This is a genomic window from Streptomyces sp. UG1 (assembly GCF_049974585.1).
In the GTDB taxonomy this organism is placed as follows: Bacteria; Actinomycetota; Actinomycetes; order Streptomycetales; family Streptomycetaceae; genus Streptomyces.
Map to the genome: position 1 here is coordinate 1 of NZ_JBNGGG010000039.1, position 55,751 is coordinate 55,751.

The following is a 55,751-nucleotide window of genomic DNA, read 5'->3' on the forward strand; positions in this document are numbered from 1 at the left end:
GTCCGCTACGAAGCGACCGTGCTGGTCGCAGCCATCAACGAGTGGCTGTGACCAGCACTTTCACAACAGGCCCTAGGGGGTGTTTTGGAGGTCCCGTGCGGTGCTCGCGCCCGCCGCGGCAGCGGCTGGTGTCACCGCCGGTGCGGCGAGGGTGCGTGCCGACCGCGACACAAGCCGCTGCCGCCGGGGGCACGGGTGCTGTGCGGGGCCTCCAAAACACGCCCTACTCCTGTGGTCCGGCCGCCGCCACCGGTGCGGCGGGTACCGTCCACGGGAGTTCGATGGAGACGGTCTTGCCGCCCTCGCGGGTGGGGCGCACTCTCAGCTTGCCGCCGCATTCGGCGGTCAGCCAGCGGATGATGACCATGCCGCGGCCGTTGTCCTGCTGGACGGCGGCAGGCAGCCGCTTGGGGAAGCGCGGGTGGCTGTCGGTGACGCCGATGCGCAGTTGTTCGTCACGGTCGAGCGCGAGGTCCACCGTGAAGGTGGGTGACTGGCCGAGGGTGTGCTGTACGGCGTTGGTGGCGAGTTCGGAGACGATCAGACGGATGGTGTCGGCCATTTCCGCTTCCGGCGGCAATCCCCACTCCGCGAGGGTGGTGAGCACATAGCCCCGGGCCGCGGAGACCGAGGCGGGATCGCTCGGCAGAGTGACGGATGCTTCCAAATGATCTGCCATGGCGACGTCGTCCCTTTCCCACGGGACCGGAGTCCGACACGGAGCGGATGGTTCGAGTACGGTCCCGGACTGGTGCTTCGTCGCCAGACTGCCATTTCCGCGCCTGTCACGGGTGGCGATCCACCAAGATATGCATATATCTGTCGCTCGAAGCGGTGAACTCTGCGACGGCAGACCGTATTTGGGCGGCTCGGTTGGAGTAAGGAGTAGCCCATGCAGCACGGTCCCGCGGTGCGCCGCCGAAAACTGGGCGCGGAACTGCGCGCGTTGCGCACCGGGGCGGGGCTCACCAGTGGTGAGGCGGCCCGGCTGGCGGGCTGGCACCAGTCCAAGGTGAGCCGGATCGAGACCGGCGCCAGCGGGGTGAAACCGGCCGATGTGCGGTTACTGCTCGACGTCTACGCCGTACGGGACGCCCAACTGCGGGAGTTACTGTTGGTGTTGGCGGGGTCCGACGAGGGGGGCGGCCGGCACAACTGGTGGCATGCGTACCGGGGAGTGCTGCCGCCGACGTACCGGGACTTCATCAGCCTGGAGTCGCAGGCGAGCGCGATGCGCACCCTGGAGACATCCGTGGTGCCCGGGTTGCTCCAGACCCCCGAGTACGCCCGGGCCGTGACCAGGGCCGCGGTGGCCGGCCTCGCCGACGAGGCCGACGAGCGCCTGGACGCGCTGGTCGCGGTGCGTCTGGCCAGGCAGGACGTGCTGCGCGGCGATCCGCCGATGAGGCTGAGCGCGGTGCTGGACGAGGCCGTGCTGCACCGGGAGATCGGCGGGCCCGAGGTGATGACGCGGCAGATGGGCCGGCTGATGGAGGCGGCGCGACTGCCCCAAGTCAGGCTCCAGGTGCTGCCGTTCAAGGCCGGAGAGCACATCGGCATCACTGGGCCTTTCGTTATCTTCTCATTTTCGAGCACTTCTGATCTGGATGTGGTTGTTCTCGACCACTTGACGAGTAGCCTCTATCTCGAACGGAAAGAAGACCTCCAGGCCTACACGGAGGCCTTCAACGCCCTTCGGATCCACGCCCTTTCGCCCGAGGAAACGCTGGATTACATCGCCACGCTGGGTGGCGGCGCGTAAGGAGGCACCATGACCGCACTGCCTCGGACCATCACGTCGAGCACCGAACTGCTCGGTGCGTGCTGGCTGCGCAGCAGCTACAGCACGGGAGCGAACAACTGTGTGGAGACGGCACGGCCGCGCTCCGGCCCCTGGACCGGACTGCTCGCCGTACGCGACTCCAAGGATCCGGCCGGACCCGCGCTGCTCTTCTCCCCCGAGAGCTGGGCGGGCTTCACGGCCGCGTTTCAGTCCTGACCGCTTCGATCAGCTTCGATCAGTCCTGATCGACTCCGGTCAATTCGACGACAGACGAAGACAGGCCGTGTCACGCCGACTCATGGTCGTGTCTCGCCGATCACCTGTACAGCGCGTTCGATCTCGGCCTCGGTGAGGTCCGCGCGGGCGGTCAGCCTGAGCCGTGAGATGCCGTCGGGCACGGAGGGAGGACGGAAACAGCCCACGGCGAGGCCGGCCGCCCGGCACTCGGCCGCCCATTGGACGGCCCCCTCCGGGGACGGTGCGCGCACGGAGACGACCGCGGCGTCCGGACGTACCGCCTCCAGACCGGCGGCGGTCAGACGTGCGTGGAGTTCGCGCGCCACCGCGCCCGCCCGCCCCGCCCGCTCCGGCTCGCGGCGCAGCAGCCCCAGTGCCGCCAGGGCCGCGCCGGCCGAGGCGGGGGCGAGGCCCGTGTCGAAGATGAACGTCCGGGCCGTGTTGACCAGGTGCTCGATCACCCGGGCCGGGCCGAGGACGGCGCCGCCCTGGCTGCCGAGCGACTTGGACAGCGTGATGGTCGCGACGACGTCGTCGGCGCCCGCGATCCCTGCCGCGTACGGGGCGCCGCGGCCGCCGGCACCGAGCACACCGAGGCCGTGGGCGTCGTCGACGACCAGTCCCGCGCCGCGCTCCCGGCACGCCTCGGCGTACCCGGCCAGCGGGGCGGCGTCGCCGTCGACCGAGAAGACGGTGTCGGACACGGCCACGGCGGGGCCGTCGTGCGTCAGGAGCGCCTTGCGCACGGCGTCGGGGTCGCAGTGCGCGACGACCTGTGTCGTGCCGCGCGCCAGCCGGCAGCCGTCGATCAGCGAGGCGTGGTTGCCCGCGTCCGACACGATCAGCGAGCCGTGCGGGGCCAGCGTGGTGACCGCGGCGAGGTTGGCCGCGTAGCCGGACGAGAAGACCAGGGCCGCCTCGAAGCCGCAGAAGTCGGCCAGCTCGCGCTCCAGCTCGGTGTGCAGCTCGGTCGTGCCCGTGACGAGCCGGGAACCGGTCGCGCCGCCGCCCCACGTCCCGGCCGCCCGCGCGGCGCCCTCGGTGACCTCCGGATGGCGGGCCAGGCCCAGGTAGTCGTTGCTCGCGAGGTCGAGGAGCGGCGAGTCGGCCGGGCGGGGGCGCAGGGTCCGCACGAGTCCGGCGTGGCGGCGCGACTCCGCCTGCTCGTCGATCCAGCCGAACGCCATGGTTCCTCCGGGCTTTTGTAGGCAGTGCACAGACACTAGCCGCACGACCGACGGCGCACGGTGTGGCAATACCCACACATCGAATCGACAGGGTTGTGCGAACTCTCCTTGGCTCCGGCACCCTCCGTACGTAAGGATCAGCTCCCATGGACCTGCTGAACACGCTGGTGGACAAGGGGCTTCGGCGCGAGCTGCCGACCCGCGAGGAAGCCTTGGCCGTCCTCGCCACTTCCGACGACGACCTGCTCGATGTGGTGGCCGCGGCCGGCAAGGTGCGCCGGCACTGGTTCGGCCGACGGGTGAAACTCAACTACCTCGTCAACCTGAAGTCCGGGCTGTGCCCCGAGGACTGCTCCTACTGCTCCCAGCGTCTCGGCTCCACCACCGGCATCCTCAAATACACCTGGCTCAAGCCCGACGAGGCCTCGCAGGCCGCGGCCGCCGGTTTGGCGGGTGGCGCCAAGCGGGTCTGTCTGGTGGCGTCCGGGCGCGGCCCGACCGACCGTGACGTGGACCGGGTCGCGGGCACCATCAAGGCGATCAAGGAGCAGAACGAGGGCGTCGAGGTGTGCGCCTGTCTCGGTCTGCTGTCCGACGGCCAGGCGGAGCGGCTGCGCGAGGCGGGCGCGGACGCGTACAACCACAACCTCAACACGTCCGAGGGGACGTACGGGGACATCACGACCACGCACACCTACGCCGACCGCGTGGACACCGTGAACAAGGCGCACGCGGCCGGTCTCTCCGCCTGCTCCGGGCTCATCGCGGGCATGGGCGAGAGCGACGAGGACCTGGTCGACGTCGTGTACTCGCTGCGCGAGCTGGACCCGGACTCGGTGCCGGTCAACTTCCTGATCCCGGTGGAGGGCACCCCGCTGGCCAAGGAGTGGAACCTCACTCCGCAGCGGTGCCTGCGGATCCTGGCGATGGTGCGCTTCGTGTGCCCGGACGTGGAGGTGCGGATCGCGGGCGGCCGCGAGGTCCATCTGCGCACGATGCAGCCGCTCGCCCTGCACCTGGCCAACTCGATCTTCCTCGGCGACTACCTGACCACCGAGGGCCAGGCCGGCAAGGCGGACCTGGAGATGATCGCCGACGCCGGCTTCGAGGTGGAGGGCACCGACCAGGTGACGCTGCCGGAGCACCGGGCGGCGACGGCCGGGGGCGGCGGCTGCGGGTCGCACGAGAGCTCGGGGTGTGGATCCGACGAAGCTGCTGGCTGCGGGTCGCACGAAGGTGGCGGTGTCTGCGGTACGGCCGCTGCCGCCGTCCCGGCGGGCGAGCCGCGCACCGACCTGGTCGCCGTACGCCGCCGGGGCGCCGGAACGGACCTCGCGCCCAATGCCTGAGCTGAGCGTGCCCGAGCTGCTGGAGCTCGACCGGCGGCACGTGTGGCATCCGTACGGGCCCATGCCGGGCCTGGCGGAGCCGCTCGTGGTGGAGTCGGCGAGCGGGGTACGGCTGAAGCTCGCGGACCGTTCGGGTGAACTGGTCGACGGCATGTCGTCCTGGTGGTCGGCGATCCACGGCTACAACCACCCGGTGCTGAACGAGGCCGCGCGCGAGCAGCTCGAGCGCATGAGCCATGTGATGTTCGGCGGGCTCACCCACGAGCCCGCCGTACGCCTCGCGAAGCTCCTTGTCGACATGTCGCCCGACGGTCTGGAGCATGTCTTCCTCGCCGACTCCGGGTCGGTGTCGGTCGAGGTCGCGGTCAAGATGTGCCTGCAGTACTGGCGCTCGCTCGGCCGCCCCGGCAAGCAGCGGCTGCTGACCTGGCGCGGCGGCTATCACGGCGACACCTGGCAGCCGATGTCGGTGTGCGACCCCGAGGGCGGGATGCACGAACTGTGGACCGGGGTGCTCCAGCGCCAGGTGTTCGCGGACCCGCCGCCGGCGGAGTACGACGAGTCGTACGCCGACCACCTCCGGTCGCTGATCGAAGGGCACGCGCACGAACTGGCGGCGGTGATCGTCGAGCCGGTCGTGCAGGGCGCGGGCGGGATGCGGTTCCACTCCCCCGCGTATCTGCGGGTGCTGCGGGAGGCGTGCGACGCGCACGGCGTGCTGCTGGTGTTCGACGAGATCGCGACCGGTTTCGGCCGCACGGGCGCGCTGTTCGCGGCGGAGCACGCGGCGGTGACGCCGGACGTGATGTGCCTGGGCAAGGCGCTGACCGGCGGCTATATGACGATGGCGGCGACGCTGTGCACGTCCCGCGTGGCCGACGGCATCTCGCGCGGCGAGGTGCCGGTGCTGGCGCACGGCCCGACGTTCATGGGCAATCCGCTGGCGGCCGCGGTCGCCGGCGCCTCGATCGAGCTGCTGCTCGGCCAGGACTGGCAGGCCGAGGTCAAGCGGATCGAGGCGGGACTGCGGGAGGGGCTGGCGCCCGCGGCGGACCTTCCGGGGGTGAAGGACGTACGGGTCCTCGGCGCCATCGGGGTCGTCCAGCTGGACCACGCCGTTGATATGAAGGCGGCCGGCGCGGCGGCCGTGCGCGAGGGCGTGTGGCTGCGGCCGTTCAGGGACCTCGTCTACACGATGCCGCCGTACGTCACGGGCGACGAGGACGTGGCGAGGATCGCCCGTGCGGTGTGCGCGGCGGCGCGGGAGGGCTGAGATGCCGGTACTGGTGATCACGGGCACGGGCACGGAGGTCGGCAAGACGGTCACCACGGCCGCGGTCGCGGCGTCGGCGCTGGCGGCGGGCCGCTCGGTGGCGGTGCTGAAGGCGGCACAGACGGGGGTACGGCCGGACGAGCCGGGGGACGCACAGGAGGTCGCGCGGCTCGCGGGCGCGGTGACGACGGCGGAACTCGCCCGCTATCCCGACCCGTTGGCCCCCGCGACGGCGGCACGCCGGGCCGGCCGGGCAGCGGTCGGGCCGCACGAGATCGCCGAGGCCGCCGCCAAGCTGGCCGCCGAGCACGATCTGGTGCTGGTGGAAGGGGCGGGCGGTCTGCTGGTCCGCTTCGACGAGGCGGGCGGCACCCTGGCGGACGCGGCCGAGCTCATGGCGGTGCCGGTCCTGGTGGTGGCGTCGGCGGGCCTGGGCACCCTGAACACGACCGAACTCACGGCGCGTGAACTGCGCGGCCGGCGGCTGGACTTGCTGGGCGTGGTGATCGGGAGCTGGCCCGAGGCGCCGGATCTGGCGTCGCGTTGCAATGTGGCGGATCTGCCGGAGGTGGCGGGGGCACCGCTGCTGGGCGCGGTACCGGCGGGGGCGGGGGCGCTGCCGCCCGCCGACTTCCGTGACGCGGCGGCGGGTTGGCTGGCGCCGAGGCTGTTCGGGACGTGGGACGCGGAGGGGTTTCGGGGGCGGGTGTCAGACCCCCGTGCGACGCTCTGAATCATGGGCACCGCAGAAGCGGTCGAGGCCGAGGCCCGGCAGGACGACGAGTCGCCGCTCACTGCGGGGATACGCCGGGGGCCCGGCCGTGCTGTCGTGTGCGGGGCGTCTCGAGGCGAGGGTGGTGGCCGAGGCCCGGGTGCTGAAGGCGATGCCCGCGGTCGAGCAGTCCCTCGGGCAGACGCCGTGCGCCCATGCGGGGCATCCGTGTGACGACATGCCCACGCCTTCGCCGGTTGAGCCAGGGCCTTTCCGCCGGGTGGGGGTGACGGCATGGCCGCCTAGCCGGTCCCCTCTTCCCCGCTCTCGGCGACGATCCGCACCAGTTCGATGCGGGAGCGGATGCCCAGACGGGTGAAGACGCCGCGCAGGTGGTGGTCGATCGTGCGCGGGCTGAGGGCCAGGCGGGTGGCGATCTCGCGGTTGGTGGCGCCCTCGGCGGCCATGCGGGCGACCAGGAGTTGCTGGGCCGTCAGGCGCGAGGCGGGGGTGTCGGGGCCGGTCCGGGCGGGGGCGGCCGGGGTGCCCAGGGCGCGCAGTTCGGTGCGGGCCTGGGTCGCGCAGTGCGGGGCGCCGAAGGAGTCGAAGGCCTCCAGGGCGCTGTGCAGGCGGTCACGTGCCTCCGTACGGCGCCGCAGCCGGCGCAGGGCACTGCCGAACAGCAGCTCCGTACGGGCCCGCTCGAAGTCCCGGGTGCCATGCGAGTGCAGGTCGAGTGCCGTGCGGTAGTGGTCGACGGCTTCCGCGCCAGGGGCGAGCAGGGCTCGGCAGCGGGCGCTGAGGGCCAGGTCGTCGGGGCTGCGGACGGTGTCGGCCCAGCGGTCGTAGTCGGCGTGTGCCACGCGGGCGACCCGGGTGTCGCCGGTGCGGACGGCGGCCTCCACGTAGTGCGGGGTGGCCAGATGGCGGATGGCCCGGTGGCCGTGGCCGGGGCCGAATCCGGCGAGGGCGCGCAGCCGGGCGGCCGCGGCGGCGTAGCGGCCGCTGCTCAGGTCGAGGAAGGCGAGCGCCCACTGGGCGAGAGCGGCGGGCAGGCCCAGGCCGCGGGCGAGGGCGTACGACCGTGCGGTCGCGGCGCGTTCGCGGCAGACGTCGGCGTCCCCGGTGAGCGCCGCGAACATGGCGAGGGCGGCCTGCAGATGGCAGGCGCCGTTGTCCTGGCCGGTGGCGTGGGCCTGCCACAGCGCATCGGCCGCGGCGGCCTCGCCGGCCCGGGGGCGTCCGGTCCAGAAGTCGGCGTAGGCCCGGAACTCCATGGCCTGCGGCACGGTCACCGGGGTGCCCCGCGTCCGGGCGGAGGCGGTCGCGCGCAGGGTCGCGGTGGCCGCGCGGGTGTGGTCGCCGAGGAGCAGGGCGGCGATCGCGGCATGGATGAGGACGGTGGGGTCGCCACCCGGCCCGCACCGCCCGGCCGCCGCCTTCAGCAGGTCGCGCGCATCCTCGTACCGCCCGTCGAACGCGGCCACGAGCCCGCCCAGCGTGCCGGACTGCCCGACCCCGAGCCGCTCGGCGACCCGGGACGCCTCACGCAGCCGACGCACGTCGCCCGTGTAGATGGCGGCCTCGGTGGCGCGGGCGAGGAGGTGGGTGACGGGGGCGGCGGTGACACGGCGAGCAGGGGAGGTGTCGGGGGCGATGCCAGGGGCGGTGGTGATGCCGGGAGCGGTGATGATCCCGGGGGCGGTGGTGGTCCTCGGGACCGTGGAGGCGCCCGGCGCCGCGGACGTTCCGGGCGCCGTGGAGGTTCCGGGCGCCGGGTCAGTGCCAAGCCCCTTGGAAGCGCCCGGCGCCGTAGACGCTCCAGGCACCGCGGACGTTCCAGGCACCGTGCAAGTGCCAGGCTCAGCGGACGCGCCAGGCCCCGTGCAAGCACCCGGTGCCATAGACACGCCAGGCACCGCGGACGTTCCAGGCACCGTGGAAGTGCCGGGCGCCGCGGAAGCGCCCGGTGCCGAAGACGCGCCGAGCCCCGTGGAAGCGCCAAGCCCCGTGCAAGCGCCAGGTGCCGTAGACACGCCAGGCTCCGCAAACGTTCCAGGCACCGTGGAAGTGCCAGGCGCCGCGGCAGCGCCCGGTGCCGTGGACGTGCCAAGCGCCATGGACGTGCCCCGCGCCGTAGACGCGCCCCGCGCAGCGACCGGCGTCGTCGCGTTCGCCGCGCGGACCGCCGCCGTCAGCAGTGCGTCGAACGCCTCCGTCGCGTTCCCCGCCCGCAGCGCCAGCACCCCGCTCAGCGCCTCGTCGGCCACGGTCGCCGCCAGGCTGCGCGCCCGGTCCCCGTCGCCCGACCGCCAGGCGTACCCGGCGGCCCGGGCCGTCAGGCGGGACTGCCGGGACGGGTCCGGGCACAGTGCGGCGGCCCGCTCTGCCAGGGCTCGCGCCAACGGCAGCCGCCCCGCGCCGGCCGCCTTGCCCGCGGCCACGCCGAGTTCCGCGGCCAGCCGCCCGCTGGGGCCGACCGCTCCCGCGCCCCGGTGCCAGGAACGCCACGGTGTCTCGCCCTCGCCGCGCAACACGCGGGCCAGCAGCCGGTGGACGTCGCGCCGGTCGGCCGGGGAGCCCGTCTCGTAGGCCGCGATCCGCGTCCACGCGTCACGGAACACCACACCGCCCGCTCCGGCGTGCGCGACCCCGGCCGCCTCGGCGGGGTCCAGGGACCGGGTGTCGAGACGGGCCGCCATGACGGCGCGCAGGAAGGCGTCGGTGGGGACCGGGTACTGGTCGGCGGCGGCGAGCAGGAGCAGCAGGCGCGTGTCGTCGGGCAACGCGCGTATCTCCGTGCGGCGTTCACGCAGCAGCTGCGGTGCCTGGTCGGCCGGTGCCGTGGGGAGCGGGTCGAGGCCCGTCGCCTGGCGTTCGGTGAGGCGCGGGGCCAGTTCGGCGGCGGCGCGCGGATCGCCGTACACCGCGCGCAGCACCCGGACGCGGACCCCTTCGGGAAGGGCGGCGGCCGACGCTCGCCACGCGTCGGTCGGCTGCGGTGGCGAAGTGCGGTCGAGAGGTGGGGGGTTCACCGGAGTCACCACACAGATGACGTTACTGGCGGGTCAGTTGAAGCGTAAAGACCGGCGATTTCGCCGATGCGGCGCGCGTAGACCCGGCTCGACACTCCTGACAACCCCACACGTTTCAGGAGGCATCATGCAGCGCCACAAGCGTCGCATCGCCACGGTTCTGACGGCCGTGACCTCATCGCTCCTGCTGTCCCTGTCCCTCTCCCCCACACCCGCGCAGGCGGCCGCCCACGATCCGGTAGTCTTCGTGCACGGCCTGAGCAGCTCGGCGAGCAGTTGGGACGACTGGGCCGGCTACTTCGCGGCCGACGGCTACTCCTCCGCCGAGCTGAACGCCTGGTCCTACGACTGGGCCCAGTCGAACGCCACCACCGCCCAGCGGCTCGCGGCCGAGATCAGGGACGTGCTCGCCCGGACCGGCGCCTCGAAGGTCGACCTGGTCGTCCACTCCATGGGCGCGCTGAGCGCCCGGTACTACCTCAAGAACCTCGGCGGGACGTCGTACGTGGACGACTTCGTCTCGACGGCCGGGGTGAACCACGGCACGTCCACCGCCTCGTGGTGCGCGTGGCTGTACACCTCCTGCGCGGAGATGAACACCGGCAGCTCGTTCCTGACCGCGCTGAACTCCGGCGACGAGACCCCGGGCGGTGTGTCGTACGCCAGCTACTGGTCGAACTGTGACGACGCGCTGACGCCCGACACCACCGCGATTCTGAGCGGTGCGACGAACGTCGAGGTCGGCTGTGTCTCGCACAGCGACATGAACAACGATCGCGGCGTGTACGAGCAGGTCCGGGACTTCATCGGCTGAGGCGGCCGGGCCTGCCCGGACGACCGTCACCATGACAGCGGGGGGTGCGCCGGTCCCGGACGGGGGACAATCGGGAGTGAGTCCCGTCCTTCCGGGAGGTCCCCATGGCCCTGAGGTCCGTCACCGGCTCCGGCAAGGTGCCACGGGATGCCGTGCACCACCCGCTGTTCGCCCGTTTCTACGCCCGGGTCAGCGTCAACGCCGAGACGCGGATGGGCATGGCCGACATCCGCGACCGGCTGCTGGCCGGGCTGTCCGGCCGGGTGATCGAGATCGGCGCCGGCAACGGTCTGAACTTCGCCCACTATCCGAGCGCGGTCTCGGAGGTCGTCGCCATCGAACCGGAGCGCATGCTGCGGAAGTTGGCGGTGGAGTCCGCGCTGCGCGCCGGGGTGCCGGTGGATGTGGCGCCGGGCGTGGCGGAGGCGCTGCCGGTCAAGAGCGAGGCTTTCGACGCGGTGGTGCTGTCGCTGGTGATGTGCAGCGTACGGGACGTGCCGCGGGCGCTGGCCGAGGTACGGCGGGTGCTGCGGCCCGGCGGCATGGTGCGGTTCTTCGAGCACGGCCGGGGCGGCGGTCGCGCGATGCTCCTCACGCAGCGCGCGCTGGACCGGACGGTGTGGCCGCTGCTGAGCGGCGGCTGCCATGTCTCCCGGGACCCGGTCGCGGCGCTGCGCGAGGCGGGCTTCGAACTCGGCCCGTGCCGCCGGGTGATGGTGCCGGAGCAGGGTCCGGCCCTGCCCTCGTCGTACTGCACGCTGGGCACGGCATGGCGGCCGCCGGTCAGTCGGTAGTCACGGGAGTCCACCCAGTCACAGAGTCCACTGCCGCAGTTCCCGCGCGATGTCGTCCACCGAGGCCTCGCCGCTCTTCACCAGCCGGGCCAGGTCGCGTACCTGCTCGGGCGAGGTGACGACCTTCAGGCCGCTGGCGACGAGGTAGGCGTAGGCGACCGCGGAGGCGAACAGGGCGTTGGAGCGCTCCAGCGCGGGGACGTGGATGAGCAGTTGGAGGAGGGCGGCGGCCCGGGCGTGCGGGCTGTCGTAGACGGGGACGTCGAATATCTCAGCCTGGTGGCGTGCGACGGCGGCGACGAGGGCGCCCCAGTCGGAGACCTGTGGGTCCCCCGGCGTCCGCTTCTCGGCGAGCATGAGCAGCCAGGCAAGGTCGATGTTCAGTTCGTTCAACGGTTCAGTGGCGACCTTCGCGCGCGCCCTCGCGGTCGGCGCCGAACTCCTCGGCGAACACCGACTCGTACTGCTTCATGAAGTCGGCCGCGGCCTCGACGAACGTATGGCCGACCTCGCCGGTGTCCTGCTTGACCAGCTCCTCGATGTAGCGGTTGACGCTCATGCCGCGGGCCAGGGCGCGCTCGCGGGCGGCGCGGGCCGTGCCCTCGTCCACTCTCACGTTCAGTTGGGTCTTCGCCATGCTTCGAAGCTAGCGCGGGAGTGCTAGCACCGGCAAGGGTGCATCCCACGGTGGAGAGTGCCCCTTACATCGATATCAGGGGCCCGACCTGGGAGGGAGACCGACCGGGACCTTCGGCGGATACCCGGCGTGTGCTGGATCACATTACGCTCGGCGGAGATGAGGGTCGTTACGTCCGCGAGGAGGCGGTTTTGTCCACAGCAGCTGCCCAGTACGCCCCGGGCTCCGCGTCGGCGGACGGGATCGCGGCCCGCGCCCGGGGCCTGACGAAGGCGTACGGCTCGGGCGAGACGACGGTGCTCGCCCTCGACGCGGTGGACGTCGACATCGCGCGCGGTCGCTTCACCGCGGTCATGGGGCCGTCGGGCTCGGGCAAGTCCACGCTGATGCACTGCCTGGCGGGCCTCGACAACGCCTCGGCGGGGCAGGTGTGGCTCGGCGACACCGAGATCACCGGGCTGAAGGACCGCGAGCTGACCCGGCTGCGGCGGGACCGGATCGGGTTCATGTTCCAGTCGTTCAACCTGATCCCGACCCTGAACGCGGCCGAGAACATCACCCTGCCCATGGACATCGCGGGCAAGAAGCCCGACGAGAAGTGGCTGGACCAGGTCATCGACACCCTCGGGCTGCGGGACCGGCTGGGGCACCGGCCCGCCCAGCTCTCCGGCGGCCAGCAGCAGCGCGTGGCCTGCGCCCGCGCGCTCGCCTCCCGGCCGGAGCTGATCTTCGCGGACGAGCCGACCGGCAACCTCGACTCGCGGGCCGGCCTCGAGGTGCTCGGCTTCCTGCGCGAGGCCGTCGACCAGCTCGGGCAGACCGTCGTCATGGTCACCCATGACCCGGGCGCCGCCGCCCACTCCGACCTGGTGCTCTTCCTGGGCGACGGACGGATCGTCGACGAGATGGAGCGGCCGACGGCGGAGGCCGTGCTGGAGCGGATGAAGCGCTTCGACGTGATCCGCAGCCAGTTCGACGACGCCGGGCCCGCGCCGGGGGCGATACCGCCGGCCGACGGACCCTCGTCGGCGTCGCCCGAGCCGCCCGCGTCGCCCGAGGAGAGCTGACCTCGTGCTGAAGGCGACGCTCCGCAGCTTCCTCGCCCACAAGGGGCGGCTGCTGCTCTCCGCCCTGGCGGTGATCCTGTCCGTGGCGTTCGTCGCGGGCAGCCTGATCTTCTCGGACACCGTCAGCCGCACCTTCGACCGGCTCTTCGCGTCGACCGCCGCCGATGTCACCGTCACCCCGAAGGAGACCCTCGACGAGACGATCCCCTCGGGGCAGACCCTGACCCTGCCGGCCTCGCTGGCCGATCGCCTCGCCCGGGTCGACGGTGTCGCCGCGGCCCGCGCGGAGGTGGACGTGGACGGCCTCACCGTCGCCGACGAGAACCGCGAGTCGGTCGGCCCGACCACCGGCGCCCCCACCATCGGCACCGCCTGGAACCCGACCGAGCGCAGCCCCGTGGAGCTCACCTCGGGTCACGCCCCGAAGGGCGACGGGCAGGTCATGATCGACGCGGACACCGCCGACGACAAGGACGTGGCGATCGGCGACCGCCTCACGGTCATCGGGCAGGAGGGCTCCTTCCCGGTCGAGGTCGTCGGCATCGTCACCTTCACCACCACCAACCCGGGCGCCGCCCTGGTCTTCTTCGACACCCCGACCGCGCAGACCAAGCTGCTGGGCGACCCGGAGGGCGCCACCAGCATCGCCCTCGACGCGGCCGAGGGCGTCAGCGATCCGGAGCTGAAGCGGCGGGTGGCCGACGCGCTCGGCGCCGACGGCGGCGCCTACGAGCTGCGCACCGCCGGCGAGCAGGCCGAGTCGGACGTCGAGCAGCTCGGCGGATTCCTCGACATCATCAAGTACGTCATGCTCGGCTTCGCCGGGGTCGCGGTCCTCGTCGGCGTGTTCCTGATCGTCAACACCTTCTCCATGCTGATCGCCCAGCGCACCCGGGAACTGGGCCTGCTGCGGGCGCTCGGCGCGGACCGGCGCCAGGTGCGGCGCTCGGTCATCACCGAGGCGCTGCTGCTCGGCCTGGTCGGCTCGACGGCGGGCCTCGCGGCCGGTATCGGGCTGGCCGTCGGACTCATCGAACTGATGGGCCTGATGGGGATGAACATCAGGGCGACCGAGATGGTGATCGGCTGGGGGACGCCGGTGACGGCGTACGTCGTCGGCCTGGGCGTCACCTTCGTCGCGGCGTACCTCCCGGCCCGGCGGGCGGCGGGCGTCTCGCCGATGGCGGCCCTGGCGGACGCGGAGATCGCCGAGATCGGGCGGCCGCTGCGGCTGCGCGCGGTGCTGGGCTCGGTGGTCGGGGCGGCCGGCGCGGCGGCGCTCGTGGGCTGCGCGCTGGCGTCGAAGACGTCGTCGGCCGCGTCGCTGCTGGGCCTCGGTGTGCTCCTGAGCCTGATCGCGGCCGTGATCGCGGGACCGCTGCTGGTGCGCCCGGTGATCCGGGTCCTCGGCGGGGCCTTCCCCGCGCTGTTCGGCTCGATCGGCCGGATGAGCCAGCGCAACGCCCTGCGCAACCCGCGCCGCACCGGCGCCACCGCGGCCGCCCTGATGGTCGGTCTCGCGCTGGTGGGCGGGATGTCGGTGGCCAGCGCCTCGATGACCAAGTCGTTCGACCAGCAGATCGACAAGACGCTGGGCGCCGACTTCGTGGTGCAGAACGGCAATTTCGTGCCCTTCCCACGGGAGATCACCGAGCGGATCCGCGACACCGAGGGCGCGGGGCTCGTCGTACGCTCGCAGTTCACGACGATCGCGCTGCGCCTGCCGGACGGCGACCGCGTGAAGACGACCGCCGCGGGATACGAACCCCAGCTCGACGAGGTCGCCAACATCACCTACGCCCAGGGCGACACCGCGGACGCGCTCGCGGCCGGCCACCTCGCCATGGACAAGGACTTCGCCGAGGACCACGGCGTACGGCTCGGCAGCACCGTCCCCGTGGAGTTCCAGGGCGGCCGACGGGCCGAGCTGACGGTGGGCGCCCTCACCGACCAGGAGTCCGCGGACGGGTTCGGCAGCCAGGGCGGGGTCTACTTCGGCCTGGCCACGCTGGAGGAGTACGCGCCGGGCGGGCAGGACGCGGCCGTGTACGTCAACGCCGCCTCCGGCACCAGCCCGGACGACCTGCGGGCCGCCCTGGAGAAGACGCTCGACCCCTATCCGCAGGTGCAGGTCCGCGACCTCGCCGACTACAAGGACCTGGTGCACGACCAGATCGCCGTACTGCTCTATCTCGTGTACGCCCTGCTGGGCCTCGCGATCATCATCGCGGTGCTCGGCGTGGTCAACACCCTCGCCCTGTCGGTCGTGGAGCGCACCCGGGAGATCGGGCTGCTGCGGGCCATCGGGCTCGCCCGGCGGCAGTTGCGCCGGATGATCCGGCTGGAGTCGGTGGTGATCGCCGTGTTCGGCGCGGTGCTGGGTCTCGCGCTGGGGCTGGTGTGGGGTGTGTGCACCCAGCAGGTGCTGGCGCTGCAGGGCATGACGGCGCTGGCGATCCCCTGGGGCACCATCGTCGCGGTGGTGATCGGCTCGGCGGTCGTGGGGGTCGTGGCGGCGCTGCTGCCGGCGTTGCGTGCATCGCGCATGAATGTGCTGGCGGCCATCGCGCACGAGTGATGCAATCGCGGCGGGTACTCAAGCCCCTTGAGGGTGAGGAGAGTTCATGGCGCAATCGGTGAGCCCGCATCCGTTCCGCTTCGGCGTCAGCCTGATCACCCCCGCTCCGGCCGACGAGTGGCGGGCCAAATGCCGCCGGGCCGAGGAGCTGGGCTACGACGTGATCCTGGTCCCCGACCATCTGGGCATGCCGGCGCCGTTCCCGGCCCTGGTCGCGGCGGCCGAGGTGACCGAGCGGCCCCGGCTGGGCACGTTCGTGCTCAACACGGGGTTCTGGAACCCGGCGCTGCTCGCCCGGGAGGTGGCGACGACCGACGCGCTGACGGACGGGCGGCTGGAACTCGGGGTCGGCACCGGCTATGTGAAGGCGGAGCACGACACGGCGGGTCTGCCCTGGCTCTCACCCCGGGAGCGGGTGGACCATCTGCTGCACACCATCGAAGAGGTTTACCGACTCCTCGCCGCCGAGGAACACCAGCCTCGGCCGGTGCAGAAGCCTCGCGTCCCGCTGCTCGTCGGCGGCAACGGCGACCGCGTGCTGCGACTGACCGCCGAGCACGCCGAGATCGCCGCCTTCACCGGCGCGCGCTCGGTGCGGGGAAGCTCGACGGGACAGTTGGAGGCGATGCTCGCCGACGAGCTCGAGGAGCGTATCGCGCGCTACCGCGAGCTGACGGCGGGCCGCGCGGAGCCGGCGGAGCTGAATCTGCTCGTTCAGTTCGTGATCGACACCGACGACCGCGAGGCCGCCGTACAGCCCCTGCTGGAACGGGTCCCGTACCTCACCACGGAACAGATCCTGGAGCTGCCCATCGGCCTGATCGGCAGCGTGGCGGAGATGACCGCCCAGGTGCTGGCGCAGCGCGAGCGGTACGGGTTCACCTATCTCACCGCCCTGGAGCCGAACATGGAGGCGTTCGCGCCGGTGATGGAACAACTGCGCGGCAGGTAGCCGTCCGCATACCGGAATTCCACGCCCCGTTCCGTCGCCCGTGCTGGGATCTCGGCATGACTGATCCGCAGATACGGTTCGCGACGGCCGACGACCTCGACAGCGTGCTGGCCTTCTGGAAGACGGCCGCCGAGGGCACCAGCATCAGCGACGACCGGGACGGCGTGGAGCGCCTGGTCGCCCGCGACCCCGAGGCGCTGATCCTGGCGGAACTCGACGGCGAGCTGGTCGGCACGGTGATCGCGGGCTTCGACGGCTGGCGCTGCCATCTGTACCGGCTGGCGGTGCACCCGGAGCGCAGGCGCCGGGGCATCGGCTCGGCGCTGCTGGCCGCCGCGGAGGAACGGTTCGTACGGCTCGGCGGGCGGCGTGGCGACGCCATGGTGCTGGTGGACAACGAGACCGCGCACCATGCCTGGCGCGCGGCGGGGTACACGCCCGAGGAACACTGGCGGCGATGGGTGAAGCCCCTCACCGACTGACCCGACCGACTCGCTTTGCCGATCCTTTACTATTGGGGGACCGCTTCGGTCCTCCAATGAAAGGTGTGAGCGTCCGCCCATGGGCGAGCCTCCCAGTACCAGACATCGCGCGATCCTCCCCGCCCTGTCCCACCATGGGACGGAGGTGACCCGATGACCGAAGTGCTCCTCCTTCTGGTGGCGATCCTGCTGTCGCTGGCCTGCGGTGCCTTCGTCGCGGCCGAGTTCTCGCTGACCACGGTCGAACGCAGCGCGCTGGAGCGGGCCGCGGAGCGCGGCGAGCGGGGTGCGGCCGGCGCCCTGAAAGCCGTACGGAATCTGACCTTCCAGCTCTCCGGCGCGCAGCTCGGCATCACGGTCACCAACCTGGTCGTCGGCATGCTCGCCGAGCCGTCGATCGCCGCGCTGCTGGCCGGCCCGCTGGAGTCGGTCGGCATCTCCCGCTCGACGGCGAGCTCGATCGCGCTGGTGATCGGTACGGCGCTGTCGACCGTGGTGCTGATGGTGGTCGGCGAGCTGGTGCCCAAGAACTGGGCGATCTCCTCGCCGCTGGCCGTGGCCAAGCGGGTCGGGAACGCCCAGCGCTGGTTCAGCGCGGTCTTCCGCCCCTTCATCACGCATCTGAACAACACGGCGAACCGTGTCGTGCGCCGCTTCGGCGTGGAGCCCACCGAGGAGCTGGCCGCCGCGCGCGGCCCCCAGGAGCTGGCCGCCCTCGCCCGGCACTCCGCCCGGGAGGGCGCCCTGGAGCCGGACACCGCCGAGCTCTTCGTACGGACCCTGAACCTGGCCGATCTGACGGCGGAGAACGTCATGACCCCCCGTGTCCAGGTCGTCGCCCTGGACGCCCAGGCGACCTGCGAGGACGTGGCGAACGCGACGCGGGCGACCGGGCTGTCCCGGTTCCCGGTCTACCGCGGCAGCCTCGACTCGGTCGTGGGCACCGCGCACATCAAGGACATCCTGGCGGTGCCCGCCGACCGCCGCCCCCGGGTCTCGGTCGCCGAGCTGATGCGGGAGCCGCTCCTCGTCCCCGAGACGCTCACCGTCGACCGGCTCCTGGACCGGCTGTCCGGCAAGCGCACCATGGCCGTGGTCATCGACGAGTACGGCGGCACGGCCGGTGTGGCCACGCTGGAGGACATCGTCGAGGAGGTCGTCGGCGAGGTGCGGGACGAGCACGACCCGCACGAGACGCCGGACCTCGCCCCCGCCGGGAGCGACGACGAGGGCCGGGCGCTGTTCTCGGCCGACGGTTCCGCGCGCCTGGACCAGCTCGCGCGGGTCGGTCTCAGGGCGCCCGAGGGGCCGTACGAGACGCTGGCCGGCCTCGTCGCGACCGAGCTGGGCCGCATACCCGCCGTCGGTGACCGGGTCGAGGTCGCCGGCTGGCGGTTCGACGTGGTGGACGCCGCGGGACGCAGGGCGGCGCGGGTGCTGTTGCACGCGCCGTTCGACGACGCGGCCCAGACGGAGAAGGAGGACGGGCGATGACCGCCGTACAGCTCTTCATCGGCTTTCTGACGCTGGTCGCCAACGCCTTCTTCGTGGGCGCCGAGTTCGCACTGATCTCCGTGCGGCGCTCCCAGATCGAGCCGCACGCCGAGGAGGGCGACCGGCGCGCCAAGAGCGTGCTGTGGGGCCTGGAGCACGTGTCCGCGCTGATGGCGGCCGCACAGCTCGGCATCACACTGGCCACGCTGGTGCTCGGTGTGGTCGCGGAACCCGCCATCGAGCACCTGCTGGAGCCGGTGTTCCACGCGGTGGGCGTGCCGGAGGGCGCCGGGCACGCGGTGTCGTTCGTGATCGCGCTGGCGCTGGCCACCTATCTGCACATGCTGCTCGGCGAGATGGTGCCGAAGAACATCGCGCTGGCCGAGCCGGTGCGCAGCGCCCTGCTGCTCGGTCCGCCGCTGGTCGCGCTGGCCCGGGCGCTGCGGCCGGTGATCTTCACGATCAACGCCTTCGCCAACACCCTGCTGAAGCTGCTGCGCGTCGAGACCAAGGACGAGGTCACCGCGACCTTCTCGGACGCCGAACTGGCCCGGTTGGTGCGGGACTCCGGCGAGGCCGGCCTGATCGACGAGCGCGCGCGGGAGCGGCTGCACGACGCCCTGGAGCTGGGCCGCCGTCCCGTGCGCGACGTGGTGCTTCCGCTGGAGCGCGTCGTCTACGCGCGCGTGGGCGTCACACCGGACGAGCTGGAGCGGCTGTCGGCCGAGTCGGGCTTCTCCCGCTTCCCGGTCGTCGACGAGGAGCGCCACATCGTGGGCTACCTCCATGTGAAGGACGCGCTGGACGCCTCCCCGCGCGAGGTGCCGTTCGACGTCGGGGACATGCGGCCCATCGCGCGCGTGCGCGTGAGCACGCCGCTGGACGACGTGCTCACGGCGATGCGGGGCAGCCGCACGCATCTGGCGGCCGCGCTGGGCAAGGACGGACGGCTGGCCGGGCTGGTGACGATGGAGGACGTGCTGCGGGAGCTGTTCGGACAGCGGGCCTGACGGCCGCCCTCCGCAGCGGTTCCCGGGCCGACCGACCGACGGGTATGGAGCCCGGGATACGATCTCTGTCGCCATGCAGACGAACCCCACATACACCAGCCTGGTCGCGGTCGGCGACTCCTTCACCGAGGGCATGTCGGACCTCCTTCCGGACGGCTCCTACCGGGGCTGGGCCGACCTCCTCGCCGGACGGATGGCCGCCCGTACGCCCGGATTCCGGTACGCCAACCTCGCGGTGCGCGGGAAGCTGATCGGGCAGATCGTCGAGGAGCAGGTCGACGTGGCGGCCGCGATGGGCGCCGATGTGATCACGCTCGTCGGCGGGCTCAACGACACGCTGCGGCCCAAGTGCGACATGGGGCGGGTACGCGGACTCCTGGAGGAGGCGGTGGAGAAGCTCGCCCCGGCGTGCCGGCAGTTGGTGCTGATGCGAAGCCCGGGGCGGCAGGGGCCGGTCCTGGAGCGGTTCCGGCCGCGTATGGAGGAGCTGTTCGCCTGTGTCGACGAGCTGGCCGCGCGGCACGGCGCGGTCGTCGTCGATCTGTACGGGGCCCCGTCGCTGGCCGACCCCCGCCTGTGGGACGTGGACCGGCTGCATCTGACGGCCGAGGGGCATCGCCGGGTCGCCGAGGCCGTGTGGCAGACGCTCGGCTACGACCCCGAGGACACCGAGTGGCGCACGCCGATGCCGGCCGCGCCGCCGCCGGGCTGGGTCACCCGTCGGGTCGCCGACGTGCGGTTCGCGCGTCAGCATCTGCTGCCGTGGATCGGGCGGCGCCTGACGGGGCGCTCCTCCGGGGACGGGCTGCCGGCCAAGCGCCCCGAGCTGCTGCCGTACGAGGGTCCGGCGGCGTAGGCCGCCCCCGGACCCCCGGCGCGCTCATCGACGCGACGCGGCCCGGCTCCGCCGGTACAGGACGGTTCCGGCGATCAGCAGCGCCCCACTGGCGGCGATGCCTCCGATGATGCTCTCGGCGCCGGTCTCGGGCATGTGCGGGTGGGTCGGCTTCTCCTTCTCCGGCGGTGCCGGGGGCGGAGTCGGCGTGGGCTTGTGGCTGGGCGGCGGCGTGGGGGTCTTGGTGGGCGTGGGCGTCGGGGTCGGGGGCTCCTTGTCGTGGCCGTATCCGTAGCCGTAGCCGTGGTCGTCCGGCTTCTCGTCGCCGTAGCCGTAGCCATGGCCACTCGGCTCTTGCGAACCGTAGCCATAGCCGTAACCGCTGGGCGTCTCGTGACCGTAGCCCTGGGCGCTCGGCTTGTCGGAACCGTAGCCCTGCTCGCCAGGCCGGTCGTGGCCGTAGCCGCCCTGACCGCTCGGCTTGTCGGAACCGTAGCCCTGCTCACTGGGCCGGTCGTGGCCGTAGCCCTGGCTGGTCGGCTGGTCGGTGCCGTAGCCGGAGTCGCCGAATCCCGAGGTGGTGTTTCCAGAAGCGGGCTCTGGCAGATCCAGGCCGCTGATCCTGTCATTCACCTCCTGGAATTCGTCCCGCATCTCGTCGAATTTCTCCTGCATGCTGCCGAATTTGTCATCCAGCCGGGCCGGGTCCCAGGGATCCGCATGGCCCGACAGTGCGGCGGCGGAGTTCACCACGGCCCCCTGCGTGCGGGGGACCGCGGACGCCGCTGCGCCGTAGAGGGACAGGGCACTGGTCGCGGCGGCGGCCACGATCAATCCCCTGGTCAGAGCCTGTCGCATTCTCGTTGTCTTTCTCTCAGGCGGAATGGGGAAGCCGACGTCGGTCATTGACGCGATGGTGTCGATTGCCGGGATTCGGGACGTCGTCGCAGGTGCCGTGATGCCGCACGACCGCACGCGCCACGACGTGCAGACTATGAACGAGATGTGGAGGCCCCCGGAAACCGGGACGCGTCGACGGCCGGTGAATTCACCCGAACGCCCGAAGGCACCGGTGCCCGTCTCGTATTCGTTCTCGCCTTCTCGTCTCCGTCTCGCGGACCGGGCGAAGGGACGGCGCGCAGAGCGCCCCGGGTAAACTCCGTGCACGTGACTTCTGCGCCCGCCAAGCCCCGCATCCCCAACGTCCTCGCCGGACGCTACGCCTCCACCGAGCTCGCCACGCTCTGGTCCCCCGAGCAGAAGGTGAAGCTGGAGCGGCAGCTCTGGCTCGCCGTGCTGCGGGCCCAGAAGGACCTCGGCATCGAGGTGCCGGACGCGGCGATCGCCGACTACGAGCGTGTCCTGGACACCGTCGACCTGGCCTCCATCGCCGAGCGCGAGAAGGTCACGCGGCATGACGTGAAGGCGCGGATCGAGGAGTTCAACGACCTCGCCGGGCACGAGCACGTGCACAAGGGCATGACGTCCCGCGACCTCACGGAGAACGTCGAGCAGCTTCAGATCCGGCTCTCCCTGGAGCTGATGCGCGACCGTACGGTGGCGGTGCTGGCGCGCCTGGGCAGGCTGGCCGGGGAGTACGGCGAGCTGGTCATGGCCGGCCGCTCGCACAACGTCGCCGCGCAGGCCACGACGCTGGGCAAGCGCTTCGCGACGGCCACCGACGAGCTGCTCGTCGCCTACGGCCGCGTCGAGGAGCTGCTGGGCCGCTACCCGCTGCGCGGCATCAAGGGCCCGGTGGGCACGGCGCAGGACATGCTGGACCTGCTGGGCGGGGACGCCTCGAAGCTCGCCGAGCTGGAGCACCGGATCGCCCAGCACCTGGGCTTCTCGCAGGCCTTCACCTCGGTCGGCCAGGTCTATCCGCGGTCGCTGGACTACGAGGTGGTGACCGCGCTGGTGCAGCTCGCGGCGGCGCCGTCGTCGCTGGCGAAGACGATCCGGCTGATGGCCGGGCACGAGCTGGTGACCGAGGGCTTCAAGCCGGGCCAGGTCGGCTCCTCGGCGATGCCGCACAAGATGAACACGCGGTCCTGCGAGCGGGTCAACGGCCTGATGGTCATCCTGCGCGGCTACGCCTCGATGACCGGGGAGCTGGCGGGCGACCAGTGGAACGAGGGCGACGTGTCCTGCTCGGTGGTGCGCCGGGTCGCGCTGCCGGACGCGTTCTTCGCGCTGGACGGCCTGCTCGAGACGTTCCTGACGGTGCTGGACGAGTTCGGCGCATTCCCGGCGGTCGTGGCGCGTGAGCTGGACCGCTACCTGCCGTTCCTCGCCACCACCAAGGTGCTCATGGGCGCGGTGCGCGCGGGCGTGGGCCGCGAACTCGCGCACGAGGCCATCAAGGAGAACGCCGTCGCCTCCGCCCTCGCGATGCGCGAGCAGGGCGCCGAGCGCAACGAACTGCTCGACAAGCTCGCCGCCGACGAGCGCATCCCGCTCGGCCGCGGGGAGCTGGACGCGCTGATGGCCGACAAGCTGTCCTTCACGGGTGCCGCGGCCGACCAGGTCGGCGTCGTCGTGGGCCGAGTCGAGGAGATCGTGAAGCAGCGCCCGGAGGCCGCCGGTTATACGCCCGGGGCCATCCTCTGACGCCGCTCACGGCATGACGCGCTTCACCCCGGCGGAGCTGGAGGCCGCCCGCGACCGACTCGTCCCGGACGTCGTCGCGGACGGCCTCCACGTCCTGTTCTGCGGCATCAACCCCGGTCTGATGACGGCCGCGACCGGCCATCACTTCGCCCGGCCCGGCAACCGGTTCTGGCCGGTGCTGCATCTGTCCGGCTTCACGCCGAGGCTCATGAAGCCGTCGGAGCAGGGGGAGTTGCTGTCCTACCGGCTCGGCATCACGAACGTCGTGGCCCGGGCGACCGCGCGGGCGGACGAGCTGAGCGCCGAGGAGTACCGAGAGGGCGGGCGGCTGCTGGCGGCGAAGGTGACGCGGCTGCGACCGCGTTGGCTGGCCGTCGTGGGGGTCACGGCCTACAGGGCGGCCTTCGAGGACCGCAAGGCCCAGGTGGGGCCGCAGGAACGGACGATCGGGGCCACGCGCGTGTGGATCCTGCCGAATCCGAGCGGCCTGAACGCGCACTGGACGGCGGCGACGATGGCGGAGGAGTACGGGCGGCTGCGGGTGGCGGCGGCCGGGGGCTGACGGGTCAGGGTGGGTCGATCTCGGTGACCACTGCCAGCAGCTTGACATCGTCGGCCTCGTCCCGGTCGGCGACGACCAGGACGACCCAACGGCCCGTCCCCGCCGCTTCCCAGAGGTAGGCCACGCGAGCGCGTTGGCTGAGCAAGGCCCAGGGGTCGGGTATCTCCTCCTGCGCCATGCGCAGCAAAGTCGTCTGCAGATTCCAGGGATCCGTGTCGTCCCAGCGGGCGGCCAGCGGCTCGTACAGGGCGTCGCGGTACTTCTCGAACTGCTCCACCGTCGCCGCCCGTGTCTCGAAGTCACCCTGGCTGCTCTCTAACACCACGAGGTGATAGCCGGGTCCGCTCTCTTCGACCTCCGAGACGCTGTGCTCCGCCACGAACGGGCGGTAGCACAACTCGTCGATGAGGGCGATGTGCCGTGCGATGTTCATGTAGTCCAGTAAACCGGGCCGCACTGACAATTGGCGTGCCGTCAGGCATCCCGGCGCCGCACGCTCCACACCCCCGCCAGCAGCGCGCCCGCCGTCCACAGCGCGGTCACCGCCAGGCCCGACCACGGTCCGAGGGTGCCGTCGTACGACTGATGCAGGGCGATCTGGCCGGCCTTGTCGGGCATGAAGTCCGCGACGGTGCCCGCGGCGTCGCCGATGACGAAGGACACCACGAGGATGAACGGGATGAGGATGGCGAGCGTGGCCACCCCGCTGCGGAGCAGGGCGGTGAGGCCCGCCGCGAACAGGGCCATCAGCATGAGGTAGATCCCGCAGCCCAATACCGCGCGCACCTGCTCGGCCGTGGTGACCCCGCTCGCCGCCGAGCCGAGTCCCGCCCGTCCCACGGCGAACGACGTGACCGCGGTGAGCAGCCCGACGAGCAGCGCCGGCACCGCGATCGCCGTCACCTTTGCCGCGAACCACCGCCCCCGCTGCGGGACCGAGGCGAGCGACAGCCGGAGCGCACCCCCGTGGTACTCCGACGACACGGCCAGCGCACCGAACGAGATGGCGGCGATCTGGCCGGGCAGGACGCCCGACAGGGTGGTGAACAGGGGGTCGAAGTCCGGGTCGGAGCTGCCGTCGGAGACGGCGAGCGCGGAGAACGCCGCCGTCACGGCGAACAGCGCCAGCAGCGCTCCCGGAAGGGAGCGAAGGGTGCGGATCTTCAGCCACTCCGCGTGGAGCGCGGGTGCGAACGCCATGGTTCAGGCCTCCTGGGGCTGTGCGGTGAACTCGGTCTCGGCGGCGGTCAGGTCGAGGTAGGCCTGCTCCAAGGTGCCTTCCTCGGCCGTGAGTTCGAGGAGCGGCACGCCTGCCTCGGAGGTGAGGCGGCCGATGTCGTCCACGCGCGCGTGGCGCACCGTCCAGTGCCCGTCCTGGTGCTGGACGGCGTCGTAGCCGTGCCGGGCGAGCGCGGTCTTGAGGGCGGTGGCGTCCGGGGTGCGGACGCGGACGCGGGGTTCCACGCGCGCGTCGATGAACTCGCGCATCAGAGTGTCGGCCAGCAGGCGTCCCCGGCCGAGGACGACGAGGTGGTCGGCGAAGAACGCGGTCTCGCTCATGAGGTGGCTGGAGACCAGGACCGTGCGCCCCTCCCCCGCGAGCCGGCGCAGCAGCTCGCGGATCCAGATGATGCCCTGAGGGTCGAGGCCGTTGGACGGCTCGTCGAGGATGACGACCCCGGGGTCGCCGAGCAGGGCCGCCGCGATGCCGAGCCGCTGGCGCATGCCCAGGGAATACGTCCTCACCCTGCGGCGCGCCGCCGACGCGAGCCCGGTCTCCTGAAGCACCTCGTCGACCCGGCGGCCGGGGACGCGGTTGCTCGCGGCGAGGACGCGCAGGTGGTCGCGGCCGGTGCGGGAGCCGTGCGCGGCCTGGGCCTCTAACAACGCGCCCACGTGCCGCAGGGGTTCGCGGAACGTCGCGTAGGCGCGGCCGCCGAGGGTGGCGGTTCCGGAGGTGGGCCGGTCCAGGCCGAGCACGAGCCGCAGGGTGGTGGACTTTCCGGCGCCGTTGGGGCCGAGGAAGCCGGTGACACGGCCGGGGCGGACGGTGAAGGTGAGGTCGTCCACGGCTCGCCGGGTGCCGTACTCCTTGGTGAGGGCCTGGACTTCGATGCTGGTCATGGCAGCAGCGTGCCCGTCGGGCCGGGGCCGCTCCTCCCCCGCCGGTGGAGATCGTCTCCCCCGTGCGGGGGAGGTCCGTTGTCAGTGGTGGCTGGCACGATGGCGAAATGGTCCGCTTGCTGCGCCCGTTCGGCCGGGCGGTGACGTACACACGATGGCTGCACCTGATCATCGCCGTCGTGGGGCCGTCCATGCTCATCTTCGTCCGGGAGGAGTGGTGGATCTGGGCGGTGGCGGGCGCGGTGCTCGTGCCCGCCGGGCTGGTGCCCGCGATGCGGACCGTGGAGGGGCTCCAGGCGAGGCTGCTGCTGACCGGTCACCGGCAGGACCAGGGGAGCACCGGCATCGTAGTCGCGCCGTCCGCTTCCTGGGGCGACAGGGGGCGGCTGGTCCTCTGGCTGGAGGCGCGGCTGCTGCTGGGCTACGCCACGGCGACGGCGAGCGCCCAACTGGTCTTCGCCACGGTGGAGTTGGCCGTCGCGCCGTTCGGTCGTGACTTCGAGGAGGGCGGGCTGTCCCTCCTCGGCGGCCACCGCTGGTGGCACTTGCTGCTCGTGCCGATGTCGTTGGCCGCCTTGGGGGCGGTCGTGGTGGTCTCGGGCCGTCTCATCACCGCACTCGCCCTGCGCCTCCTCGGCCCCTCCCCCGCAGAGCGCCTCGCCGCCCTGGAGGAGCGCACCGAGCAGCTCCTGGAGCGCACCCGCATCGCCCGCGAACTCCATGACTCCATCGGCCATGCCCTGACCGTGGCCGTCGTACAGGCGGGCGCGGCCCGCGCGGCGGGTGATCCCGCGTTCACCGACCGGGCCCTGGACGCCATCGAGGAGACCGGCCGGGCCGCCCTGGAGGATCTGGAACGTGTCCTCGGCGTCCTGCGCGAGTCCGAGCGGCCGGTCAGCAGCCGGCCGACGCTCACCGACGCCGACCGGCTGCTGGAGTCCGCGCGGGCGTCGGGTGCGAAGGTCGACGCCGAGATGACGGGAGCCCTGGACACGGTGCCCGGCCCGGTCTCCCGGGAGGGCTACCGCATCCTCCAGGAGTCGCTGACCAATGTGCTGCGGCACGCCGGCTCCGTGCCGGCCCGGGTCCGCATCGCCGTCGCGGACGGCACCCTCACCCTGGAGATCCGCAATCCGCTCACCGCCGGCATACCCGGGCCCGGCAGGGGCAGCGGGCTGCGCGGCATACGCGAGCGGGCCGCCCTGCTGGGCGGACACGCGCGCACCGGTCACGATCGGGGTGACTGGCAGGTACATGTAGAACTGCCGGTGAGTTGATCTAGGCTTGCCCGATGCCGGTCACCGTTCTCCTCGTCGACGACGAACCCCTCGTACGCGCCGGTCTGCGGGCCGTGCTGGAGGCGCAGCCCGACATCGAGGTGGTCGGGGAGGCGGCCGACGGGGCGGCGGTGATTCCGCTGGTGCGGCAGTTGCGGCCGGACGTGGTCGCCATGGATGTGCGGATGCCGCTGCTGGACGGGATCGAGGCCACGCGCGCGGTGCTGCGCACGGTCGACGACCCGCCGAAGATCGTCGTCGTCACGACCTTCGAGAACGACGAGTACGTGTACGAGGCGCTGCGCGCCGGTGCCGACGGCTTCCTGCTGAAGCGGGCGCGGCCGGCCGAGATCGTGCACGCGGTGCGGCTGGTCGCCGAGGGCGAGTCGCTGCTGTTCCCCGCGTCGGTGCGGCAACTCGCCGCACACTACGGCGACGACGGCGGCAACCGTGCGGCGCGCGCGGTGCTGGAGCGCGCCCGGCTGACCGAGCGGGAGGGGGAGGTGTTGCGGCTGATGGCGCGCGGGCTGTCGAACGCGGAGATCGCCGCCCGGTTGGTGGTCGGCACGGAGACGGTGAAGTCCCATGTGAGTGCCGTGCTGGCGAAGCTGGGGGCGCGTGATCGCACCCAGGCGGTGATCACGGCGTACGAGTCGGGGTTCGTGGCACCCGGGTGACTCGGCCGCGCGCGGGACCGTTCGGCGATGTCCGCGCCGCTCAGCACTCGCCGGGGCCCGTCCCGGCGAGTACGATCCGCCAAACATGCGTACGAGCTGGGAGGACGGACGTTGGGGCGGCTGACCGGCGGGGATCCCTCGCTGCTGCGAAGGATCAACTCCGCGGTGGTGCTGCACGCGCTGCGTGCCACGGACGCCGCCACGCTGACGGAGATCACCCGCGTGACCGGACTGTCCCGGCCGACCGTCGAGGGCGTCGTCGAGGGGCTCATCGAGGCGGGGTACGTCGTCGAGAAGCCGGCGGACGAGAGCGTCGTGCGGCGCCAGGGCCGGCCCGCGCGGCGCTTCCGGTTCCGGGCCGAGGCGGGCCATCTGCTCGGCGTGGACATCGGCGCCCATCGGGTCGCCGCGCTCCTCGCCGACCTGGACGGACGCATCCTCGGCTCCATCGCCAAGGACGTCGACGAGGCGGCTTCGGCCGACGAGCGGCTTGAACGGGTGCGTACGGCGGTCGCGGAGCTGCTGCGCCGGGCCGGTGTCGCCCGTGGCTCGCTGCGGGCGGTGGGGGTCGCGACGCCGGGCATCGTCGAGGCGGACGGCACGGTGCGCCTGGGTGCCGCGTTGCCCGAGTGGACGGGGCTGCGGCTGGGCGAGCGGCTGAGCCGGTCCTTCAAGTGCCCGGTGCTGGTGGAGAACGACGCCAACGCGGCGGCCGTGGCCGAGCACTGGAAGGGCTCCGCCACCGACTCCGACGACGTGGTGTTCGTGCTGGCGGGGCTGAGCCCGGGCGCCGGTTCGCTGATCGGCGGGCAGTTGCACCGGGGTTTCGGGGGCGCGGCCGGCGAGATCGGCGCGCTGCACCTGCTGGGCCGCGAGGCGACCCCGGAGACCCTGCTGTCCACCACGGACGAGCCGCTGCGCCCGCTCGACGAGCACGCCGTCGCCGAGGTGTTCGCGCAGGCCCGGGAGGGCGACCAGCGGGCCCGCGCGGCCGTGGACCGCTTCATCCGGCGCCTCGTCCACGACGTGGCCGCGCTCGTCCTCGCCCTCGACCCCGAACTGGTCGTCGTCGGCGGCTGGGCGGCCGGACTGGACGGCGTACTGGAGCCGCTGCGGCGCGAACTGGCCCGCTACTGCCTGCGCCCGCCGAGCGTCGCCCTGTCCCTGCTCGGCGAGGCGGCCGTGGCGACGGGCGCGCTGCGGCTCGCCCTGGACCATGTGGAGGAGCAGCTCTTCGCGGTGGAGGGGACCGTCACGGGACGGCGCTGACCGTCACCGGTCGGGCTCCGCCCCAAAGACACGCCCCCCGGTCGGCTCCAGCCCATAGACGCCCCTCCCGATCGGCTCCGCCCCAAAGACGCTCCTCCCGATCGGCTCCGTCCCAAGGACACCCCCCGATCGGGCTCCGCCCCCCAAGACACCCCCTCGATCGGGCTCCGGACCGAAATCACGAGCCCCGGATGGGCCCCGGCCAAAAGACACGCGCCGGACGGGCTCCGGCCTGCAGACACGAGCCCCGGACGGGCCCCGGCCCAAAACACACGCGCCCCGGACGGATCCGGGGCGCGCGGCGCGAGTCGGCCGGTACGGCGGTCAGGACGCCCGGCGCTCCGGGTCCTCGTGGATCTCCACGCCGCCGGAGTCGCCGAATGTCAGCCGACACGTGTCAGCGCGATAAGTGGCGACGGAGAGCGCGGCTGTGCGGCCCTCGGCGATATAGCGGGTGGTCACGACGAGCACGGGCGCCCCGGGGAGGCGGTCCAGCTCCTTGGCGTCGTCCGCGCGGGCCGAGCCCAGCTCGACGGCGCTGTCCTGGCCCTCCAGCTCCAGGCGGTGCAGCTCGCGCAGCACGGCACGCGCGCGTGCCGCTCCGGACGGGGCGTCGATGCCGGAGAGGTCGGGCACCGACGACTGCGGGATGTAGAGGAGTTCGGCGGCGACGGGCTGGCCGTGCGTCACACGGGAGCGGCGCACGATGTGCACACTCTCGTCCCGGCCGCTCTCCAGGGCGTCGGCGACGGACGCGGGCGGAACCGCCGGTGCGCAGTCCGTGGGCTGCCAGACGTCGTCCTTGGCCCCCGGCCAGGCGTGCTGCTCGGTGCCGACGGCCACGCCCACGCGCGGCGGGGCGACGGTCGTACCGACACCGCGGCGGCGCTGCAGCCTGCCTTCCAGTTCGAGCTGTTCGAGAGCCTGGCGGAGCGTCGCCCGGGCCACGCCGAAGCGGGCGGCCAGGTCGCGTTCGTTGGGCAGGATCTCGCCCACCGTGAACTCCGAGTCCAGTGCCTCACTGAGCACGGTCCTCAGATGCCAGTACTTCGGTTCCGGCACCGATTCCAGTTGCGTGGTCCCCACCCTGTCCTCCGCAATCGCCGTGGCCCGGCGGCGTTTTAGCGCCCTTGTTTATTAAAGGTTGTTGCACTTATCTGCGACCATAGGACGGCACTCATCCTTGGTCAATACCAATCGCCGGGAACGTTCACGGGACGCGCCCGCGCGGCCCCGTTCGCGGCGCGGCGGCATGGGCTACACCGTGGCCAGCGACCTCAGCTTGTCGGGGTTGCGGACGATGTAGACGGACTGGATCCGTCCGTCCAGGACGTCCAGTTGGAAGACGCTGTCGGGCTTGTCGCCGGAGCGGACCAGCAGTGCGGGGCCGCCGTTGACCTCCAGGAAGTGGAAGGACACGTCGGGTACGTCGCCCCTGCGTGCGGCGCCGACGAGGAAGCGGCCCACCTTGTCGGCCGTCTCCAGGACCCGCAGCGGCGCCTTCGCCTTGCCGCCGCTGTCGCCGACGAGCCGGACGTCGGGGGCGAGCAGGGACATGAGCCCCTCCAGGTCGCCCTCGGCGGCCGCGGCCAGGAAGCGCTCGGTGAGATCGCGTCGCTGGACGGGGTCGACCTCGTAGCGGGGGCGCCGCTCGTCGACGTGCTTGCGGGCCCGGCCGGCCAGTTGCCGCACCGCCGCCTCCCCGCGCTCCAGCATGGCGGCGATCTCGGCGTACGGGTAGCCGAAGGCCTCCCTGAGGACGAACACCGCCCGCTCCAGGGGTGACAGCGACTCCAGGACGACGAGTACGGCGAGCGAGACGGAGTCGGCGAGGACGGCGCGCTCGGCGGTGTCCTGGACGGTGTCGCCGAAGTCGGTGACGTACGGCTCCGGCAGCCAGGGGCCGACATACGTCTCGCCGCGCGCCTTGACCTGGCGCAGCCGGTCGATGGCGAGGCGGGTGGTGATGCGCACCAGATAGGCGCGCGGTTCGCGGACCTCGGACCGGTCCGCGCCGGACCAGCGCAGCCAGGCCTCCTGCACCACGTCCTCCGCGTCGGCCACGCGCCCGAGCATGCGGTATGCGACCCCCAGCAGGACGGGGCGGTGCTCTTCGAAGACGTCGGTCTCGGTTTCGGTGGTCACCGAACCATCCCAGCCGACGCGTCCGGCCCTGTCCAGGCGAAATCGGCGGGGCGGAGGCGGCCCATCCCCGGGTCTACCCGTCGGTAGCAATTGCTGACAAGGTGTCTACACAATGCCGGCCCATGACCCCGACGAGGAGCAGCATGTCCGCCACCGCCTCCTTCAAAGTCCCCACTCCGTACGGCCCGCAGAGCATGACGGTCTCCTACGCGCGCGTGGGCACCGGCGAACCGCTGCTCCTGCTGCACGGCATAGGCCACCACCGTCAGGTGTGGGACCCGGTCATACCCGTCCTGGCGGCCGAGCGCGAGGTGATCGCCGTGGATCTGCCGGGGTGCGGACAGTCCCCGGCGCTGCCGGACGGGCTGGCGCACGACCTGCCGACGATGAGTGTGGTGCTCGGCGCGCTGTGCGAGGCGCTGGAGCTGGAGCGGCCGCATGTGGCGGGCAACTCGCTGGGCGGACTGCTGGCCCTGGACCTCGGCCGGGCGAACCGTGCGCGATCCGTCACCGCGCTGTCGCCGGCCGGGTTCTGGTCGGAGCTGGAGCGGCGGTACGCCTTCACCGTCCTGACCGGGATGCGGCGCACCGCCGAGCGGATGCCACTCCCCCTCGTCGAGTGGCTGTCCCGCTCGGCGGCCGGGCGTGCCGGACTGACCAGCACCATCTACGCCCGCCCGGGCCGCCGTTCGCCCGAGTCCGTGGTCGCCGAGACGGTCGGGCTGGCGCGCGCGCAGGGCTTCTTCGAGACCCTCCGTTCGGGCCGGGAGGTGAGGTTCACCGACGATGTGCCGGGGATTCCGGTCACGGTGGCCTGGGGCAGCAGGGACCGGCTCCTGGTGCCCCGCCAGGGCGTCCGGGCGAAGCGGATCATTCCGCGGGCCCGGCTGGTGCGGCTGCCCGGCTGCGGCCATGTGCCGATGAGCGACGATCCGGCGCTGGTCGCCCGGGTGCTGCTGGACGGCAGCCGCTGAGCGCGCCGTACGGTCACTCGGCCAGCGCCTCGAGGACCACCTTCAGGACGGTCGGGTTGTAGGGCATGGCGGCGTGTGCGGTGTGGTCGTCCGGGGCGAGGTCCTGCAGGACGACGTTTCTGACGTGGCGGCCCTCGGTCCCGGCGAGCGCGCAGGAGGTGTACGGGGTGACCACGTCGTCGTAGGAGGTGGCGATCACCGTGTGCCGGACGCCCTCCGTGGTCTCGCCCAGATCGGCGAGTTCGCGCTGGAAGGGGTGGTCGTGCTGGAGCTGGGGCCAGGCCGGGACGACGGTGCCCACGGCGCCCTGCTCGACCAGTTCCCTGGCGCCCGGGATCTGCCGGGCGAGGTTCATCAGGCCCTGGGCGGTGACGCCGTGGTTGCTGGGGGCGATGCCGACGAAGTTGTGCACCTTGGGGGCGCCGCCCAGGGCGTTGAGGTAGTAGCGCGGCATCATGCCGCCCTGCGAGAAGCCGACGAGGTCCACCTGCTCGGCGCCGGTGCGCCGCAGGACCTCGTCGACGAACTCGCCGAGCTGCCGGGCCGACGTCTTGATGTCGCCGAGCCCGAAGAGCACCGGGTGCAGGTGCCGGCCGTAGTCGAGGCGGAAGACGCGGTGGCCGCCGCGCCGCAGCAGCGGGGTGGCCTCGGTCCAGGTGTAGCCGCGGTTGCCGAAGGTGCCGTGCACCAGCACCACCGGGCGTGGATGTTCCTCGGTCAGGGGCAGGTCCCAGTCGTCCTCCCCCGCCTCCACGTCGACGGCGGCGACGACTCCGGCGACAGCCGCCTGGCCGAGCCCGGCCGCGCGGTGCGGTGCCTCGGTGAGGTCCGTGGCGATGTCGTCCGAGTTGATGCCGGGGATGTGAGGGTGCGGGAGACTCACGGCGATCCGCCTTTCCTGCGGGCAACCTTCCTTCGTCCGCCCGGTCTTACGGCCCCGGCACGCCGATCCCTGACCTGGGTCGGCCGGCCAGTCGGGGCACCAGGCGGGCGGTCGCGGCGCGCAACAGCCTGACGTACCAACCCCACTTCACCTCGCGCGCCACCCGTCCGGTCAGCGCGCGCTCGGCGCAGTCCAGGCTGTGCCGGAAGGCCGCGTCGTGCATGGGGCGGAAGAACAGCAGCCAGCCCAGCCAGCGCACCCCGTGCGGGCGCAGGACGAGGGTGTTGCGCAGGACGGTGTGCTCCTGGTCCAGCGGTTCGACGCTGAACTCGTGGAAGCCGTCGAATCCGCGCGGTCCGGTGAACCGGAAGCGCACCCAGTGGCCCGGCACATAGTGGCTCACCACATAGCGCACCGGGCCGTGGCCGCCGGACACCCCCACGGCCAGCGGCCCGTCGAAGCGCACCGGCGGCCAGTCGGGCGGCCAGAGCCGGTCGTCCGCGCGGCCCAGCCGGTCGATGAGGGCGCCGACGGCCTTCTGGGGTGCGGGCAGGACACGTTCGTGGACGTTCAGCACAGCGATCACCGCTACTGGCTGCCCGGCCCCGCGCGCCCGGGAACTCCCCCGAAAGGGGAACCGAAGAGCACGCCCGGCGCACATCGCCCGCCCCGCACTCCGGTTCAGTCGTCCATGAGCCGCAGCAGCGGTCCCGTCATGGCGGTGGTGGCGAGCGCCATGACCACCAGCATGGCGAACAGCGCGGGCGAGAGCAGTCCGGCCGCGAGTCCCGTGTTGAGGATGATCAGTTCGGTCAGGCCCCGGCAGTTCATCATCGCGCCGAGCTGGGCCGACTGCCGCCAGGAGAAGCGCAGCAGGCGCGCGGGCACCACCGTGCCGACGAACTTCGCCGCGGCCGCGGCGGCCAGGACGGCCAGGCAGACGAGCCAGCCGGTCGCCCCGGGCACCGCGCCGAGACGGGTGCTCAGGCCCACGGCCATGAAGAACGACGGCAGCAGCATCCAGCTCGTGAGTCCCTCCACGCGCCAGGCGATCTGCTCCACCGCCTCGGTGCGCGGCATGGCGAGGCCGGCCGCCACCGCCCCGAACAGCGCGTGCACCCCGATCTGTTCGGTGGCGAGCGCGCACAGCAGGACGGTCACGAGGACGATGGACGCCGTGCGGGCCGCGGCCATCGGGCCGTCGCAGCGCCGCGGTGCGAGCAGCCGCCGCAGCAGTGGGCGGAGCACCCGCCACACGACGAGGCCGAACAGCACGACCCAGCCGACGGTGATGCCCACGGCCACCGGCGATCCGCCGCTCGCGATGGCCAGGACCAGCGCCAGCAGGCACCAGGCGGTGATGTCGGCGACGCTCGCGGAGGCCATCGCGAGGGTGCCGAGCCGGGTGGTGAGCCGGCCCTCGTCGGACAGCAGCCGGGCCAGCACGGGTACGGCCGTGACGCTCAGGCTCAGCCCCATGAAGAGCACGAACGGCACCGCGCCCACACCGTCGGGCCGGTAGGCGTCCGGGAGGGCCAGGGCGACCAGCACCCCGGTCAGAAAGGGGATGGCGATGCCGGAATGGCCGATAAGTGTCGATGCGGACAGTCCGTCGCGTCGCAGCGCGCTCAGTGACAGCTCGCGCCCCACGGTGAACATGAAGAGGGTGACGCCCAGTTGGCCCAGCGTGGTGAGGAACGGGAACACCTCGGGCGGCAGGAGCCATCGTTGGGCGTCGGGCGACAGCGCGCCGAAGACGGAGGGACCGAGCAGCACGGCGATGGCGATCTCCCCCACCACTCGGGGCTGTCCGACCCTGCGCGCCAGTGCGCCGGCCCATGCGGCGCAGGCGGTCACCAGGGCCAGGACGCCGAGGATCCGATACAGGGGCACGGCCGCGGAGTCGGCGGGCGCCTGCCCGGTGGGGCCCGCGTAGCCGACCGAGGCGAGGATCAGCGCCGTGGCGCCGACGGGTATCCCGACGAACGCGCCGTAGCCGAGCAGCACCCGGCGCGGGGCGAGGGCGGCTGCGGGTTCGCAGAGGTCGGGCGTACTGGCCTTCACGGGCGGCTCCTTGACGAGCGCGGTGGCGCCTGGTCGGTGCCGTGATCTCTGCCCGTGCTCGCCGGAATTCGCGCTCTGCCGCATTGGCGTTCGACGGTGCGAGGGCGAAGACCGGCCAAGGTCCGGGCGGTGGCCGGATGGGGGCAGGGGGAAGCCGGACCCGAGCGTAAAGAGAAGAGACAGGCGCAACCGGCACGTCGCATATGCGAGAGGAGCACTCATGGCCGCCAAGCCGCACGGCGTGCGAGGCCCTGGTCCCCACGAGGCCGGTCGAGGTGACGCGGAGCCGGAGCCATGGCGTCCGCTGCTCGCCGAGCCGGCCGTGGCGGAACTGCTCGAAGACCGGCTGGTGGCGGCGGCGCTGCGGGAACTGCCCCGGCTCGTGCCGCCGCGCACGGCGGTGCACTCGCTGCGTACGTTCCTGCTGGCCGACGCGTACGCGCGCCGCCACGGCATCGACTCCGACCGGCCGGGGCTGTTCGTCGCGGCGGCGTTCCACGACACCGGGCTGACGTCGGGCGGCGCACGGGTGCGGGGCGGATTCCCCGGCCGTTCGGCCGCGTCGCTCGACCGCTTCCTCGCCGGGCACGGCGTGGCCGAGGCGCGGTGCGCGGCGCTGACCCGGGCGGTCCGTGAGCACATGCGGCCCTGGCCCGCCCCGCACGCGGGCCCGGAGGCACGGCTGCTGCACTTCGGGGCCTGGCTGGACGTCACCGGTCGCGGCGGCCACCGGCTGCCGGGCGAGCGGCGGCGGTTGGCCGCGCTCGCGCCCACTCCCTGGTTCGCCCTGTCGTTCTCCGCCCGGGTGGCGGCCTGCGGGCTGCGCCGGGCACTGCCGGGTCCGGCGGTCTGACGGCCGCCGGACACCGGTCCGGCACCGCGCTTTTCCCGTCGCGAAAGGACGAAGACGTGCAAGACGACCAGCGTGCTTTCGATGTCGCCATCGTCGGGGGCGGCATCGGCGGAACGATGCTGGCGGCGATCCTCGCCCGCCACGGCGTGCGGGTGCTGCTTCTGGAGGGAAGCGGGCACCCCAGGTTCGCCATCGGAGAGTCCACCGTCCCCGAGACCACCTTCGGCCTGCGGGTCCTGGCCCGCCGCTACGACGTCCCGGAGATCGAGCACCTGGCGACCAACGGGGCGCTGCGCCGCCATGTGTCGTCGAACTGCGGCGTCAAGCGCAACTTCAGCTTCGTCTACCACCGCGAGGGAGAGCCCACCCGCGCCGAGGAGTGCACCCAGTACCCCACCTGGGGGCCGCCGCTCGGACCCGACTCGCACTACCTGCGGCAGGACGTCGACGCGTACATGTTCCATGTCGCGGTCTCCTACGGCGCCACCGCGCACACCCACACCGTCGTGGACGACGTGAAGTTCGACGAGGACGGGGTCACGCTCGTCACCCGGGAGAAGGGCACCTTCCAGGCGTCGTACGTCGTCGACGCCGGCGGTATGCGGGCCCTGCTGCCCGAGCGGCTGGGGCTGCGGCAGGAGCCGCCGTACCGCACGCGCTCGCGCACCGTCTTCACGCACATGGTCGGCGTGCGCCCCTTCGACACCGTCGCGCCCCCGCGCGAACAACACGGCATGCCCAGCCCGTTCAGCCAGGGCACGCTGCACCATCTCTTCGAGGGCGGCTGGTTCTGGGTCATCCCGTTCGACAACCACTCCGCGAGCACGAGCGAACTGTGCAGCGTCGGCGTCAATCTCGACCTGGACCGCTATCCGCGTCCCGAAGGGGTCGGCGCTCAGGAGGAGTTCTGGCGCCATGTGCGGCGGTTCCCCAGTGTGGCCCGGCAGTTCGAGCGGGCGCGGGCGGTACGGCCGTATGGGTCGACCGACCGCACCCAGTTCTCCTCCCGGACGGTGGTCGGCGACCGGTGGTGCCTGCTGCCGCACGCCGGTGAATTCATCGACCCGCTCTTCTCCAGCGGGCTGGCGGTCACCGTCATGGCGCTCAACGCGCTGGGGCACCGGCTGATCGGCGCGGTGCGCGAGGACGATTTCGACACCGCGCGGTTCGCGTATCTGGAGAACTGGATCAAGCGGATGTTCCGGTTCTACGACGACCTGGTGTCGTGCAGTTATCTGTCGTTCGACGACTTCGAGTTGTGGAACGCCTGGAACCGGGTGTGGACCATCACCACCCTCTACGGGACGAACGCGCAGAACCAGGCGGCCGTGGCATTCGAGAAGACGCGTGATCCGGCCTGTTTCGACGCTTTGGAGAAGGCTCCTTATCGGGGCCTTCAGGGGGTCGACAATCCCTGGGTGGGGCAGCTCTTCGAGCAGGCCCGGGACGCCGTACTGGCCTATGGGGCGGGGGATCTCACGAAGGACCAGGCCGTCGAGCACATCTTCGCCCTGCTGCGGGAGAGCGAGTTGTGCCCGGCGGTGTGGGGCACGCTCGACCCCGAGGACCGCTGCCCGTCCGGGGTGTTCACCCTGTGGCCGCTGATGCGGATCCTGCTGTGGGGCAAGTTCCGCTCGCCCCGGCACGTCAGGGGCATGTACTTCACGGGGGGCGCGCGGCTCGTGGGCAAGGAGGCCGTGCAGGCCCTCACCACCGATGTGCGGCGCGGCGGCCTGCTGGTGCGGCAGACCGCGCGGGACATGTGGGTCAACTGGAACCGCGACTGGGCCCGGCGGGAGATTCCCGCCCGAAAATAGGAACGGCAGCGCCCGGAAAATTCATTTCTGCACATTCCGGGATACGGGCTTACGGTTTGCCGCACCGGCACCTCGGGTAGGAAAAAATTGTGGCCCACAATCTGAATTCGGGCCACCATTCCCCCTGCTCGATCGAGAGACTACGGGCTGCACTCCATATGGCGCGACATTCCACCTGCCCCTCGCCCGCCCAATGCTCCTGGGACGACATATCCCAGCACCGGGACCGCCTCATGCGGCTGGTCCGACGCCGACTCCCGAGCCATCAGGACGCCGAGGACTGCGTGCAGGAGACGATGGCCCGGGCAGCCGCGCACTCCGCCCTGGACGGCAGCAGGCTGGGTCCCTTCCTCACCTCCGTGGCGCTGCGCCTGTGCACGGACTTCTACCGTGACCTGGAACGACGCAGACGCCTGTTAGAGCGGACGGCCTTCCTGGACGCCTCCGGGACGACCGAGGAGGACGTCTGCGACGAGGACTTCGGCAAATGGCTGCTCGACCAGGTCCAGCAGCTTCGCGGGCGGGAGCAGGAAGTGATACTCGCCCGGGCCAAGGGAATTTCCACGGCGGAATTCGCGCGCATCCACAATATCTCCCTCAAGGCGGCCGAGGCCGCTTTCACCAGAGGGCGAGCACGCCTCAGAACGGCCTGTGTGAAGGCCATGGAAGACGTCCCGGGATAACGGAAACCGAAGGGAAATTCGCTCATGTCCAACAAGAACATGCAGGACATTCTCAAGGACCTCGTGGGCAATATGGCCGACAGCGGAAAGGAGGCGTTCGACGACATTCTCAACCGCCCCGAGAAGTCGTCGTCGGCCACCGGCTCCGTAGAGGCCCTGGCCGGGCTGCCGGCAAACGCCCTGGCGGCCCTGTCCGGCGCCGCCAACCCGGCCGCGCTGCTCGCGGGGGCGGCGAATCCGCTCGGGGCGGTCACGGGAGCGGCCGGCAATCCGCTGGCCGCGCTGACGGGGGCGGCGGGAGCGGCCGGCGCCGCCAACCCGCTCGCGGCGCTGACCGGGGCGGCGGGCGCCGCGGGCGCGGCCAACCCCCTCGCCGCCCTCACGGGGGGCGGCGCCAACCCGCTGGCCGCGGTGGGCGGCGCGGCGAACGCGCTCGGTGGGCTCGGGCAACTCGCCGGGGGCGTCGGCCAGTTGGCTGGCGGAGTCGGACACGCCGCCGAGGGCGTGGGCGACGTGCTCTCGCTGCCGGCCCAGCTCACCCAGCTCCTGGAACTGATCCCGCAGCTCATCCAGGCGCTGCAGGCCCAGGCCGGCAAGGCCACGTCGGCCTGACGGGCGGTACGTCCGAGTACGTCCGACGCACTCGGGCCGACCGGAACACGGTGCCGGTGACCGGCGGCGCAGGCAACCGCCCGCCGCCGGTCATCGACCCGGCCCTCGCGACCCGCTCGACCCGCTCTACCTGAGGAGATCACTCACGATGGCGTCCGTCGTCGGGGATCGGCTGCGGCTGGTGGTCAAGGTGCTCGGAAGCCTCGTCGTCGACGAGGTCGGCCAGTCCACGCGGCTGCGCAGACGTACGAGACAGGACCAGGAGGACGGCGCCGGGGCCGAGGAGCGACGGGCCAAGGCCGTGCGGCACGCCCTGGAGAGTCTCGGCCCCTTCTATGTGAAGCTCGGTCAGATCCTGTCCACCCGGCCCGACATGGTGCCGCAGTCGATCCGGGACGAACTGCAGAACCTGCACGACCAGGTCGACGTCCAGCCGTTCCCGGTCTTCGAGTCGGTACTGGCCCAGGACCTCGGCCCGGACTGGAAGCTGCGGTTCGACGACATCGACACCGTCGCCCCGCTCGGCGCCGCCTCGCTCGCCCAGGTGTACCGGGTGACGCTGCCCGGGGGCCGGCCGGCCGTGGTCAAGATCCAGCGGCCCGGCATCCGCGAGGGCGTGTTCGCAGACATGGCCCTGATGCGCCGCGCGTCGCGGATCGTGGCCCGGGTCGCGCCCCGCTTCAACGAGGTCATCGACATCGAGGCGATGCTCGGCTCGGTCTTCGACGCGATGGAGCCCGAGCTGGACTTCACCGGCGAGGCCCGCAACATGGACGAGGCCCGGCAGTACGTACGTGACTTCCGCACCCTGGAAGTGCCCAGGGTGCTGCACGCGAGCCCACGGGTCCTGGTCCAGTCGCTGGCCCCCGGGACGTCGGTACGGCACATCGACCGCGGCCACTTCACGGACGACGAGCGCATCGAGATCGGCCGCGACCTGCTGCGCTTCATGTACCACGGGTACTTCGTGCACCGCGTCTTCCACGCCGACCCGCACGCGGGCAACGTCTTCGCGGCACCCGGCGGACCCGCGACGCTGATCGACTGGGGCATGGTCGGCCGTCTGGACCGCCGTACCAGCCTCCAACTGCTGCCGCTGTTCATGACGTTGGCGCAGAACGACGGCGCCGGGCTCGCGCACCACTGGGCCGAGATGGGCCGGGTGACGTCCTGGTCCAACATGCCCGCGTTCGCCGCGGACATGGCGGCGTTCGTGCCCAAGGTCTCCCATCTGTCCCTGGAGGACCTGAACTTCGGCGTCTCCCTGACCACCGTGCTCGCGAAGGCGACCAAGCGGGGCATCGGCTCACCCCCGGCGGTCTCGCTGCTCGGCAAGTCCTTCGCCAACCTCGACGGCTCGGTGCGCTGCCTGGCCCCCGAGATCACGCTGCCGGAGGTGTTCCAGGGCGAGGTGCCGAAGATCCTCTTCGCGCTGGGCCGCGAGTTCCTGGGGCGGCACCAGTTCGCCCGCAACTCCATGGAGCTGCTGCTCGCCGCCGTCACCAGCCCCGAGCAGGTGCGCGGGGTGCTCGGTGACATCGCCAACCGCCAGTTCGCGCTGCAGGTCCACGAGCCGCGCACCACCGCCGCGATGGGCGGCCAGCGCCCCACGCGCCCGTCCGGCGGCCTGCTCGCCCTGGGCGCGATGGCCTACCTGCTCGCCCGCCGCCGCTCCCGCTGACCCGCCGCCCTGCCGCACGACCTCGACGCTCTCCATGCCCATACGGAGGTTCGCCTTGCCCGAGACCACCCGCCCGCAGACCCCGTCCGCGCCGGGCGGCACGCTGCCCGACGGCACAGCACCGCCGTACGGCCTCTCGCGTGTCGCGCTCTGGACGGCCGCCGCGCACGCCGCCGAGTGCGGCCGGGACGCGCCGTATGTGCTCGATCCCTGGGCGGCGGACTTCCTGCACGCGGCCCGGTTCGGCGACGGGCCGCCCGGCGACGGCCCGTTGCAGCGGCTGCTGCCCGACTGGGCCGTGGTGCGCACCCGCTTCTTCGACGAGCACCTGCTGACCGCGTCCCGCTCGGGCTGCCGCCAGGTGGTGCTGCTCGGGGCCGGTCTCGACACCCGGGCCTTCCGGCTGCGCTGGCCGACAGGAGTGCACGTCTTCGAGGTCGAGAGCCCTGCCGTACTGGACTTCAAGGACCGTGTGCTGGACTGGCACCCGCCCACCTGCGGGCGGCGCAGCACGGTCGCCGTCGATCCGGCCGGGCGCTGGGCCGAGGACCTGCTCGCGGCGGGCTTCGACCCGCGCCGGCCCACCGCGTGGCTGGGCGAGACGATCCTCTACCACCTCGAACCCGGGACGGTGGAGTCGATCGTCGGCACGATGACGGAACTCTCCGCGCCCGGCAGCACGTTCGGCGCCGAGTGCGTGAACAGCGAGTCCGCCTCCTCGTCGTTCGTGGCGCCCTTCCTGGAGGCCCTGTCCGCCACCGGCATCGCCTGGCGCTGGCAGCTCGCCGATCCGGAGGCCTGGTGGGCGGGGCACGGCTGGGAGGCCCGCGTCGCCGACCTCTTCACACTGCCGTATGTCGTCCAGCGGCTCTCCCCGTATCTGCCGCTGCTCACCGAGGCGGCGGCGAGGTGCGTGTTCCTGACGACCGGCACGCTGAAGAAGTAGTGCGGGATGCGAAGGGGCCCCGGCCGTGTCGGCGGCCGGGGCTCCTGTTCGTCCCTCGATACGGCAGGCTACGCCCGCTCCAGTTCCAGCAGTGCCGCCAGCCACAGGTCCGGGAGTTCGTCGGCTCCGGCCAGCGTCTCGTCGTGCACGACCGTGAGGCACGCGGTGTCGTGCTGGCTCGTCAGCGTCGCCAGGAAGCGGATGCCGGCCGCCAGTCCGGAGAAGACGGCGGCGCTTCGGGAGGCGGCGCCCTGGTGGACCAGGGCGGCACCGAAGTTCACGCTGCTCGCCGGTCCGGCGACGACGTCGCCGTTGACCATCCGCGTGCCCAGTCGGGCGCCGAGGGCCCGTGGCGTGGCCGCCAGCAGCAGGCGGACGGCGTCCCGGCGCCGGCTCGCGCGCAGGTGGCTCGTGGCCGCGACGACCCGGGCGAAGGCGGCGAGCGGCGACGGCTCGTCGCAGGGCAGCAGGAGCCGGGCGGTGACCATCCGGTTGCCGGGGACGCACTCCTCGCCCGGCGCGCGCACCGACATGGGTACGGCGACCGGCAGCGGCGGATGCGGCGTTCCGGTCGCCTTCATGTGCCAGGTGTGGACGGCGTGGGACAGGGCGGTGAGATAGACGTCGTTGACCGTGCCGCCGTGCGTACGGCCGATGGTGCGCAGCCTGGCCAGGGGGGTGAGCGTCCGGCACAGCGTGATACGGCCGCTGCTCGCGCCGTCGACGGCCGGCTTGGGGGTGGGCCCGCGGAAGCCGCCCACGGCGTCGCCGAGCGCACCGGCGATGCCTCGGGCGGTCGGCCGGGCGGGGCGGTACGCGGCGGGGCCGCCCTCGGGGTGGTCGGCGAGGAGGGCCCGGGCGGTGTGGGCGGCGCCGACGCCGTCCTGGATGGTGTGGTCGGAGCGGTAGCAGAGGCTGTAGCCGCCGGTGGGCCCGTGCACCAGCCACACGTCCCACCGGGGCCGGCTGTCGGGGTTCACCGGCCGGGTCAGCATCAACCGCCCGGCCTCCGCGTCGTCGGCGTGCTCGGGCAGCCGCGCCTCGTGCACATGCTGCTCGACGGCGATCCGCTCGACGCGCCGGAACCGGGGGCGGTCCGGCGCGATGCGGTAGCGCAACGCCGGGATCCGGTGGGCGCGTTCGGCCACGCGCGCGCGTACGGCGTCCAGGCTCGGCGCCCGCCCGCCGAACGTGAACACGAAGACGACCGGCAGCGGTCTGCCGTGTGTGGCCAGGCGGTAGGCGAGATCCGCGGTACCCATCCGAAGCACCGGCGGCAGACAGCCGTCGGCGCCGAGGGGGCGTCGGGTGGTCATGGGGGGCTACCTCCGTGTTGGTGGGGCGGCCGGTGGGTCCGGGTGGTGGGGCGTGTCGGTGGGGCGGGTTGGCGGGTCCCAGTGGTCGGCCGAGTCGGTGGGACGGGCTGGCGGTTCCAGGTGGTGGGGGCGTGTCGGCGGGACGGGCGGCGGGCCATGGTGATCGGCCAAGTCCGTGGGGCAGCCGGTGTGTCCAAGTGGTGGGGGCATATCGGCGGGACAGGCGGCAGACCCCAGTGATCGGCCAAGTCCGTGGGACGGCCGGTGAGTCCAAGTGGTGGGGGCATATCGGCGGGACAGGCGGCGGGCCCTGGTGATCGGGCAAGTCGGTTGGACGGCCAGTGGGTCCCGGTGATCGGCCAAGTCGGTGGGGCGGGTTGGTAGGACGAGTTGGTGCGATGGGCTGGAAGACCGGGTGCCGCGACCGAGCCGGCGGGGCCGAGCGGCGAGCCGGGGCCGGCGGGGCCGAGCGGTGAGCCGGGGCCGGCGGGGCCGAGCGGTGAGCCGGGTCGGCGGGGCCTAGCCGTGGCCCAGGCCGGTGTGGCCGGTGGGCGTCGCGCCGCTGTTGACGGTCGGGGCCGGCATACCCCGTCGGCGGTACGGCGCCACAGCGGCGTACACCACCGCGCGCCCCGCCTGCCCCGGGCTCCCTCGCACCACCGCGCGCCCCGCCTGCGCCGGGCTTCCCCTCTCGCGCTCGGCGCCCGCGAGGTGCCTCCCCATGCTTGCTCGATTCCGCGCGTGCCCGGCTTCCTCGTCGGGGGCATGTCGGTGGACCGGTCCTCAACAGGCCCCCCGCGTCGCCCGCCCCAGCGCGTCCAGATAGGTCCGCAGCAGGGGCCGGGCGGGGCCGTGTACGGGCATGCGTGGGGCGGTCGGGCGGTGCCAGGGCAGGGGGCCGCCGGGTTCGGGGTCAGGGTCGTCCAGGAGGGTCGCGGCGATGTGGGTGCCATGGGCGACCGAGAGCGCCAGGCCGTGGCCGCAGCAGCCGCCGATGTACCAGACGTGGGGCAGGCCGCGGACGGGGCCGACCACCGGCAGTCCGTCGCCGGTCATGCCGATGCGGCCGGACCAGCGGTGGGTGACCGGCAGATGGGCGAGTTCCGGGTGCAGGGACCGCACCCAGCGGGCCAGCCACGCCCAGGCCCGCTCCCGCGCGGCGCGCAGCCGTGCCGCCCCGAGTCCGGTCGGGAGGGTGACCGTGCCGCCGCCCGCGACCAGCCCGCCGTCGGGAAGCGGCCGGAAGTACGGGCCCATCGGCAGGACGTCGACCAGGGCGTACCCCTCGTGCCCGCCCAGTGCCTCGTACGCCTCGTCGCTCACGGGCGCGGTGGCGAGGCCGTACACCTCCAGCGGCAGGACCGTGCCGACCGGCAGCCCCAGTGACCGCGCGGCGGAGTTGACGGCCAGCACCACCTGCCCGGCCCGCAGCCTGCCGTGCGGGAAGAGCAGCTCGGAGCCGGCCCGCTCCCCCGCGCGGATCGCCAGCAGTGGGCTGTGCCCGTGGAACCGCACGCCCTTGGCGGCGCAGGCGCGGGCGAGGGCTCCGGTCAGGGCGGCCGGGTCCAGGGTGGCGGCGGTGCGGTGCAGCAGCCCCGCGGTGTACGGCACACCCACGCGCGCGCGTACCTGGGCGCCGGACAGCTCCGGCACGTCCAGGCCCAGCGCGCGATAGGCCCGGGACTGCCGCTCGAGCGACGCCAGGCCGGCCGGTGCGCGCGTCGCCATGATCTGCGCGCCGGGCCGCAGCCCGCACGGCACGTCGAGCCGCCGGCACAGATCGAGGACCGCCGTCACCGCCCGTACGCTCGCCAGATGCATCCGGCGTGCGGCCCAGGGCCCATGGCGGCGTACGGCGCGGTCGATCGCGGGTCCGGCCCGCGGGCCCAGCAGACCGGTGCCCCGGCCGCTGGCCCCGGCGGCCGGGCCCTCGGCGTCGATCACCACGATGTCGCGGCCGGGGGCGCGCTCGGCCAGGCGGTAGGCGCAGGCGAGGCCGGCCAGACCGGCCCCGACCACCGCCACGTCCGCCGTGGCCGTGCCGTGCAGCGGGGGCTGTGCGGGCAGTTCGGGCAGGGTCCAGGCCGGGACTCCGTCCGCCGACGGCGTCATCCGCTGCCCTCCGGCACGAGTTCGCGCAGCGAGCGGAACCGGCGGTCGTGCCACAGCAGCGGGCGCCCGCCGCCCACGTGCACGGCGGCGACCTGCCCGACGACCAGGTGATGGTCACCGTAGCCCCGTACATCCGCCACCAGACACACCGACCAGGCCAGCGCCCCCGCGATCACCGGGACGCCGAGGACCTGCCGGGTGTCGGTGCCGGCGAACCGCCGGGGGGCGGGTGTCGTCGGGTTCGCGAACCGGCCGGCCAGGTCGTGCTGTTCCTCGCGCAGCAGGTGGACCGCGAAGGCGCCCCGGGCGCGGACGGCGGCGAGGGTGCGGGAGCCGTCGCGCAGACAGGCCAGGAGCAGCGGCGGCCGGGCCGACAGCGAGGTCACGGCGGAGACGGTCATGCCAAGGGGTCCGTCCTCGCCCCGGGCTGTCACGACGCTCACGCCGGCCGCCAGTTTGGCGTAGAGGGCGAGACAGCGGGGGGCTCCGGGGCCGGGCTCGTCGCGGAGGGGGTCGTCGTACGGGGAGGGAGGGGAGGGATCAGCCGTGAGCGGACGCGGCGCACTCATCGGTCACCTCCGCGCCCACCAGCCCCGCCACGATGCGGGCGATGTTGGTCCGCAGCGTGGACTCGGCGACGGGGTCGAGGATCTCGGCGAGGGTCGGGATGCCGAGGTCGAAGGAGGCGGTGAAGACGATGAGCGTGCCGCCGTCGCGCGGTTCGCAGCGCCAGCTCCCCTCGAAGGTCTGGAAGTCGCCGCTGAGCTGCTCGAAGGTGAGGGTGAGCGTGTCCGGCGCGAAGGTGTCGCGTTCCCGCCACCGCATCAGCCCGCCCCGGAACGACACGGTCCAGTCCGACACCACCGAGCCGTCGGGCAGCGTGTCCACGCTCACCTCGCGCACGGTGTCGGTGAGTTCGGGGTAGCGGCGGAAGTCGGTGATGCGGTGGTAGACGGCGGCCGGCTCCTGGCCGTCGGCGATCGCGTGCAGGACCACATGACGCATGGTCGATCGGTTCCTTTCCGGGATTGCGTCCGGTAGCTGTGGGGGGCAACCGGTCAGTGAGGTCAACCGGCCATACGCGCGGCGGTTACGTGCAGGGCCTCCGCGAGCGTGGTGAAGAACTGGTCGAGCGCGGCGTCCTCGACCACGGCCGGCGGGGTCAGGCGCAGCACGCGGGTCGAGTTCAGGGAGTGGTTGACGAGGACGCCGCGGGCGATGAGCTCCAGCAGGAGTTCGCCGACCGCGCGCTCCTCGGTGAACTCGATCCCGATCAGCAGCCCGCGCCCGCGCACGTCCTGGACGAGGATCTCGCGGTACGGCGCGCAGGTCTCCCGTACCCCGGCGAGGATGCGCGCGCCGAGGCCGGCCGCGCGGGCCACGGTGTCCTCGCGCTCCATGGTCCGCACGGCGGCGAGGGCGGCGGCGCAGGCGATCGGGGAGGCGCCGAAGGTGGAGGTGTGCAGATAGGGGTCCCGGCTGAAGGGGGCGTAGGCCTCCGCCGTGGCGACCATCGCGGCGACCGGTACGACGCCGCCGCTGAGGCCCTTGCCGACCAGCAGCATGTCCGGGCGGACGCCCTCCGCGTCCACGCCCCACCAGGTGCCCAGCCGGCCCAGCCCGGTCTGGATCTCGTCCACGACGAGCAGCGCGCCGAACTCGCGGCACAGCGCGGCGACTTCGGTGAGGTAGCCGGGTTCCGGGATGTGTACGCCGCCCTCGCCCTGCACCGGCTCGACGATGACGCAGGCACGGTCGCGGCGGGCGGCCAGCGCCTGCTTGAGGTCGGCGGCGTCACCGTAGGCGACCTGGGTGGTGTCGGGCAGCAGAGGCTGGAAGGGCGCCTGGTAGGTGGCGTTGGCGGTGACGCTGAGGGCGCCGAGCGTCTTTCCGTGGAAGCCCTTGCGGGTCGTGACGATCGCGTTGCGGCCGTGTGCGCGGGCCAGCTTGAGGGCGGCTTCCGTGGCCTCGGCGCCGGAGTTGACGAAGTGGACGAAGTCCAGTCCCGACGGGGTGTGGGCGGCCAGCGCCTGCGCGGCGCGCGCGGCGACCGGTTCCAGGAAGACGCGGCTGGCCAGCGGGTGGAGGTCGATCTGCCGGTGCACCGCCGCGACGACGGCCGGGTGCCGGTGGCCGAGGATGAAGACGCCGTACCCGCCGAAGTCGAGGAGCCTGCGACCGTCGTCGGTGTGGATCCAGCAACCTTCGGAACGCACCTCGGCCATACCACCGAGCACCCGGCCCATGACGGCCCGGCCGGAGCCGATGTGGCGCAGGTAGAGGTCGAGGGTGCCGGTGGGGGTGGTGGAGGCGGCGGGGGCGGTGGGCGACGACGCGGTCGGCGGGGCGCCGGTGGCTTCTGCGGGTGCGGCGACCGGAGCCTGTACGAGTACGCCGGGCGGCTCTTGTACGGATGCGCCGGTGGACGCCGGTGCGGATGCGCCCGGCGCCCCCTGCGCTGGTACGCCGGGTGCCCCCTGAACGGATGCACCCGGCGACCCCTGCGCGGATACACCGCTCGGCGCCGGTGCGGATACGTCCGCCGTGTCCGGGGAGATCGTCACGACGCCACCTCCGTCCGGGTCGTCATGGCGTGGGCGGCGCGGTGGCGGGTGAGGAGGGCGGGGCGGTCGTCGGCCCAGCTCTCCAGGTTGCGTACGAGCGCGGCGCGGATGTCGGCGTGGCTGGGGCGGGCGCCGCAGTGCGGTTGGCCGAGCGAGGTGTCGAAGGGCAGTTCGCGCTGGAAGACCAGTAGCAGCTCGGCGTAGTGCTGGAACCTGCGGCGCGTGGACTCGGGCAGTGCGGTGCCCTCCAGCATGGGCAGCAGCAGCCGGTGCACCGCCTCGACGGGGATGAGCCGGGGCCGGTGCGGTACGGGCAGGCCGCAGCGGACGGCGAACTCCGCGCAGGTGTCGGCGAGTTCACGCAGCCGCAGCGTCTCCTTGCCCGCGGTGAGCCAGAACTCGCCGCTGCTCACCCCGCCGCGGACGAGGTCGCCGATGGCCCGGCTGACATAGTCCTGCGGGACCATGTCGACGCGGGCGTCGGGCGCGCCCGGCAGCACCGGCACCTGTCCCAGGACCATCGAGCCGAGGGTCTTGGTCAGCCCCTGCACGCCGGCGATCCGGCCGGACGTGGAGTCGCCCATCACGACGGACGGGCGCACGATCGCGCCGGGCAGGTCGGCCTCGCGGACCAGTTGTTCGGCCCGGGTCTTGGAGGCGAGGTAGGCGGCGGCACCGGGGAAGCGGCGTGCGTCCTCCTCGCTGGGGACGCTGGCCACGAACGCGGTGCTCACCAGGTACAGCGGCGCGTCCGCGCGGGCCGCGAGGTCGAGGGTGGTCTCGGTGCCGAGGGTGTTCGTGCGCACGATGTCGGCGGGCGGCATCCGCCAGTTGGTCTCGGCGGCGGAGTGCAGGACGACGTCCACCTCGAGGGCGAGTTCGTGCCAGGCGCGCGGGGTCAGGCCCAGGCGTGGGGCGAGGAGGTCGCCTTGGAGCTCGCGCACCCGGGGGTCGTCCAGGGGGCGGTTGCGGCGCAGGCAGAGCAGATCGAAGTCGGCGCACAGTTCGTCGATCAGGGCCCGTCCGAGGACGCCGGTCCCGCCGGTGAGCAGCAGGGTCGGGCGGTCGTGCGGTGCGTCGTTCGGCGTGGGCAGGGCGGTGGGACGCGGGAGGTGTGGCGGCATGGGTGTGCTCCCCCAACTGGTCTCGGCCGGCACAGGGCGGTGGGTGGCCACGCCGGTCACGCGATGGTCAGCGGACGGTCGGCCAGGTAGTCGGCGAAGGGGCCGGTCATCCTGGCCCGGGACGGCGGGTGCAGGGCCAGTCCGTTGGCGCAGGCGGCGAGGTGGCCGACCTCGTCGGACGTCATGAAGCTGAGCCCGCCGAGCAGTTCGACGGCGCGCGGGACGACCCGGGCCACGGCGTCCTGGACGCCGTAGCGGACGTACAGCGCCTGGGCGAGCGCGGACTCGCCGAGGTCGCCGTCGTCGACGCGGCGGGCGAGGCCTTCGGCGGCGGCCGCGGCGGCCTCGGTCTCGACGAAGAGCCGTACCCGCTCGTGCTCGGGGATCCGGTCGTTGAGCAGGACCCGTTCGACGAGGGCGGAGGCGGTGCCGAGGTAGCTGCCCGTCATCAGGAGCTGGAACCAGATCAGCCCGGCCGTCTGGAGTTCGTCGATGCCTCCTTGGGCGGTGGCCGCGGTGCGCAGCAGCAGCTCCGGCGGTACGACGACGTCGGTGAGCGTGACCTGGTCGCTCTCCGCCCCGGCCAGGAAGGTGCTGGACCAGAAGCCGCTGACGCTGACGCCCTCGCTCTCGGCGGGGACCAGCGCGACGGCGACTTCGTCGCCCTGCCCGTCCTCGCGGGGCACGAGGACGCTGGCGGTCAGCACGTCCATGGAGCGGGCCAGGCTGCACGGGCGCTTGACGCCGCTGATGCGTACGCCGTCCCCGGTGACCTCGGCGGTCATCGTCGGTTCCAGGATGCCGGCGCCGCGGCGGCCCTCGGCGAAGCCGGAGGCGATGATGCGGTTGCTCGCCGCCACGCCCTCGATGAGCATCCACTCCAGCCCCTCGCCCTGGTCGCCCAGGCCGACGAGCGTGGCCATCGAGAAGTGGTGCATGGTGGTCGCCACGGCCAGCGACGGCGAGCGGCTGCCGATGGCCCGCTGCACGCGCAGCGCGTCCAACGCCGTGGCGCCACGGCCCTGATGGGCCTCCGGAACGAGCAGCCCGGGCCCGCCGCTGTCCCGGAAGAACCGGATTCCGGGGCTGTCCGGCCGCTCCAGGTCCATGAGCGGCGTCTCGCGCAGGGCGGGGTCCAGGTCCGGCAGCAGCTTGGCCAGGGTGGTGCGTTCACGCTCGAGGAATCTCATGCCGGTGCGGTCCTCCGAAGGTGTGGGGTGGTCTTCGGGCGTACGGCGGCGCGGGCCGGCGACCTCGTGGGGCGGTCGTGCGGCGGCGCGCGCCGGTGTGCCGGATGGCGTCAGACGGCGTTGGTGGCGCGCAGCAGTCGCCATACGGCGGGGATGCGCGGCTTGCCCAGGAAGGCGATGTACTCCGGGAGCACCACGTGCGGGGCCCACTTCTCCTTGTACTCGAGCTGGGAGACGGCCGGGTAGATCGCCTTGCCGCGCTCGGCGAGCAGTCGGGCGAACCGGGCGAACGTCCGGCTGTGGCCGGGTACTTCGTGTTCCTCGTCGAGTCCGGTGAACGGGGTGAAGCCGAAGTGCAGCCAGCCGGCGCCGTCGGCGACGAGGTGTTCCATGACGGTGGCGTTGAGCGCCTCCATCACACCGGGCGGCGCGTCGGGCCGGCGCCGGCTGAGGTCGTGCAGCCAGCCGGGGCGGCTGCCGTAGACGGGTGAGTAGTTGATGTAGCCGACGGCTTCGCCCTCGATGCGGCCGACGAAGAGCCGGCGGTGGCGTTGCAGCGGCCCGGTGCGCTGGCCGACGAGGAACTGCAGCTCCTTGACGTGGCGGCCCTTGTCGCGCAGCCACGGCTCGTCCACCCGGTCCAGTTCGGCGCAGTCGTCGCCGGGCTGGACCTCGGCGACCTCGAGGCCCGCGCGCCGGGCCCGCGAGATCTTGTTCCGCAGCCGTACGAACCGTGAGCCGCGCAGCGTGAACCGGGCCAGGTCGACCGCGTACGACGCCCCGATCTGGTTGACCGTGAAGCCGTGGGCCGCGTACAGCTCGGCGTCCTCGCGCTGCAGTTGCACGGCGACCAGGCGGCGTCCGGCGTGGGCCACGAAGGAGTCCAGTAGTTGTTCCCGGTGTGCGGGGGCGGTGAACGGGCCGCCGAATTGCAGGACATGGCGTCCGGATCGGCGATAGGCGCACACGCCGTTCCACCGCTGGTCGCGGAAGTACTCGTTGCCGCTGTTCAGGGCGAGAAAGGAGCTGGGGTTGTCGCTGTGTTCGGTGAGTGTGTCAAGCACGGACGGCATGGGCCCGCTCCTCCCGGTCTCGCGACACTTCGGCACCGGCGGCCCGGTATTGCCGTTCGAACGTGCGATAGGCGGGATGAGTTTCGGGTTCGAACGCGACACCGAAAGGTTTGAGCGAGTTTCCGAAGAGGGCTCGGTCTCCGAGGAGGTGGATGGGCAGGGCGAGCAGGGCCCATTCCGGACCGGCGAACAGGGACCACGCCCCGGCCAGGACACCTGCGGTGACCAGGCTGTGCATCGTGTTGTAGGCCACGTAGTAGCCGCGGGCGATGCGCTTGCCCCGGCTGCGCCGGTGGGCGATGGCGCCGGGGATGTAGCCGATGACGTCGATGACCGCGAAGAGCGCCACGAAGACGGCCCAGCGGATCTCGGAGAGGTGCTGAAAGGCGAGCACGAGCGAAACGACCAGAAGGGCCAGCCATTCCATTCGGGCGAATGCGAAGGTGGTCTTCGTCTCGAATCGGTTCTTGGCGTCCACGGGGCTCCAGGAAATGCGCGTGCGATGCGGGAGGCGGGCTTCGGCCGGCTCCTTCCCTGCGGGCTTTCATACCTGTTTACGCGCGAGCGGCCGCAACCCCTCGTAACGCGCGGGCGATTGGCGTGCCCGGCAGCCCAGGACGACGCCCGCGCCGACCAGGGCGCTGCCGACGGCCTGGGGGATGCCGTAGGAGCCGGTTCCGACGAGCGGTGCGGTGCAGGCGGCGGCGACGGGGATGAGCCCGGAGAACAGCGTGGCGCGCTCGGCGCCGAGCCGCTGCATGCCCATGTACCAGCACACGAACCCGATGACGGTCACGATCACCGCCTGCCACAGCAGGGCCGCGGTCTCGGTGGCGTCCGGCCGGCGCAGCCAGGCGCCGCCGTCGATCAGTACCCCGGCCGCCGCGGACTCGACGGCCGCGATGCCGCACACGGTGGCGGACAGCAGACGCGGCCCGAGCGGCCGCAGCACGGGCACGGCGAGCACCGCGAAGCCGACCTCGCCGGCCAGGGCGCACACCGAGAAGGCGATGCCGGCGGCGTCGGTGCGCCCCCAGCCCTGGACCGCGCAGGCACCGAGCACGACCAGCCACGCCCCGCTCAGGACCGTGCGACGGGGGCGGCGCCGCTCCAGGAGGGGGACCAGGACGGCCACGACCACGGGCGCACAGCCGACGAAGACGCCGGGGACGGCCGGCTCGGCGGTGCGTTCGGCGGCGATGACGGCCAGGTTGAAGCCGACCATGCCGACGGCCGCGAGCAGCGCGAGGCGGGCCCACTGGCGGGGCGCGAGGGCACGGAGCCGGGCCCTGGCATCCGGCCCGACGAGGGGCAGGAGCAGCAGGCAGGCAAGCCCGTAGCGGAGGAACTGGCCGCCCGCGTACGGGTAGTCGCCGAGCAGGCTGTTGGCGGTGAAGGAGCCTCCGACGAGGACGCAGGCGAGCGCGGTGAGGAGGGCGCCGCGCGCGGTGGTGGCGTTCATGGCAGCGACGCTAGGCAGCGCCGCGGTCCGCATTAAGGTCCACTTTCATGACGTCATCGCAGACCAATCCGGATCCGCGGGTCGGCTCACCCGTCGGCTCACCCGCCTGGGAGCTGCTGCTGCCCGCCGCCTCGGCGCCCGCACGCGCGCGTGGGCGTGCGCTGCAGGCGGCGTTGCGGGAGGCGGTGCGGTCGGGGCGGCTGGTGTCGGGGACGCGGCTGCCGTCGAGCCGGGATCTGGCGGCCGACCTCGGGGTGTCGCGCGGGCTGATCACCGAGGCGTACGAGCAGCTCACGGCGGAGGGCTATCTGCGCAGCGGCCGGGGTGCCGGGACCTGGGTGGGCGATGCCGTACGGGCCGCCCGGCCACGCGCGCGTGACCTCGCGCCGCGCTCCACCGGCGCCCGGGCCGACTTCGTCGCCGGCACGCCGGACATGTCGCTGTTCCCGCGGGCCGCGTGGGCGGCCGCTCAGCGCGGGGTGCTGTCCGAGCTGCCGCACCACGAGCTGGGCTATCCCGATCCGCGCGGGCTGCCCCGGCTGCGCACGGCGCTCGCGCAGCTGCTGGCGCGCCGCCGGGGCGTGGTCGCGGATCCCGAGCGCATCGTGGTCGTCTCCGGGGTGTCGCAGGCGACGACGGTGCTGGGCTTTGTGCTGCACGCGCGCGGGATACGCGACGTGGGTGTCGAGAACCCCGGAAGCCCGGGACACGACGCCCTCTACGCGGCCGCCGGAGTCGCCACCGTGCCGCTGCCCATGGACGGCGAGGGGCTTGCCGTCGGCCCGCTGCGGGAGTCGGGCGTACGGTCCGTCGTCACGACGCCGGCGCATCAGTTCCCCACCGGCATCGCCTATTCCGCCCGGCGCCGCGCCGAGCTGCTCGACTGGGCGCGGTCCGTCGACGGGTTCGTTCTGGAGGACGACTACGACGGCGACTTCCGGTACGACCGCGCTCCCGTGGGCGCGCTCCAGGGGCTCGACCCGGAGCGCGTGGCCTACGCGGGGTCGGTCAGCAAGTCCCTCGCCCCGGGACTGCGCCTCGGCTGGCTGCTGGTGCCGCAGGCCCTGGCGGAGGACGTCGTGGAGCGCAAGCGGACCATGGACCTCGGTCATCCCACCCTCGATCAGGCGCTGTTCGCCCGGTTCGTGGAGCGCGGCGACTACGACCGCCAGCTCCGCCGCTGCCAGCGCGCGTACCGGGAGCGGCGCGACGCCCTCGTCGCCGCCCTTGAGGAGCACTTCCCGGGCGCTGAGGTCACCGGGATCGCGGCGGGGCTGCATGTCATCGCCGCGCTTCCGGAGCGGTACGGGCCGCAGGAGCGGTTCCTCGCGCGCGTGGGCGCGGCCGGGGTGGCGGTACGCCCTCTGACGCACTACGCGCACGCGCGTACCGCGCACGACGAGCGGCCGGGCGTGCGGCTGGTGCTGGGGTACGCCCATCTGTCACCGTCCCGGATCCGGGACGGCGTACGGCTGATGGCGGGTGCGCTCGCACCGGGCGCGGACTGACCGGGGACACCTTGACCGTCGGGGCCGACGCAGCGTCCTGCGCGTCGGTTCCCTTGTGGATGCGGTCAGTTGTTCACTTGTGGTTTCCGTGTGCGCTGCGGCGCACCAGTAGTTGTGGCACTGCACACTGGCCGGATCCCGCCCCTGGAGGCCTCCATGTCACATCGTCCGTTCCCGGGCCGCCGCAGCGTCCTGCGCGGCTCGCTCGCCGCGTCGGCGGCCCTGACCCTGCCCACGGCGCTCGGCTCGGCCCCCGCGTTCGCCCTGTCGGGGCGGCCCAAGGCTGGCTGGGGCGTACAGACGGGGGACGTGACCTGCGACTCGGGGCTGGTGTGGGTGCGCTCGGACCGCCCGGCCCGGATGATCGTGGAGACGTCCGCGACCGAGTCGTTCCGCAACCCGCGCAGATGGCACGGCCCGCTGCTCGGCGCGGACACGGACTTCACCGGCACGACCCGGCTGCGCGGCCTGCCCTCCGGCGAGCAGATCCACTACCGCGTGCTGCTCGCCGACCCGGACGACCCGCGCCGCACCGGCGAGCCGGTCACCGGCACGTTCCGTACGGCCTCCGCACGGCGGCGCGACGGGGTGCGGTTCGTGTGGTCGGGCGACCTGGCCGGGCAGGGCTGGGGCATCAACCCGGACTTCGGCGGCTACCGGATCTACAACGCGATGGCCGCGCTGGACCCGGACTTCTTCCTGTGCAGCGGCGACAACGTCTACGCCGACGGCCCGATCGCGGCCTCCGTCGCCCTGCCCGACGGCAGCACCTGGCGGAACATCACCACCGAGGAGAAGTCCAAGGTCGCCGAGACGCTGGCGGAGTTCCGCGGCAACTTCCGGTACAACCTGCTCGACGACAACCTCAAGCGGTTCAACGCCCAGGTCCCCTCCATCATCCAGTGGGACGACCACGAGGTGACCAACAACTGGTACCCCGGCGAGATCCTCGGCGACTCCCGCTACACGGAGAAGAGCGTCGACGTCCTGGCCGCCCGCGCCCGGCAGGCGTTCTCGGAGTACTTCCCCATCTCGACCCTGCGCCGCCCCGACGGCCGGGTCTACCGGGTGGTCCACCACGGTCCGCTGCTGGACGTGTTCGTGCTGGACATGCGCACCTACCGCAACGCCAACTCGACGGACGACCAGAGCACCGACGCGCAGGGCATCCTCGGCGCCGAGCAGTTGCGGTGGCTCAAGCGCGAACTGGCCCGCTCCCGGGCCGTGTGGAAGGTGATCGCGTCGGACATGCCGCTGGGCCTGGTCGTGCCGGACGGCACGGACGGCGCGCCGAACATCGAGGGCGTCGCCCAGGGCGACCCGGGTGCGCCGCTGGGCCGTGAGCTGCAGATCGCCGAGTTGCTGCGGTTCATCAAGCACCGGCGGATCACCGGCACGGTGTGGCTGACCGCCGACGTCCACTACACCTCCGCCCAGCACTACCAGCCGTCGCGGGCGGCCTTCACCGACTTCGAGCCGTTCTGGGAGTTCGTCTCGGGTCCGCTCAACGCGGGTGCCTTCCCGGCCAACGCGCTCGACGACACGTTCGGCCCCGAGCGGGTGTTCCTGAAGGCACCGGCCACCGCGAACGTCTCCCCGGCCGGCGGCTACCAGTTCTTCGGCGAGGTCGACATCGACGGCCACAGCGGGGAGCTGACGGTCCGGCTGCGCGAGCAGGACGGCACGGTCCTGTTCACCCAGGTGCTCCAGCCGGGACGCGTGGGCCAGTAGGTCCCGCAGGCTCACAGTTGAAGGAGTGACAAACCAGGCATAAGGGTTCTTTACTCCGCGGTCACAATGCGTTCGTGATCACGCAACACCGTTCCTTCACAGTGGATGCATGAGTCGAGACATATCCGATGTGACGCGTGCGAAGCACGGACGCCCGGTACACCACTGGCGGCGCAACGTCGTCGAACTCGCCGCGCTCCTGACGGCGGTGGCCGTGGCCGACCCGGTGGCGGACCTGATCGGGTACGGACCTCA

54 protein-coding genes (1 of these 54 running past the window's edge) are annotated in these 55,751 nt (G+C 72.6%); 29 read left to right on the plus strand and 25 right to left on the minus strand.

Going from position 1 to position 55,751, the window contains the following annotated elements; genetic code table 11:
• Positions 1-223 precede the first annotated feature (223 nt).
• Positions 224-679 (minus strand): ATP-binding protein, encoded by a 456-nt coding sequence (locus ACP4J3_RS36265; RefSeq protein ID WP_426540568.1) that lies wholly within the window; start codon positions 677-679, stop codon positions 224-226.
• A gap of 213 nt (positions 680-892) precedes the next feature.
• On the opposite strand from ACP4J3_RS36265, the gene ACP4J3_RS36270 reads away from it, so the two are divergent.
• Positions 893-1,762 (plus strand): helix-turn-helix domain-containing protein, encoded by an 870-nt coding sequence (locus ACP4J3_RS36270; protein WP_426540569.1) that lies wholly within the window; start codon positions 893-895, stop codon positions 1,760-1,762.
• A gap of 9 nt (positions 1,763-1,771) precedes the next feature.
• Positions 1,772-1,999: a DUF397 domain-containing protein gene (locus ACP4J3_RS36275; protein ID WP_426540570.1), complete on the plus strand. Its 228-nt coding sequence runs from the start codon at positions 1,772-1,774 to the stop codon at positions 1,997-1,999.
• Between the two features lie 80 nt (positions 2,000-2,079).
• Here ACP4J3_RS36275 and ACP4J3_RS36280 read toward each other — a convergent pair whose 3' ends face one another.
• Entirely contained in the window at positions 2,080-3,207 is a 1,128-nt protein-coding gene (locus ACP4J3_RS36280) for an 8-amino-7-oxononanoate synthase (RefSeq protein WP_426540571.1), read from the minus strand.
• A gap of 146 nt (positions 3,208-3,353) precedes the next feature.
• Here ACP4J3_RS36280 and bioB point away from each other — a divergent pair, with 146 nt between their 5' ends.
• Genes bioB through bioD form a run of 3 tightly spaced genes read left to right on the plus strand, consistent with a single transcriptional unit; the run spans position 3,354 to position 6,562 of the window.
• A complete protein-coding gene (gene bioB, locus ACP4J3_RS36285) occupies positions 3,354-4,556 on the plus strand; it encodes a biotin synthase BioB (protein WP_426540572.1) in 1,203 nt (400 codons plus the stop codon).
• The gene (locus ACP4J3_RS36290; protein WP_426540573.1) at positions 4,549-5,829 is read left to right on the plus strand and encodes an adenosylmethionine--8-amino-7-oxononanoate transaminase; all 1,281 of its coding nucleotides are present in this window, start codon (positions 4,549-4,551) and stop codon (positions 5,827-5,829) included. Before bioB ends, ACP4J3_RS36290 begins: the two co-directional genes overlap by 8 nt.
• A gap of 1 nt (position 5,830) precedes the next feature.
• Positions 5,831-6,562, plus strand: a complete 732-nt coding sequence (gene bioD / locus ACP4J3_RS36295) for a dethiobiotin synthase (protein ID WP_426540574.1) — start codon at positions 5,831-5,833, stop codon at positions 6,560-6,562.
• 281 nt (positions 6,563-6,843) lie between these two features.
• Here the strand turns inward: bioD and ACP4J3_RS36300 are convergent, their stop codons facing one another.
• A complete protein-coding gene (locus ACP4J3_RS36300) occupies positions 6,844-9,576 on the minus strand; it encodes a LuxR C-terminal-related transcriptional regulator (protein WP_426540575.1) in 2,733 nt (910 codons plus the stop codon).
• A gap of 127 nt (positions 9,577-9,703) precedes the next feature.
• Here ACP4J3_RS36300 and ACP4J3_RS36305 point away from each other — a divergent pair, with 127 nt between their 5' ends.
• Complete coding sequence (locus ACP4J3_RS36305; RefSeq protein ID WP_426540576.1) at positions 9,704-10,390, plus strand: esterase/lipase family protein; 687 nt, start codon at positions 9,704-9,706, stop codon at positions 10,388-10,390.
• A gap of 104 nt (positions 10,391-10,494) precedes the next feature.
• Positions 10,495-11,184 (plus strand): class I SAM-dependent methyltransferase, encoded by a 690-nt coding sequence (locus ACP4J3_RS36310; protein ID WP_426540577.1) that lies wholly within the window; start codon positions 10,495-10,497, stop codon positions 11,182-11,184.
• Positions 11,185-11,202: 18 nt separating this feature from the next.
• On the opposite strand, the gene ACP4J3_RS36315 is transcribed toward ACP4J3_RS36310, so the two are convergent.
• Both ACP4J3_RS36315 and ACP4J3_RS36320 read right to left on the minus strand, forming a co-directional pair.
• Positions 11,203-11,577: a fic family toxin-antitoxin system, toxin component gene (locus tag ACP4J3_RS36315; RefSeq protein WP_426540578.1), complete on the minus strand. Its 375-nt coding sequence runs from the start codon at positions 11,575-11,577 to the stop codon at positions 11,203-11,205.
• A 4-nt stretch (positions 11,578-11,581) separates the two neighbouring features.
• Positions 11,582-11,821, minus strand: a complete 240-nt coding sequence (locus ACP4J3_RS36320; protein WP_426540579.1) for a toxin-antitoxin system HicB family antitoxin — start codon at positions 11,819-11,821, stop codon at positions 11,582-11,584.
• A 191-nt stretch (positions 11,822-12,012) separates the two neighbouring features.
• On the opposite strand from ACP4J3_RS36320, the gene ACP4J3_RS36325 reads away from it, so the two are divergent.
• From ACP4J3_RS36325 to ACP4J3_RS36355, 7 genes are all read left to right on the plus strand, one after another.
• A complete protein-coding gene (locus ACP4J3_RS36325; RefSeq protein WP_426540580.1) occupies positions 12,013-12,888 on the plus strand; it encodes an ABC transporter ATP-binding protein in 876 nt (291 codons plus the stop codon).
• 4 nt (positions 12,889-12,892) lie between these two features.
• Positions 12,893-15,466 (plus strand): ABC transporter permease, encoded by a 2,574-nt coding sequence (locus ACP4J3_RS36330; RefSeq protein ID WP_426540581.1) that lies wholly within the window; start codon positions 12,893-12,895, stop codon positions 15,464-15,466.
• A gap of 46 nt (positions 15,467-15,512) precedes the next feature.
• Complete coding sequence (locus ACP4J3_RS36335; protein ID WP_426540582.1) at positions 15,513-16,418, plus strand: LLM class F420-dependent oxidoreductase; 906 nt, start codon at positions 15,513-15,515, stop codon at positions 16,416-16,418.
• A gap of 56 nt (positions 16,419-16,474) precedes the next feature.
• On the plus strand, positions 16,475-16,900 hold the full coding sequence (locus tag ACP4J3_RS36340) for a GNAT family N-acetyltransferase (RefSeq protein ID WP_426540583.1): 426 nt from the start codon (positions 16,475-16,477) through the stop codon (positions 16,898-16,900).
• A gap of 153 nt (positions 16,901-17,053) precedes the next feature.
• Positions 17,054-18,394, plus strand: coding sequence for a hemolysin family protein (locus ACP4J3_RS36345; RefSeq protein WP_426540584.1), 1,341 nt, complete (start codon positions 17,054-17,056; stop codon positions 18,392-18,394).
• The gene (locus tag ACP4J3_RS36350; protein ID WP_426540585.1) at positions 18,391-19,404 is read left to right on the plus strand and encodes a hemolysin family protein; all 1,014 of its coding nucleotides are present in this window, start codon (positions 18,391-18,393) and stop codon (positions 19,402-19,404) included. The genes ACP4J3_RS36345 and ACP4J3_RS36350 overlap by 4 nt, the downstream gene beginning before the upstream one ends.
• A 73-nt stretch (positions 19,405-19,477) precedes the next feature.
• Entirely contained in the window at positions 19,478-20,260 is a 783-nt protein-coding gene (locus ACP4J3_RS36355; RefSeq protein WP_426540586.1) for an SGNH/GDSL hydrolase family protein, read from the plus strand.
• A gap of 24 nt (positions 20,261-20,284) precedes the next feature.
• Here ACP4J3_RS36355 and ACP4J3_RS36360 read toward each other — a convergent pair whose 3' ends face one another.
• Positions 20,285-21,067: a hypothetical protein gene (locus ACP4J3_RS36360; RefSeq protein WP_426540587.1), complete on the minus strand. Its 783-nt coding sequence runs from the start codon at positions 21,065-21,067 to the stop codon at positions 20,285-20,287.
• Positions 21,068-21,406: 339 nt separating this feature from the next.
• Between ACP4J3_RS36360 and purB the strand changes: the two genes are divergently transcribed.
• The gene (gene purB, locus ACP4J3_RS36365; RefSeq protein ID WP_426540588.1) at positions 21,407-22,849 is read left to right on the plus strand and encodes an adenylosuccinate lyase; all 1,443 of its coding nucleotides are present in this window, start codon (positions 21,407-21,409) and stop codon (positions 22,847-22,849) included.
• A 13-nt stretch (positions 22,850-22,862) separates the two neighbouring features.
• Positions 22,863-23,411 (plus strand): G/U mismatch-specific DNA glycosylase, encoded by a 549-nt coding sequence (mug, locus tag ACP4J3_RS36370; RefSeq protein ID WP_426540589.1) that lies wholly within the window; start codon positions 22,863-22,865, stop codon positions 23,409-23,411.
• A gap of 4 nt (positions 23,412-23,415) precedes the next feature.
• Here the strand turns inward: mug and ACP4J3_RS36375 are convergent, their stop codons facing one another.
• The 3 genes from ACP4J3_RS36375 to ACP4J3_RS36385 are packed head-to-tail and all read right to left on the minus strand — an operon-like array spanning position 23,416 to position 25,535.
• Positions 23,416-23,844, minus strand: a complete 429-nt coding sequence (locus ACP4J3_RS36375) for a hypothetical protein (RefSeq protein WP_426540590.1) — start codon at positions 23,842-23,844, stop codon at positions 23,416-23,418.
• Positions 23,845-23,885: 41 nt separating this feature from the next.
• Positions 23,886-24,611, minus strand: a complete 726-nt coding sequence (locus ACP4J3_RS36380; RefSeq protein WP_426540591.1) for an ABC transporter permease — start codon at positions 24,609-24,611, stop codon at positions 23,886-23,888.
• Positions 24,612-24,614: 3 nt separating this feature from the next.
• Positions 24,615-25,535 (minus strand): ABC transporter ATP-binding protein, encoded by a 921-nt coding sequence (locus ACP4J3_RS36385; protein ID WP_426540592.1) that lies wholly within the window; start codon positions 25,533-25,535, stop codon positions 24,615-24,617.
• 107 nt (positions 25,536-25,642) lie between these two features.
• Here ACP4J3_RS36385 and ACP4J3_RS36390 point away from each other — a divergent pair, with 107 nt between their 5' ends.
• The 3 genes from ACP4J3_RS36390 (at position 25,643) to ACP4J3_RS36400 (ending at position 28,758) form a co-directional block, all read left to right on the plus strand.
• Entirely contained in the window at positions 25,643-26,812 is a 1,170-nt protein-coding gene (locus ACP4J3_RS36390; protein ID WP_426540593.1) for a sensor histidine kinase, read from the plus strand.
• Between the two features lie 14 nt (positions 26,813-26,826).
• Positions 26,827-27,489, plus strand: coding sequence for a response regulator (locus tag ACP4J3_RS36395; RefSeq protein WP_426540594.1), 663 nt, complete (start codon positions 26,827-26,829; stop codon positions 27,487-27,489).
• A gap of 111 nt (positions 27,490-27,600) precedes the next feature.
• Positions 27,601-28,758: an ROK family transcriptional regulator gene (locus tag ACP4J3_RS36400; RefSeq protein ID WP_426540595.1), complete on the plus strand. Its 1,158-nt coding sequence runs from the start codon at positions 27,601-27,603 to the stop codon at positions 28,756-28,758.
• Positions 28,759-29,082: 324 nt separating this feature from the next.
• On the opposite strand, the gene ACP4J3_RS36405 is transcribed toward ACP4J3_RS36400, so the two are convergent.
• Both ACP4J3_RS36405 and ACP4J3_RS36410 read right to left on the minus strand, forming a co-directional pair.
• The gene (locus ACP4J3_RS36405) at positions 29,083-29,844 is read right to left on the minus strand and encodes a GntR family transcriptional regulator (protein WP_426540596.1); all 762 of its coding nucleotides are present in this window, start codon (positions 29,842-29,844) and stop codon (positions 29,083-29,085) included.
• Positions 29,845-30,015: 171 nt separating this feature from the next.
• Positions 30,016-30,903 (minus strand): RNA polymerase sigma-70 factor, encoded by an 888-nt coding sequence (locus ACP4J3_RS36410; RefSeq protein ID WP_426540597.1) that lies wholly within the window; start codon positions 30,901-30,903, stop codon positions 30,016-30,018.
• A 143-nt stretch (positions 30,904-31,046) separates the two neighbouring features.
• Here ACP4J3_RS36410 and ACP4J3_RS36415 point away from each other — a divergent pair, with 143 nt between their 5' ends.
• Complete coding sequence (locus ACP4J3_RS36415; RefSeq protein ID WP_426540598.1) at positions 31,047-31,877, plus strand: alpha/beta fold hydrolase; 831 nt, start codon at positions 31,047-31,049, stop codon at positions 31,875-31,877.
• A 13-nt stretch (positions 31,878-31,890) separates the two neighbouring features.
• Here ACP4J3_RS36415 and ACP4J3_RS36420 read toward each other — a convergent pair whose 3' ends face one another.
• The 3 genes from ACP4J3_RS36420 to ACP4J3_RS36430 form a co-directional block, all read right to left on the minus strand.
• The gene (locus ACP4J3_RS36420) at positions 31,891-32,760 is read right to left on the minus strand and encodes an esterase/lipase family protein (RefSeq protein WP_426540599.1); all 870 of its coding nucleotides are present in this window, start codon (positions 32,758-32,760) and stop codon (positions 31,891-31,893) included.
• Between the two features lie 46 nt (positions 32,761-32,806).
• Complete coding sequence (locus tag ACP4J3_RS36425; RefSeq protein ID WP_426540663.1) at positions 32,807-33,343, minus strand: SRPBCC family protein; 537 nt, start codon at positions 33,341-33,343, stop codon at positions 32,807-32,809.
• Between the two features lie 98 nt (positions 33,344-33,441).
• A complete protein-coding gene (locus ACP4J3_RS36430) occupies positions 33,442-34,824 on the minus strand; it encodes a cation:proton antiporter (RefSeq protein WP_426540600.1) in 1,383 nt (460 codons plus the stop codon).
• A 220-nt stretch (positions 34,825-35,044) separates the two neighbouring features.
• Here ACP4J3_RS36430 and ACP4J3_RS36435 point away from each other — a divergent pair, with 220 nt between their 5' ends.
• The 6 genes from ACP4J3_RS36435 to ACP4J3_RS36460 all read left to right on the plus strand — a co-directional run bounded on the left by ACP4J3_RS36435 (position 35,045) and on the right by ACP4J3_RS36460 (position 41,416).
• Complete coding sequence (locus ACP4J3_RS36435; protein WP_426540601.1) at positions 35,045-35,677, plus strand: hypothetical protein; 633 nt, start codon at positions 35,045-35,047, stop codon at positions 35,675-35,677.
• Positions 35,678-35,733: 56 nt separating this feature from the next.
• Positions 35,734-37,494, plus strand: coding sequence for an NAD(P)/FAD-dependent oxidoreductase (locus ACP4J3_RS36440; protein ID WP_426540602.1), 1,761 nt, complete (start codon positions 35,734-35,736; stop codon positions 37,492-37,494).
• A gap of 233 nt (positions 37,495-37,727) precedes the next feature.
• Positions 37,728-38,177, plus strand: coding sequence for an RNA polymerase sigma factor (locus ACP4J3_RS36445; protein ID WP_426540603.1), 450 nt, complete (start codon positions 37,728-37,730; stop codon positions 38,175-38,177).
• Between the two features lie 24 nt (positions 38,178-38,201).
• Entirely contained in the window at positions 38,202-38,789 is a 588-nt protein-coding gene (locus ACP4J3_RS36450; protein ID WP_426540604.1) for a hypothetical protein, read from the plus strand.
• Positions 38,790-38,937: 148 nt separating this feature from the next.
• Positions 38,938-40,470 carry an ABC1 kinase family protein gene (locus ACP4J3_RS36455; protein ID WP_426540605.1) on the plus strand — a complete coding sequence of 511 codons (1,533 nt, stop codon included), beginning with the start codon at positions 38,938-38,940 and terminating at the stop codon, positions 40,468-40,470.
• 55 nt (positions 40,471-40,525) lie between these two features.
• The gene (locus tag ACP4J3_RS36460; RefSeq protein ID WP_426540606.1) at positions 40,526-41,416 is read left to right on the plus strand and encodes an SAM-dependent methyltransferase; all 891 of its coding nucleotides are present in this window, start codon (positions 40,526-40,528) and stop codon (positions 41,414-41,416) included.
• Positions 41,417-41,484: 68 nt separating this feature from the next.
• On the opposite strand, the gene ACP4J3_RS36465 is transcribed toward ACP4J3_RS36460, so the two are convergent.
• The 11 genes from ACP4J3_RS36465 to ACP4J3_RS36515 form a co-directional block, all read right to left on the minus strand.
• The gene (locus ACP4J3_RS36465; protein ID WP_426540607.1) at positions 41,485-42,732 is read right to left on the minus strand and encodes a wax ester/triacylglycerol synthase domain-containing protein; all 1,248 of its coding nucleotides are present in this window, start codon (positions 42,730-42,732) and stop codon (positions 41,485-41,487) included.
• Positions 42,733-43,251: 519 nt separating this feature from the next.
• Positions 43,252-43,455, minus strand: a complete 204-nt coding sequence (locus tag ACP4J3_RS36470) for a hypothetical protein (RefSeq protein ID WP_426540608.1) — start codon at positions 43,453-43,455, stop codon at positions 43,252-43,254.
• 60 nt (positions 43,456-43,515) lie between these two features.
• The gene (locus tag ACP4J3_RS36475; RefSeq protein ID WP_426540609.1) at positions 43,516-44,844 is read right to left on the minus strand and encodes an NAD(P)/FAD-dependent oxidoreductase; all 1,329 of its coding nucleotides are present in this window, start codon (positions 44,842-44,844) and stop codon (positions 43,516-43,518) included.
• On the minus strand, positions 44,841-45,413 hold the full coding sequence (locus tag ACP4J3_RS36480) for a flavin reductase family protein (protein WP_426540610.1): 573 nt from the start codon (positions 45,411-45,413) through the stop codon (positions 44,841-44,843). Before ACP4J3_RS36480 ends, ACP4J3_RS36475 begins: the two co-directional genes overlap by 4 nt.
• Positions 45,385-45,849, minus strand: a complete 465-nt coding sequence (locus ACP4J3_RS36485) for a type II toxin-antitoxin system RatA family toxin (RefSeq protein WP_426540611.1) — start codon at positions 45,847-45,849, stop codon at positions 45,385-45,387. Before ACP4J3_RS36485 ends, ACP4J3_RS36480 begins: the two co-directional genes overlap by 29 nt.
• A 62-nt stretch (positions 45,850-45,911) precedes the next feature.
• Positions 45,912-47,120 (minus strand): aspartate aminotransferase family protein, encoded by a 1,209-nt coding sequence (locus ACP4J3_RS36490; RefSeq protein WP_426540664.1) that lies wholly within the window; start codon positions 47,118-47,120, stop codon positions 45,912-45,914.
• 284 nt (positions 47,121-47,404) lie between these two features.
• On the minus strand, positions 47,405-48,532 hold the full coding sequence (locus tag ACP4J3_RS36495) for an SDR family oxidoreductase (protein ID WP_426540612.1): 1,128 nt from the start codon (positions 48,530-48,532) through the stop codon (positions 47,405-47,407).
• A gap of 56 nt (positions 48,533-48,588) precedes the next feature.
• Positions 48,589-49,722 (minus strand): acyl-CoA dehydrogenase, encoded by a 1,134-nt coding sequence (locus ACP4J3_RS36500; protein WP_426540613.1) that lies wholly within the window; start codon positions 49,720-49,722, stop codon positions 48,589-48,591.
• 110 nt (positions 49,723-49,832) lie between these two features.
• Positions 49,833-50,795, minus strand: coding sequence for a bifunctional lysylphosphatidylglycerol flippase/synthetase MprF (locus ACP4J3_RS36505; RefSeq protein ID WP_426540614.1), 963 nt, complete (start codon positions 50,793-50,795; stop codon positions 49,833-49,835).
• A complete protein-coding gene (locus tag ACP4J3_RS36510; protein ID WP_426540615.1) occupies positions 50,779-51,273 on the minus strand; it encodes a hypothetical protein in 495 nt (164 codons plus the stop codon). Before ACP4J3_RS36510 ends, ACP4J3_RS36505 begins: the two co-directional genes overlap by 17 nt.
• Positions 51,274-51,339: 66 nt before the next feature.
• A complete protein-coding gene (locus ACP4J3_RS36515) occupies positions 51,340-52,257 on the minus strand; it encodes an EamA family transporter (protein WP_426540616.1) in 918 nt (305 codons plus the stop codon).
• A gap of 47 nt (positions 52,258-52,304) precedes the next feature.
• Here ACP4J3_RS36515 and ACP4J3_RS36520 point away from each other — a divergent pair, with 47 nt between their 5' ends.
• From ACP4J3_RS36520 to ACP4J3_RS36530, 3 genes are all read left to right on the plus strand, one after another.
• On the plus strand, positions 52,305-53,765 hold the full coding sequence (locus tag ACP4J3_RS36520; protein WP_426540617.1) for a PLP-dependent aminotransferase family protein: 1,461 nt from the start codon (positions 52,305-52,307) through the stop codon (positions 53,763-53,765).
• 156 nt (positions 53,766-53,921) lie between these two features.
• Positions 53,922-55,496: an alkaline phosphatase D family protein gene (locus tag ACP4J3_RS36525; RefSeq protein ID WP_426540618.1), complete on the plus strand. Its 1,575-nt coding sequence runs from the start codon at positions 53,922-53,924 to the stop codon at positions 55,494-55,496.
• Positions 55,497-55,605: 109 nt separating this feature from the next.
• Positions 55,606-55,751 carry the start of a GNAT family N-acetyltransferase gene (locus tag ACP4J3_RS36530; RefSeq protein ID WP_426540619.1) on the plus strand. 1,267 nt of this gene lie beyond the right edge of the window, so only the first 146 of its 1,413 coding nucleotides appear in the window; its start codon is at positions 55,606-55,608; its stop codon lies beyond the right edge, outside the window.

Excerpts from the sequence above, each read along its gene's own strand:
- ACP4J3_RS36265 (WP_426540568.1), bottom strand. The coding sequence starts at position 679 with ATGGCAGATCATTTGGAAGCATCCGTCACTCTGCCGAGCGATCCCGCC.
- ACP4J3_RS36270 (WP_426540569.1), top strand. The coding sequence starts at position 893 with ATGCAGCACGGTCCCGCGGTGCGCCGCCGAAAACTGGGCGCGGAACTG.
- ACP4J3_RS36275 (WP_426540570.1), top strand. The coding sequence starts at position 1,772 with ATGACCGCACTGCCTCGGACCATCACGTCGAGCACCGAACTGCTCGGT.
- ACP4J3_RS36280 (WP_426540571.1), bottom strand. The coding sequence starts at position 3,207 with ATGGCGTTCGGCTGGATCGACGAGCAGGCGGAGTCGCGCCGCCACGCC.
- bioB (WP_426540572.1), top strand. The coding sequence starts at position 3,354 with ATGGACCTGCTGAACACGCTGGTGGACAAGGGGCTTCGGCGCGAGCTG.
- ACP4J3_RS36290 (WP_426540573.1), top strand. The coding sequence starts at position 4,549 with ATGCCTGAGCTGAGCGTGCCCGAGCTGCTGGAGCTCGACCGGCGGCAC.
- bioD (WP_426540574.1), top strand. The coding sequence starts at position 5,831 with ATGCCGGTACTGGTGATCACGGGCACGGGCACGGAGGTCGGCAAGACG.
- ACP4J3_RS36305 (WP_426540576.1), top strand. The coding sequence starts at position 9,704 with ATGCAGCGCCACAAGCGTCGCATCGCCACGGTTCTGACGGCCGTGACC.
- ACP4J3_RS36310 (WP_426540577.1), top strand. The coding sequence starts at position 10,495 with ATGGCCCTGAGGTCCGTCACCGGCTCCGGCAAGGTGCCACGGGATGCC.
- ACP4J3_RS36320 (WP_426540579.1), bottom strand. The coding sequence starts at position 11,821 with ATGGCGAAGACCCAACTGAACGTGAGAGTGGACGAGGGCACGGCCCGC.
- ACP4J3_RS36335 (WP_426540582.1), top strand. The coding sequence starts at position 15,513 with ATGGCGCAATCGGTGAGCCCGCATCCGTTCCGCTTCGGCGTCAGCCTG.
- ACP4J3_RS36340 (WP_426540583.1), top strand. The coding sequence starts at position 16,475 with ATGACTGATCCGCAGATACGGTTCGCGACGGCCGACGACCTCGACAGC.
- ACP4J3_RS36345 (WP_426540584.1), top strand. The coding sequence starts at position 17,054 with ATGACCGAAGTGCTCCTCCTTCTGGTGGCGATCCTGCTGTCGCTGGCC.
- ACP4J3_RS36350 (WP_426540585.1), top strand. The coding sequence starts at position 18,391 with ATGACCGCCGTACAGCTCTTCATCGGCTTTCTGACGCTGGTCGCCAAC.
- ACP4J3_RS36355 (WP_426540586.1), top strand. The coding sequence starts at position 19,478 with ATGCAGACGAACCCCACATACACCAGCCTGGTCGCGGTCGGCGACTCC.
- mug (WP_426540589.1), top strand. The coding sequence starts at position 22,863 with ATGACGCGCTTCACCCCGGCGGAGCTGGAGGCCGCCCGCGACCGACTC.
- ACP4J3_RS36375 (WP_426540590.1), bottom strand. The coding sequence starts at position 23,844 with ATGAACATCGCACGGCACATCGCCCTCATCGACGAGTTGTGCTACCGC.
- ACP4J3_RS36380 (WP_426540591.1), bottom strand. The coding sequence starts at position 24,611 with ATGGCGTTCGCACCCGCGCTCCACGCGGAGTGGCTGAAGATCCGCACC.
- ACP4J3_RS36385 (WP_426540592.1), bottom strand. The coding sequence starts at position 25,535 with ATGACCAGCATCGAAGTCCAGGCCCTCACCAAGGAGTACGGCACCCGG.
- ACP4J3_RS36390 (WP_426540593.1), top strand. The coding sequence starts at position 25,643 with ATGGTCCGCTTGCTGCGCCCGTTCGGCCGGGCGGTGACGTACACACGA.
- ACP4J3_RS36395 (WP_426540594.1), top strand. The coding sequence starts at position 26,827 with ATGCCGGTCACCGTTCTCCTCGTCGACGACGAACCCCTCGTACGCGCC.
- ACP4J3_RS36415 (WP_426540598.1), top strand. The coding sequence starts at position 31,047 with ATGTCCGCCACCGCCTCCTTCAAAGTCCCCACTCCGTACGGCCCGCAG.
- ACP4J3_RS36435 (WP_426540601.1), top strand. The coding sequence starts at position 35,045 with ATGGCCGCCAAGCCGCACGGCGTGCGAGGCCCTGGTCCCCACGAGGCC.
- ACP4J3_RS36445 (WP_426540603.1), top strand. The coding sequence starts at position 37,728 with ATGCGGCTGGTCCGACGCCGACTCCCGAGCCATCAGGACGCCGAGGAC.
- ACP4J3_RS36450 (WP_426540604.1), top strand. The coding sequence starts at position 38,202 with ATGTCCAACAAGAACATGCAGGACATTCTCAAGGACCTCGTGGGCAAT.
- ACP4J3_RS36455 (WP_426540605.1), top strand. The coding sequence starts at position 38,938 with ATGGCGTCCGTCGTCGGGGATCGGCTGCGGCTGGTGGTCAAGGTGCTC.
- ACP4J3_RS36465 (WP_426540607.1), bottom strand. The coding sequence starts at position 42,732 with ATGACCACCCGACGCCCCCTCGGCGCCGACGGCTGTCTGCCGCCGGTG.
- ACP4J3_RS36470 (WP_426540608.1), bottom strand. The coding sequence starts at position 43,455 with ATGGGGAGGCACCTCGCGGGCGCCGAGCGCGAGAGGGGAAGCCCGGCG.
- ACP4J3_RS36475 (WP_426540609.1), bottom strand. The coding sequence starts at position 44,844 with ATGACGCCGTCGGCGGACGGAGTCCCGGCCTGGACCCTGCCCGAACTG.
- ACP4J3_RS36480 (WP_426540610.1), bottom strand. The coding sequence starts at position 45,413 with ATGAGTGCGCCGCGTCCGCTCACGGCTGATCCCTCCCCTCCCTCCCCG.
- ACP4J3_RS36485 (WP_426540611.1), bottom strand. The coding sequence starts at position 45,849 with ATGCGTCATGTGGTCCTGCACGCGATCGCCGACGGCCAGGAGCCGGCC.
- ACP4J3_RS36495 (WP_426540612.1), bottom strand. The coding sequence starts at position 48,532 with ATGCCGCCACACCTCCCGCGTCCCACCGCCCTGCCCACGCCGAACGAC.
- ACP4J3_RS36500 (WP_426540613.1), bottom strand. The coding sequence starts at position 49,722 with ATGAGATTCCTCGAGCGTGAACGCACCACCCTGGCCAAGCTGCTGCCG.
- ACP4J3_RS36505 (WP_426540614.1), bottom strand. The coding sequence starts at position 50,795 with ATGCCGTCCGTGCTTGACACACTCACCGAACACAGCGACAACCCCAGC.
- ACP4J3_RS36515 (WP_426540616.1), bottom strand. The coding sequence starts at position 52,257 with ATGAACGCCACCACCGCGCGCGGCGCCCTCCTCACCGCGCTCGCCTGC.
- ACP4J3_RS36520 (WP_426540617.1), top strand. The coding sequence starts at position 52,305 with ATGACGTCATCGCAGACCAATCCGGATCCGCGGGTCGGCTCACCCGTC.
- ACP4J3_RS36525 (WP_426540618.1), top strand. The coding sequence starts at position 53,922 with ATGTCACATCGTCCGTTCCCGGGCCGCCGCAGCGTCCTGCGCGGCTCG.